General features: G+C 69.8%; 48 protein-coding genes and 3 pseudogenes (2 of these 51 cut by a window edge). 26 read left to right on the forward strand and 25 right to left on the reverse strand.

Annotated features, from left to right (window positions below):
* On the forward strand, positions 1-422 hold the final stretch of the coding sequence (gene gltS / locus E1J61_RS20505; RefSeq protein WP_133095847.1) for a sodium/glutamate symporter. Its footprint begins 769 nt before the window's first position; only the last 422 of its 1,191 coding nucleotides appear in the window; its start codon lies off the left edge, out of view; it ends in the stop codon at positions 420-422.
* Between the two features lies 1 nt (position 423).
* Positions 424-1,998, forward strand: coding sequence for a TAXI family TRAP transporter solute-binding subunit (locus E1J61_RS20510; protein WP_133095848.1), 1,575 nt, complete (start codon positions 424-426; stop codon positions 1,996-1,998).
* Positions 1,999-2,019: 21 nt separating this feature from the next.
* Here the strand turns inward: E1J61_RS20510 and E1J61_RS20515 are convergent, their stop codons facing one another.
* Both E1J61_RS20515 and E1J61_RS20520 read right to left on the reverse strand, forming a co-directional pair.
* Complete coding sequence (locus E1J61_RS20515) at positions 2,020-2,829, reverse strand: CDP-diacylglycerol diphosphatase (protein ID WP_133095849.1); 810 nt, start codon at positions 2,827-2,829, stop codon at positions 2,020-2,022.
* Positions 2,817-3,050 (reverse strand): hypothetical protein, encoded by a 234-nt coding sequence (locus E1J61_RS20520; protein ID WP_063237348.1) that lies wholly within the window; start codon positions 3,048-3,050, stop codon positions 2,817-2,819. Before E1J61_RS20520 ends, E1J61_RS20515 begins: the two co-directional genes overlap by 13 nt.
* Positions 3,051-3,189: 139 nt before the next feature.
* On the opposite strand from E1J61_RS20520, the gene E1J61_RS20525 reads away from it, so the two are divergent.
* A complete protein-coding gene (locus tag E1J61_RS20525) occupies positions 3,190-3,675 on the forward strand; it encodes a DM13 domain-containing protein (RefSeq protein ID WP_371704598.1) in 486 nt (161 codons plus the stop codon).
* Positions 3,676-3,812: 137 nt separating this feature from the next.
* On the opposite strand, the gene E1J61_RS20530 is transcribed toward E1J61_RS20525, so the two are convergent.
* A complete protein-coding gene (locus E1J61_RS20530) occupies positions 3,813-4,883 on the reverse strand; it encodes a porin (RefSeq protein WP_133095850.1) in 1,071 nt (356 codons plus the stop codon).
* Between the two features lie 318 nt (positions 4,884-5,201).
* Between E1J61_RS20530 and E1J61_RS20535 the strand changes: the two genes are divergently transcribed.
* Positions 5,202-7,841: a penicillin-binding protein 1A gene (locus E1J61_RS20535; RefSeq protein WP_133095851.1), complete on the forward strand. Its 2,640-nt coding sequence runs from the start codon at positions 5,202-5,204 to the stop codon at positions 7,839-7,841.
* Between the two features lie 17 nt (positions 7,842-7,858).
* Here the strand turns inward: E1J61_RS20535 and E1J61_RS20540 are convergent, their stop codons facing one another.
* The 5 genes from E1J61_RS20540 to E1J61_RS20560 form a co-directional block, all read right to left on the reverse strand.
* Positions 7,859-8,260 (reverse strand): type II toxin-antitoxin system VapC family toxin, encoded by a 402-nt coding sequence (locus E1J61_RS20540; RefSeq protein WP_133095852.1) that lies wholly within the window; start codon positions 8,258-8,260, stop codon positions 7,859-7,861.
* Positions 8,260-8,502 (reverse strand): antitoxin, encoded by a 243-nt coding sequence (locus E1J61_RS20545; protein WP_133095853.1) that lies wholly within the window; start codon positions 8,500-8,502, stop codon positions 8,260-8,262. The genes E1J61_RS20540 and E1J61_RS20545 overlap by 1 nt, the downstream gene beginning before the upstream one ends.
* 92 nt (positions 8,503-8,594) lie before the next feature.
* Positions 8,595-9,929: a DUF1501 domain-containing protein gene (locus E1J61_RS20550; RefSeq protein WP_133095854.1), complete on the reverse strand. Its 1,335-nt coding sequence runs from the start codon at positions 9,927-9,929 to the stop codon at positions 8,595-8,597.
* Positions 9,930-9,956: 27 nt separating this feature from the next.
* Positions 9,957-11,507 carry a DUF1800 domain-containing protein gene (locus E1J61_RS20555; protein WP_371704658.1) on the reverse strand — a complete coding sequence of 517 codons (1,551 nt, stop codon included), beginning with the start codon at positions 11,505-11,507 and terminating at the stop codon, positions 9,957-9,959.
* Between the two features lie 173 nt (positions 11,508-11,680).
* Positions 11,681-12,442 (reverse strand): NADPH-dependent F420 reductase, encoded by a 762-nt coding sequence (locus E1J61_RS20560; RefSeq protein WP_133095856.1) that lies wholly within the window; start codon positions 12,440-12,442, stop codon positions 11,681-11,683.
* Positions 12,443-12,756: 314 nt separating this feature from the next.
* Here E1J61_RS20560 and E1J61_RS20565 point away from each other — a divergent pair, with 314 nt between their 5' ends.
* The 3 genes from E1J61_RS20565 (at position 12,757) to E1J61_RS20575 (ending at position 16,988) form a co-directional block, all read left to right on the forward strand.
* On the forward strand, positions 12,757-13,821 hold the full coding sequence (locus E1J61_RS20565) for a beta-propeller fold lactonase family protein (RefSeq protein ID WP_133095857.1): 1,065 nt from the start codon (positions 12,757-12,759) through the stop codon (positions 13,819-13,821).
* A gap of 466 nt (positions 13,822-14,287) precedes the next feature.
* Positions 14,288-15,667: an amino acid permease gene (locus E1J61_RS20570; RefSeq protein WP_133095858.1), complete on the forward strand. Its 1,380-nt coding sequence runs from the start codon at positions 14,288-14,290 to the stop codon at positions 15,665-15,667.
* 172 nt (positions 15,668-15,839) lie between these two features.
* Positions 15,840-16,988, forward strand: a complete 1,149-nt coding sequence (locus E1J61_RS20575; RefSeq protein WP_133095859.1) for a glycosyltransferase — start codon at positions 15,840-15,842, stop codon at positions 16,986-16,988.
* A 51-nt stretch (positions 16,989-17,039) separates the two neighbouring features.
* Here the strand turns inward: E1J61_RS20575 and hpnA are convergent, their stop codons facing one another.
* Positions 17,040-18,044 carry a hopanoid-associated sugar epimerase gene (gene hpnA / locus E1J61_RS20580; RefSeq protein ID WP_133095860.1) on the reverse strand — a complete coding sequence of 335 codons (1,005 nt, stop codon included), beginning with the start codon at positions 18,042-18,044 and terminating at the stop codon, positions 17,040-17,042.
* A gap of 233 nt (positions 18,045-18,277) precedes the next feature.
* Here hpnA and ispH point away from each other — a divergent pair, with 233 nt between their 5' ends.
* The 4 genes and pseudogenes from ispH to E1J61_RS20600 form a co-directional block, all read left to right on the forward strand.
* Positions 18,278-19,303 carry a 4-hydroxy-3-methylbut-2-enyl diphosphate reductase gene (gene ispH / locus E1J61_RS20585; protein ID WP_133095861.1) on the forward strand — a complete coding sequence of 342 codons (1,026 nt, stop codon included), beginning with the start codon at positions 18,278-18,280 and terminating at the stop codon, positions 19,301-19,303.
* A gap of 21 nt (positions 19,304-19,324) precedes the next feature.
* Positions 19,325-20,497, forward strand: a complete 1,173-nt coding sequence (hpnH, locus tag E1J61_RS20590) for an adenosyl-hopene transferase HpnH (protein ID WP_133095862.1) — start codon at positions 19,325-19,327, stop codon at positions 20,495-20,497.
* A 100-nt stretch (positions 20,498-20,597) separates the two neighbouring features.
* Positions 20,598-20,894 (forward strand): annotated as a pseudogene (locus tag E1J61_RS20595) (ChbG/HpnK family deacetylase); the annotation flags it as partial.
* Positions 20,893-21,266 (forward strand): annotated as a pseudogene (locus tag E1J61_RS20600) (lysylphosphatidylglycerol synthase domain-containing protein); the annotation flags it as partial. The pseudogenes E1J61_RS20595 and E1J61_RS20600, both read left to right, overlap by 2 nt.
* Here the strand turns inward: E1J61_RS20600 and E1J61_RS20605 are convergent.
* Entirely contained in the window at positions 21,263-21,895 is a 633-nt protein-coding gene (locus E1J61_RS20605) for a phospholipid-binding protein MlaC (protein WP_133095863.1), read from the reverse strand. The pseudogene E1J61_RS20600 and the gene E1J61_RS20605 sit on opposite strands and share 4 nt — an antisense overlap.
* Before the next feature lie 175 nt (positions 21,896-22,070).
* Between E1J61_RS20605 and E1J61_RS20610 the strand changes: the two genes are divergently transcribed.
* A complete protein-coding gene (locus E1J61_RS20610) occupies positions 22,071-24,713 on the forward strand; it encodes an MMPL family transporter (protein WP_133095864.1) in 2,643 nt (880 codons plus the stop codon).
* Between the two features lie 32 nt (positions 24,714-24,745).
* A complete protein-coding gene (locus tag E1J61_RS20615) occupies positions 24,746-25,603 on the forward strand; it encodes a VacJ family lipoprotein (RefSeq protein ID WP_133095865.1) in 858 nt (285 codons plus the stop codon).
* Between the two features lie 19 nt (positions 25,604-25,622).
* On the opposite strand, the gene E1J61_RS20620 is transcribed toward E1J61_RS20615, so the two are convergent.
* Positions 25,623-26,072 carry an FKBP-type peptidyl-prolyl cis-trans isomerase gene (locus tag E1J61_RS20620; RefSeq protein ID WP_133095866.1) on the reverse strand — a complete coding sequence of 150 codons (450 nt, stop codon included), beginning with the start codon at positions 26,070-26,072 and terminating at the stop codon, positions 25,623-25,625.
* A 218-nt stretch (positions 26,073-26,290) separates the two neighbouring features.
* Between E1J61_RS20620 and E1J61_RS20625 the strand changes: the two genes are divergently transcribed.
* The 3 genes from E1J61_RS20625 to E1J61_RS20635 all read left to right on the forward strand — a co-directional run bounded on the left by E1J61_RS20625 (position 26,291) and on the right by E1J61_RS20635 (position 28,620).
* A complete protein-coding gene (locus E1J61_RS20625; protein ID WP_133095867.1) occupies positions 26,291-27,616 on the forward strand; it encodes a tetratricopeptide repeat protein in 1,326 nt (441 codons plus the stop codon).
* A gap of 113 nt (positions 27,617-27,729) precedes the next feature.
* Complete coding sequence (locus tag E1J61_RS20630; RefSeq protein WP_133095868.1) at positions 27,730-28,092, forward strand: DUF6152 family protein; 363 nt, start codon at positions 27,730-27,732, stop codon at positions 28,090-28,092.
* 15 nt (positions 28,093-28,107) lie between these two features.
* Positions 28,108-28,620, forward strand: coding sequence for a DUF6644 family protein (locus E1J61_RS20635; RefSeq protein WP_133095869.1), 513 nt, complete (start codon positions 28,108-28,110; stop codon positions 28,618-28,620).
* 24 nt (positions 28,621-28,644) lie between these two features.
* Here the strand turns inward: E1J61_RS20635 and copD are convergent, their stop codons facing one another.
* From copD to E1J61_RS20655, 4 genes are read right to left on the reverse strand one after another with little or no spacing between them, the layout of a single operon-like run.
* Positions 28,645-29,577, reverse strand: a complete 933-nt coding sequence (copD, locus tag E1J61_RS20640; RefSeq protein ID WP_133095870.1) for a copper homeostasis membrane protein CopD — start codon at positions 29,575-29,577, stop codon at positions 28,645-28,647.
* 9 nt (positions 29,578-29,586) lie between these two features.
* Positions 29,587-29,973 (reverse strand): copper homeostasis periplasmic binding protein CopC, encoded by a 387-nt coding sequence (gene copC / locus E1J61_RS20645; RefSeq protein WP_133095871.1) that lies wholly within the window; start codon positions 29,971-29,973, stop codon positions 29,587-29,589.
* 44 nt (positions 29,974-30,017) lie between these two features.
* On the reverse strand, positions 30,018-31,034 hold the full coding sequence (locus E1J61_RS20650; protein WP_133095872.1) for a copper resistance protein B: 1,017 nt from the start codon (positions 31,032-31,034) through the stop codon (positions 30,018-30,020).
* An 8-nt stretch (positions 31,035-31,042) separates the two neighbouring features.
* Positions 31,043-32,875: a copper resistance system multicopper oxidase gene (locus E1J61_RS20655; RefSeq protein WP_133095873.1), complete on the reverse strand. Its 1,833-nt coding sequence runs from the start codon at positions 32,873-32,875 to the stop codon at positions 31,043-31,045.
* A 158-nt stretch (positions 32,876-33,033) separates the two neighbouring features.
* Between E1J61_RS20655 and E1J61_RS20660 the strand changes: the two genes are divergently transcribed.
* Positions 33,034-33,726, forward strand: a complete 693-nt coding sequence (locus E1J61_RS20660) for a heavy metal response regulator transcription factor (protein WP_133095874.1) — start codon at positions 33,034-33,036, stop codon at positions 33,724-33,726.
* The gene (locus E1J61_RS20665; protein ID WP_133095875.1) at positions 33,723-35,123 is read left to right on the forward strand and encodes a heavy metal sensor histidine kinase; all 1,401 of its coding nucleotides are present in this window, start codon (positions 33,723-33,725) and stop codon (positions 35,121-35,123) included. Before E1J61_RS20660 ends, E1J61_RS20665 begins: the two co-directional genes overlap by 4 nt.
* A 164-nt stretch (positions 35,124-35,287) precedes the next feature.
* Here E1J61_RS20665 and E1J61_RS20670 read toward each other — a convergent pair whose 3' ends face one another.
* Genes E1J61_RS20670 through E1J61_RS20680 form a run of 3 tightly spaced genes read right to left on the reverse strand, consistent with a single transcriptional unit; the run spans position 35,288 to position 40,197 of the window.
* On the reverse strand, positions 35,288-37,858 hold the full coding sequence (locus tag E1J61_RS20670) for a CHASE2 domain-containing protein (protein WP_133095876.1): 2,571 nt from the start codon (positions 37,856-37,858) through the stop codon (positions 35,288-35,290).
* Positions 37,773-39,476 carry a FecR domain-containing protein gene (locus tag E1J61_RS20675; RefSeq protein ID WP_133095877.1) on the reverse strand — a complete coding sequence of 568 codons (1,704 nt, stop codon included), beginning with the start codon at positions 39,474-39,476 and terminating at the stop codon, positions 37,773-37,775. Before E1J61_RS20675 ends, E1J61_RS20670 begins: the two co-directional genes overlap by 86 nt.
* Positions 39,469-40,197, reverse strand: a complete 729-nt coding sequence (locus E1J61_RS20680) for a response regulator transcription factor (RefSeq protein WP_133095878.1) — start codon at positions 40,195-40,197, stop codon at positions 39,469-39,471. The genes E1J61_RS20675 and E1J61_RS20680 overlap by 8 nt, the downstream gene beginning before the upstream one ends.
* A gap of 850 nt (positions 40,198-41,047) precedes the next feature.
* Between E1J61_RS20680 and E1J61_RS20685 the strand changes: the two genes are divergently transcribed.
* The 4 genes from E1J61_RS20685 to E1J61_RS20700 all read left to right on the forward strand — a co-directional run bounded on the left by E1J61_RS20685 (position 41,048) and on the right by E1J61_RS20700 (position 45,203).
* Positions 41,048-41,251 carry a cold-shock protein gene (locus E1J61_RS20685; protein ID WP_029045406.1) on the forward strand — a complete coding sequence of 68 codons (204 nt, stop codon included), beginning with the start codon at positions 41,048-41,050 and terminating at the stop codon, positions 41,249-41,251.
* A gap of 253 nt (positions 41,252-41,504) precedes the next feature.
* Entirely contained in the window at positions 41,505-42,377 is an 873-nt protein-coding gene (gene hpnD / locus E1J61_RS20690) for a presqualene diphosphate synthase HpnD (RefSeq protein WP_133095879.1), read from the forward strand.
* Between the two features lie 88 nt (positions 42,378-42,465).
* The gene (shc, locus tag E1J61_RS20695) at positions 42,466-44,526 is read left to right on the forward strand and encodes a squalene--hopene cyclase (protein WP_133095880.1); all 2,061 of its coding nucleotides are present in this window, start codon (positions 42,466-42,468) and stop codon (positions 44,524-44,526) included.
* Complete coding sequence (locus E1J61_RS20700; RefSeq protein WP_133095881.1) at positions 44,523-45,203, forward strand: phosphorylase; 681 nt, start codon at positions 44,523-44,525, stop codon at positions 45,201-45,203. The genes shc and E1J61_RS20700 overlap by 4 nt, the downstream gene beginning before the upstream one ends.
* 35 nt (positions 45,204-45,238) lie before the next feature.
* Here the strand turns inward: E1J61_RS20700 and E1J61_RS20705 are convergent, their stop codons facing one another.
* Both E1J61_RS20705 and E1J61_RS20710 read right to left on the reverse strand, forming a co-directional pair.
* A complete protein-coding gene (locus E1J61_RS20705; protein ID WP_133095882.1) occupies positions 45,239-46,495 on the reverse strand; it encodes an Hsp70 family protein in 1,257 nt (418 codons plus the stop codon).
* A 100-nt stretch (positions 46,496-46,595) separates the two neighbouring features.
* The gene (locus E1J61_RS20710; protein WP_133096037.1) at positions 46,596-47,855 is read right to left on the reverse strand and encodes a diguanylate cyclase; all 1,260 of its coding nucleotides are present in this window, start codon (positions 47,853-47,855) and stop codon (positions 46,596-46,598) included.
* 506 nt (positions 47,856-48,361) lie between these two features.
* Between E1J61_RS20710 and E1J61_RS20715 the strand changes: the two genes are divergently transcribed.
* Complete coding sequence (locus E1J61_RS20715) at positions 48,362-48,595, forward strand: IclR family transcriptional regulator (protein ID WP_195430021.1); 234 nt, start codon at positions 48,362-48,364, stop codon at positions 48,593-48,595.
* A gap of 212 nt (positions 48,596-48,807) precedes the next feature.
* A complete protein-coding gene (locus E1J61_RS20720) occupies positions 48,808-49,167 on the forward strand; it encodes a LysR family transcriptional regulator (protein WP_133095884.1) in 360 nt (119 codons plus the stop codon).
* Between the two features lie 11 nt (positions 49,168-49,178).
* Here E1J61_RS20720 and E1J61_RS20725 read toward each other — a convergent pair whose 3' ends face one another.
* From E1J61_RS20725 to E1J61_RS20745, 5 genes are all read right to left on the reverse strand, one after another.
* Positions 49,179-49,949 carry a class I SAM-dependent methyltransferase gene (locus E1J61_RS20725; RefSeq protein ID WP_133095885.1) on the reverse strand — a complete coding sequence of 257 codons (771 nt, stop codon included), beginning with the start codon at positions 49,947-49,949 and terminating at the stop codon, positions 49,179-49,181.
* A 55-nt stretch (positions 49,950-50,004) separates the two neighbouring features.
* Positions 50,005-50,916 carry an ABC transporter permease gene (locus tag E1J61_RS20730; protein WP_133095886.1) on the reverse strand — a complete coding sequence of 304 codons (912 nt, stop codon included), beginning with the start codon at positions 50,914-50,916 and terminating at the stop codon, positions 50,005-50,007.
* A 32-nt stretch (positions 50,917-50,948) separates the two neighbouring features.
* Positions 50,949-51,800, reverse strand: a complete 852-nt coding sequence (locus tag E1J61_RS20735; RefSeq protein WP_133095887.1) for an ABC transporter ATP-binding protein — start codon at positions 51,798-51,800, stop codon at positions 50,949-50,951.
* A 2-nt stretch (positions 51,801-51,802) separates the two neighbouring features.
* Positions 51,803-52,813 (reverse strand): ABC transporter substrate-binding protein, encoded by a 1,011-nt coding sequence (locus E1J61_RS20740; protein WP_133095888.1) that lies wholly within the window; start codon positions 52,811-52,813, stop codon positions 51,803-51,805.
* Between the two features lie 78 nt (positions 52,814-52,891).
* Entirely contained in the window at positions 52,892-53,827 is a 936-nt protein-coding gene (locus E1J61_RS20745; RefSeq protein ID WP_133095889.1) for a TauD/TfdA family dioxygenase, read from the reverse strand.
* A 303-nt stretch (positions 53,828-54,130) separates the two neighbouring features.
* Here E1J61_RS20745 and E1J61_RS20750 point away from each other — a divergent pair.
* Positions 54,131-54,541 (forward strand): annotated as a pseudogene (locus E1J61_RS20750) (TauD/TfdA dioxygenase family protein); the annotation flags it as partial.
* Positions 54,542-54,738: 197 nt separating this feature from the next.
* Positions 54,739-55,899, forward strand: the 5' portion of a protein-coding gene (locus E1J61_RS20755) for an O-acetylhomoserine aminocarboxypropyltransferase/cysteine synthase family protein (RefSeq protein WP_133095890.1). The gene runs 114 nt beyond the window's last position; the window shows 1,161 of its 1,275 coding nt (coding positions 1-1,161); the start codon lies at positions 54,739-54,741; its stop codon lies beyond the right edge, outside the window.

A 55,899-nucleotide genomic window follows, 5' to 3' on the forward strand; every position in this document is an offset into this window, starting at 1 on the left:
TGCTGCCATTCATCGGCCTGCGCTTCGACGACCGCGCCACCGACCTGATCACCAACGTCTGCCTGTCGCTGTTCCTGGTGATGACCATGATGGCGCTGGACCTGGCCGAGGTGGCGCTGTCGGCCGGCCCGTTCCTGCTGATCATCGCGATGCAGGTCGTGTTCATCATCCTCTACGTGGTGTTCGTCTGCTTCCGCTTCATGGGCGGCGACTACGAGGCGGCGGTCACCTCGGCCGCGTTCATCGGCTTCAACATGGGTTCCACGGCGACCGCCATGGCCAACATGCGCGCGATCACCGCGCGCTACGGGCCGGCGCCCACCAGCTACCTGATCACGCCGCTGGCCGGCGCGTTCTTTGTCGACCTGATGAACGCGTTCGTGCTGACCATGTTGCTGGCCTTGCCGCTGATCGGAGGCTGACATGCGCCGCGCCTGCCTTGCCTTCCTTTTTGCGCTGCTGGCCAGCCTGTGGCTGGGCGGCTGCGGCGGCGGCCCGAACGCCGACGGCATCCGCGCCAATCTCAACGAGCGCCTGGCGCAGGCGCTGCCGCCGGGCACCGTGCAACTGGTCGACGTCGACCGGCGCGGCTCGCAGTCCGATACCAAGGCACCGGCCGGCGAAACCCGGCGCGTGGTGTACTTCGATGCGGAACTGAAGCTGCTGCGCGACTACGACTTCGGCGCGTGGGATTCGCCCGGCGTGGCCGGGTTGATCTCGGCGCTGGGCGCGGGGCCGCGCGGGATCACCGGGATCACCAGCGGCGGCAACAAGGCGGGCGACGTGCTGCGCGCGCACGGCACCGCACTGTACCGGCGCGACGGCGAGCGCTGGGTCAGCGTGCAGCCCGCCGGCTATCGCCCCGCCGAGGCGCCGGCCGTGGCCACCAACGCGCCCACTGGTCCGGCGGCGATCCTGGATGCGATGCGCAAGGTGGTCGAGGCGGTGCAGAAGGACGCCTCGCCGGCGCAGCGCGCGGTGATCGAGCAGGAACTGACCACCGCGCACGCCAATATCCGCGCCCGGCTGGCACGCGTGGACGAGGGCTACGCCATTGCCGCCGGCGCCGAGCATGGCCAGTACCTGCGCTTCGTGCGCGCGCTGGTGGACGGCGCGCGCGTGCGCGCCATCGCGCTGGTCACTCGCGGCGGCGAAGAGAACCTGCGCCTGCTGCGCGCCGGCAAGGTCTCGGCGGCCATGGCGCAGGGCGATGCCGCGCTCGATGCCTACGAGGGCAAGGGCGCCTTTGCCGAAGACGGGCCGCACGCGTCGCTGCGCGCCGTCGGCAGCCTGTACCCGGAACCGGTGCACGTGCTCGTGCGCGACGGCGATCCGGCACGCTCGGTGTCCGACCTGCGCGGCAAGCGCATTGCGGTGGGCGAAAGCGGCTCGGCCTCGCGCGGCACGGTGCTGCGCGTGCTGGCCGCACACGGGCTGACCGGGAAGGATTTCAAGGCCGAGGAAGTGGGCCTGGGCGCGGCGCTGGTGGCACTGCGCCAGAACCAGGTGGATGCCGTGATGCAGGTGATCGGCGTGCCGTCCGACAGCATCCGCGATGCGCTGAGCGAACTGCCGTTGCGACTGCTGCCACTGGACGAGCGCGCTATCGCGGCGATGGTCGGGCAGAAGGCGGGGTATTTCCGCGCCAGCATCGCACCCGGCACGTACCCCGGCCTGCGCGAGCCGGTGCGCACCGTCGCCACCGCGGCGATCCTGGTGACCGGACCCGACCTGTCGGATACCGAGGTGGCCGACCTGACGCGGCTGGTGTACCGGCATGGCCGCGACTTCGTCGCGCGCGGCAGCGCCCAGGGCGGGCAGATCAACGTGGCCACGGCGCGCGAAGGGCTGGTGATTCCGCAGCACCTGGCGGCAGCAAAGGTGCTGGACGGCCTGGCGGCGGGCACGCCGGCGCAGCGGTCCGGAGGACCGGCCACTCAGGCACCGGCACCCGCGTCGGCACCGGCTGCCACCGCATCCAGGCCGGCCGCCCGCTAACCCCGTAAGCCGCCGCTCGCGCTACCCTGCCGCCGGCAACTCCGCCGCCAGCCGGCAGCGCCGGTCGAGAAAATCGCTCGCGTGGCCATTGCTGCCACCCGCCGCGTGGACCGGCTGGTCCACCAGGAAGAAGCCAGGGCGGCCTTGCCGGTCCTGGCCATAGGTCAGGAATATGCCCCGGTCGGGCGGCGGCACCGCAGCGGCGCTGGCGCCGGGATCGTCAGCCCTGCCCCCGACCAGCGCGAACGGGTCGGCCGACAGGACCGGCGTGGCAGCCGGGATAAACCTGGCCCGCACCGGCTTGCCGTCGAATCGCAGCGAAGTCCACTCGGTGCCGATCGGCCCGCTCGCGCCATTGACGAAGGCGCGCGCCGCGGCGCTGATGCAATCGAGATGGATATGGAGCTGGTCCTGGCTGCGCGAGGTGCGGGAATTGACCGCCAGCCCCAGCATGTCGTCCGGCACGGGCTTGCCCAGCGCCTGCCCGACCATGCCGCGCTCGTCCCAGCCGAAGGCCCAGGCGTTGGCACCGGTGCCGTCCCACGCCTTGCGATCCTCCACGCCCGTCACTGTCCGTGCCGGGATCACCAGGTAGTGCGACACGCCGATCGCGTCCTTGTACAGCACCAGCCCGCGGGCTCGGTCGACGCTGGCGCAATCGGCATGCTGCGGCTGCGGCGGCGCCAGGCAGCGCTGCTGCACGTTGCGCCACAGGCCATCGCGCCCGCCGGACAGGACGCCGACCACGTTCTCGGCGGTGCAGCCCGCCAGCATCATTGCCGCCGCCAACGCCAGCGCGCCGCGCCGGCGTGCCGGGGTCAGCGCCGGCATGGAATGCCGTAGTACGTCCCTACCCGCGGGTTGGACACGATATAGGCGTGGCGCTGGGCCCAGAACTGGGCGTCGCGGAAGACCTCGGCCTCGCGTTCGCTCCAGGGTGTGGCCAGCAGCGGCAGGGCTTCGGCGTCGGTGGTCGGGTAGACCTGGGCCTGGTAGCGGGCCGTCTGCAGCGCGCCCGTACGGATGGTACGGATCGTGACGTGGAGTGTCATAGGCAGCTTCTCGTCATGAGGACGCCAAATCATAACCACATTCCTGTGTTGCTTTGATGACTGCGGCTGTAACTTGCTGTCAGGAAGCCGCACCGGCCACGACCAACCGATGTCCCCTCGCCGGAAACCGGAGCCAGACATGATGGTCAAGTCACCTCGAAAGATCGCAATCCTCGCGCTGACGCATCTCGCCATGCTGGCGGCCGGCTTCGCGGCCGGGATCTATGTGCTGCCGATCCTGACCGAGCAGGCGGGGGCGAGTATCGGGCAGTTACAGGAGGTGTCGCGGCAGGCGGCCTTTACCGGCGCCTTCCGCAAGGACCTGGCCGGCAGTGACGCATTCCACTGGGCCAGCGGACGGCTGCATGTGTCGACCCGCGCCATTGCCTTCGAAGGCAGCGTGGCGCCGGGACCGGACTACCGGATCTACCTGGTGCCGGAGTTCGTCGACACCAAGGCCGCTTTCCTTGCGATCAAGGACCGCGCGGTGCAGGTTGCGCCGTTGAAGACTTTCGGCAATTTCACCGTCGCGTTGCCGGATGGCGTCGATCCGGGCCAGCACCGTGCGGTGGTGATCTGGTGCGAGCGGTTCGGGCAGTTCATCAGTGCCGCGGCCTACCGGTAGGCCGCGCAAGAAAAAAAGGGCCGATCGAGGAACCGGCCCAACGAACCCCGCACAGGCAAGGTGTCGATATGAACATCACGCGCCCGCCCGTGCGCGGCGCCGGAGCGCCATCGCGGGCGGGCATCAGGCGGCGGTGATCAGAAGCGGTGACGCATGCCGATGGTGGCGCCGGTCTGGTTCTCGCCCGCGACCACGGTGCCCACGCCATTCAGGCCCAGGGCCGAGCCGTTCTTGTTCTTGGCGTAGCCCACGTTCAGGTACACGTCGGTGCGCTTGGACAGCGAATAGTCCGCCGACAGCACGAACATCCACGGATCGGCATCGCTGCTGCGGGTGTCGTTGTAGTAGGCGGCGCCGGTCACCAGGAAGGCGGGCGTGAAGCGGTACTGCGCGCCAGCCCAGTAGACGTTGCTGCGGGTCGCGGCGGCGGTGGCGCTGGAGACGCCATCGTCCTTCAGCCAGCGGTAGCCGGCGAACACCTTGGCGTCGCCGAAGGCATAGGCGGTGCCCACCGCGGCGCGCTTGGCGCTGCGGTCCTGCAGCGCCACGGTGGCGCCCTGGTACTGGTCGTAGGCGGCACCGACCGAGAAGCCGCCGGCGGCATATGACAGCCCGCCGCCGAAGTTGCGCGCGACCTTGGGTTCGCCCGGCACTTCGCCGTTGTTGTCGCGGCCGAAGCTGTAGAAGCCGGTGGCGGTCAGGCCACCGAACTTGCCGGTGTACTTGATGGTGTTGTCGGCGCGGCCGTTGAAGGCCGAGTCGACGCTGTTGAGCGAGTAGCGCGGGCCCACGCCCATCGGGTCGAAGGCGCCGAACAGGTCGTACAGCGCGTTCTGCTGGCGGCCCAGCGTGACGGCGCCGAAGCCGCCCTGCAGGCCCACGTAGGCCTGGCGGCCGAACAGGCGGTTGCCCTGGCCTGAGGTGCCGGTATCGATATCGAAACCGCTTTCCAGCACGAAGATACCCTTCAGGCCGTCGCCCAGGTCTTCGGTGCCGCGCACGCCCCAGCGCGAGCCGGACAGGTTGCCCGAGTTCAGGCGGGTGGCCGTGCCCTGGGCACCGTTGGTGCCGGGCACGTGGCTGATGACTTCGAGGCCGGCATCGGCGATGCCGTACAGCGTTATGTTCGATGCGGACTGGGCCGAGGCCACCCCGGATACCGCGGTAGCGGCCACTGCTGCCGCCATTGCAAGGAGAGCTTTCTTCACTGTGATTTCTCTGTTTTATGGTGATTCCATGACACCGCGCCGGACCGACCGGGACCGGTCGGCCATCCTGGCCTGAGCTGGCTGGCCGCGCAGGACCCGGCGGCGGCGCACGTCCGCACAAGTGCGGCCGGCGCATTGTGCTGGCGCAATATGAAAGCGTTGTGACGAGTAGTACGCAGCACAAAGTGCCGAATAGCACTCGCATGGGGGTTTTCCCTGCAACCGACGGGATCGTTTTGGTAGGATGCAGGCTTTTCCGACGACGGTAATGCCAGTGCTCCTTGCCGCCATGTGCCCTTGCCTCGACAGCTTCGCGTCATGAAGCTGGCAGAGATCAAGACCCGGCTAGCCTCGCTGCAGGCTCCGCTCCCCGCCTCGATCCAGCAACGCCTTTCCGGCCTGTGCGCGCGCAGCGCGCGCCTGGGCCTGACCCGGCCCGGCTCGCTGCGCCCCACGCGACGTGGCGTGCTGGTGGGCATGGCCGCGGTGCCGGCAGCCTTGCTGCTGTACGTGCTGGTGCTGGTGCCGTTCACGCCGGGCATCAGCGACATCCGCAAGGCCAAGTCCGAGCAGCCGGCGCAGGTGCTGTCGGCCGACGGCAAGGAGCTGGCGCTCTTCAAGTGGGCCAACCGCGACTGGGTGCCGCTGAAGCAGATCTCTCCCAACGTGGTGGCGGCGCTGATCTCGACCGAAGACCACCGCTTCTATGAGCACCACGGGCTCGACTGGCGCCGCCTTGCCTCGGCCGCGGTGCATACCTTCTCGGGCGACCGCCAGGGCGGCTCGACCATCACTCAGCAGCTGGCGCGCAACCTCTATCCCGACGAGATCGGCCGCGCGCCCACGCTGACGCGCAAGCTCAAGGAAGCGATCACCGCGTTCAAGATCGAGGCCCTGTACACCAAGGACGAAATCCTCGAGACCTACCTGAACACGGTGCCGTTCCTGTACAACGCGTTCGGCATCGAGATGGCCGCGCGCACGTACTTCGACAAGCCGGCGCGCTCGCTCGATGTGCTGCAGAGCGCCACGCTGATCGGCATGCTCAAGGGCAACAGCTACTACAACCCGGTGCTGAACCCCGAGCGCGCGCTGGACCGGCGCAATATCGTGCTGGGGCAGATGGTCAAGCGCGGCAAGCTCGACGCGGCCCGCTACGAGCAGCTCAAGCGCCGGCCGCTGCGTATCGACTTCGAGCGCCAGACCGAGCCGCCCGGCCCCGCGCCGCATTTCGCGCAGCAGCTGCGCAAGTGGCTGATCGGCTGGGCCGACCGCAACGGCTACGACATCTACGCCGACGGCCTGGTGGTGCGCACCACCATCGACGCGCGCCTGCAGGCCATGGCCACGCAGGCGGTGGCGCAGCAAGGCAACCGCCTGCAGGCGATCGCCAACGCGGCCTGGGCGCCGCGCGCGGGCTGGGCCGCGGACCGCGCGCTGGTGCAGGCCTTCGTGCGCGAGTCGCCGGAATACCGTGCCGCCACCGCCGCCGGCACGCCGTCCGAAGACGCGATGAAGCAGCTGCTGGCCAATGGCGCCTTCATGCGCGCGCTGCACCAGCAGAAGACGCGGATCCAGGCGGGCTTTCTCGCCATCGATCCGCGCAACGGCGAGATCCGCGCCTGGGTCGGCAGCCGCGACTACACGCAGGACGCCTTCGACCACGTGCAGCAGGCGCGCCGCCAGCCGGGCTCGACCTTCAAGCCCTTCGTCTACGGCGCGGCGTTCGAGGAAGGCAAGTCGCCCGACGACACGCTGATGGACCAGCCGGTCGAGATCGAGCTGGCCGGCGGCGAGATCTGGCGCCCGTCCGACGAGGGCCGCCCCACCGGGCGCGCGATGAGCCTGCGCGACGGCCTGGTCTATTCGCGCAACACCATCACCGCGCAGCTGATGCAGCAGGTCGGCCCGGCGCGCGTGGCGCGGCTGGCGCGCGAGATGGGCGTGCGCGAAAGCCGGCTCGACGAGGTGCCGTCGCTGGCGCTGGGCACCAGCCCGGTCACGCTCAAGGAGATGGTGGCCGCCTACGGCACCATCGCCAACGCCGGCAACTACATCGCGCCGACCATGGTCACGCGGATCGAAGACCGCAACGGCAATGTGCTGCAGGTATTCCGCCCGGCGCGCGCCGAGCACGCCCTGCCCCACGCCACCACGCAGACCCTGCTCGACGTGATGCGCGACGTGATCGACCGCGGCACCGGCGCCGGCATCCGCTCGCGCTTCGGCATCCGCGCCGACGTGGCCGGCAAGACCGGCACCACGCAGGACAACGCCGACGGCTGGTTCATCATGATGCACCCGGAGCTGGTCGCCGGCGCCTGGGTCGGCTTCAACGACAGCCGCGTCACGCTGCGCAGCGACTACTGGGGCCAGGGCGCGCACAGCGCGCTGCCGATGGTCGGCGACTTCTACCAGCGCGCCCTGCGCGGCCGCATCATCGACGGTAGCGCCCGCTTTGCCGAGTACGAGGAAACCCATGTGTTCGCCTCGCTCGGCAACCAGGTGCGCGGCTGGTGGGCCCAGTTGTTCAGCCGCGACAAGGCCAACGACGCCACCGCGCCGCGCCCGGCGCCGCGCCGTCCGGCGCTGCCGGCGCCCGAGGCGGATGTGGCGCCGCCGGCGAGCACGCCGATGGCGTCGGCCTCAGCGCCGGGGAGCGGTGGGGGCAGTGGCGGGGAAGAGTCCAGCCTGGCGCTGGATCAGGGGGAAACAGTGATGGCGGTGCCGCCGGGTTTTGAGGCAAGTCCAGCGCAGGCACCAGCGGCATCGCAGGCACCGGTCACGCCCGCGACGCCGCCTGCCCCGCCGCCCGATCCAGCAGGCTCCAATGCGCCTGCGGCGCCTGCGTATCCGGCCGGGCGGCCGGCGCCGGCTGCGCCCGTACCCGCAGCGCCAATACCGCCGGCACCGGTGACGCCGGAAAGCAATAACCAGAGCAGCGTCGCGCCCGGCTAAAGCAGGCACTGGCGGGCTTACGCCATCCAGTTCTCGCAGCGCAGTCCGTTCACGCGGGAAAATTCACCCATGTTGTCGGTGACCAAAACAGCCCCAAGCGAGAGCGCATGCGCGGCAATCAGCATGTCATTGGCTCCGATGACTGTGCCCTTGCGCTCCAGTGCTGCACGCAACTCGCCGTAGCAGTGATCCGCGTCACCGCCGAGGGGCAGGACGCGCAGGCCGGCCAGTGCCTGGCCGACACGCTGGCTGAGCGCCGATGAGCCCTTCTTTGCTGCGCCGAAGCGCAATTCGGCCGCGACGATGATCGATGTGCAGAGACTATCGGGGTCGGTCGCTTCGATCCGGGCCGCGCAAGCCCCACGAGTATTGCGAATGGCGTCGGAAATGATATTGGTGTCGAGCAGGAACAAGGCCATCAGAGATTGACGTCCTCGGCTGGCAAGTCGTCGATCGTCGGCCAATCGTCGTCGATCGGCTCCCATTGCGACAGCAGCGCCCGCAACGGCGTGGCCGCGACCGGCTCAATGATGAGGTGGTTGCCTTCGCGGCGAAGAATGGCCTCGTCCCCGGGCAGCTCGAACTCGCGCGGGATGCGGATTGCCTGGTTGCGACCGTTGCGGAACAGCCTGACATGGCGGATTTCGTCGGTTGTCGTCATGGAACCTCCTTCGCATATGCCAAAGCATATGCCAAATGCCGGGGTACTGCAATGAGAGCCGGCTCAAATCGCCGCAGTGCCTCGTCGACGACTCAAATCAGTCCCAGATCACCGGCCCGCCCCCCTGGAAACACCTGTTCCAGCCGCCCCGCATCCAAGCCGTACAACCGCTGGAGCAGCCCGCCCAGCACCGCCCGATACTCATTGCGCACCGGCCAGTCCCGGTCCTGGTTCAGCGCCGCGCGCTCCACCGCGACCTGCTCGCCCGCGATGCGCCCGCCGCGCACCGCGCCGCCGGCCACCCAATAGACGGTGCCATGGCCATGGTCGGTGCCGCGGGTGCCGTTCTCGCGGAACGTGCGGCCGAACTCCGACAGCACCACCACCGTGGTATTGCCCCACGCCGGCCCCATACCGTCGGCGAAGGCCGACAGGCCGCGGCCGAGGTTGTCGAGCAGGCTGGCGAGCTGGCCCTGCGCCGCGCCCTGGTTGACGTGGGTATCCCAGCCGCCGACGTCGATAAAGCCGAGGTTGAAGCGCTCGCGCATCAGCCCCGCCATGCGCCGCGCCTCGATTTCGAAGCCGCGCGCGCTGAGCGAGCGGCGGTTGGCGGCCTGCATCTCCTGCTGGCGCGCGGCCATGTTGCTGCCACCTGCCATGTCCCCTGCGGCCGCCTCGGCCTGTCGCGCAACCGCCTGGCGCAGCTCGAAGCCTTCGTCGATCAGCGACTCGAAGCGCGTGCCGCGGTACATCTGCGCCAGCATTTGTTCCTGGCGCGCGTCGAACGGGGTGCGGCCGCTGCCCTTGAGCGAGACGTTGGGCACGCCGCGCGGCCCCGCCAGCACCAGTGGCAGGCCATCGGTGAAGGCCACCGGCGCGGCCTGGCCGCCCATCGCCTGCGCCAGGCGGTTGAGAAAGCCGCTGCCGCGCAGCGCGGCGAGCTGGCTGCGACTGTGGTCGCGTGGATCGTCGCCCGCGCCCGGCAGCCCTGCCTCGATGGTGTCCTGCGTCTCGAAGTGGCTGCGCGACAAGTCATGCGTGCCGGCAAACGGCACGAAGGCCAGCTGCCCGCGCTGCCACAGCGGCAGCATGGCCGGCGCCAGTGCCGGGTGCATCGCCCAGCCGCCGATGCCGCGCGCGGCGCTGTCGGCGGCAAAGGCCGGCGCCAGCGCGACCGCGGCGCCGGGGTCGGGGTCCGCTCCGGCGGCGGGCGGTCGCCGGATCGCGATATTGGGGCGCGCCGCGTAATAGAAGTCGCTGCCGGCCGGCACCAGCACGCTGGCGGCGTCATAGCCGCCGCGCAGGAACACCAGCAGGAAGCGGGCGTCGGCCTGCGCCGGCAGCGCGCAGACGCGCGACACCGTGGCGGGCAGCGCCCACGCCAGCGCGGTGGCGCCCATCGTGCCGAGCCATTGTCTGCGGCGCATGGCGAGCTCCTTCCTTTCCCGTGCGCGTCAGCGCTGCATCCATTCGGGCGAGCTGAGCAGCACGGTATTCCACTCCGCCTGCGAGGCCGCCTGCGCCAGCGCCGCGCGCGTTGCCGGGCCAAGCGTGGCTTCGATGCCGTCGTAGTAGAGCTTGTTGCCGATCACCGGGAAGCGCGCGCCGCGCGGCGTGCCCGCATCGCCGGCGAACAATCCGGCCGGTCCCGAGCCGATTGCGCGCGCAATCTCGAAGCGCCGCACCATCTGCCCGGAACTGGCCCAGGCGCTCTCCGCCGCGGGATAGCCGTCGGGTGTCACATGGCCATACAGCGGCTGGCCCAGCTGGTTCAGCCAGTTCAGCACCGGGCGCAGGTTGGCGACCGGCCGGCCTTCGTAGGCCAGCCGCAGCGACGACACCACGTAGACCACCGGATCCTTGAACTTGCGCGGGGAAGAAGCCGGCAGCCGGTCCAGCTCGGGCGCCAGCAGCATGGTGCGCAGCACCGCGGCGATATTGCCATCGGTGCGCGCGAAGGTCTGGGCCATGCGGTCGACCAGTGCGGGCGGCGGGTTGTCGGCGATGAAATAAGCGGCCAGCCTGGCACTGATAAATCGCGCCGTGGCCGGCTCGCGCGACAGGATCGCCACCGCGCGCTCGACCTCGGCAAACCCGGCCGGCTCGATGCGCTGGCCCAGCAGCGTCTTGGCGCCGAAGTCATGCCGCGCCGGATTGAACTCGAACGCGCCGTCGCTGCGGTACAGCGCCGCGCGCGCGGGCGGCAGCCGCGGCGGCGTGCCGCGCAGGTTGACGCCTACGCCGGTCAGCACGCGCGCCAGTTCCTGCACGTCTTGCTGGGTGTAGCGCGAGCCGCTGGGGCCGCCCGCCACGCCCAGCGTATGCAACTCCATCAGCTCGCGCGCGTAGTTCTCGTTGATGCGGTTGGCGCTGCTTTGCGCGTTGTCGAGGTAGAGCAGCATCGCCGGCGCGGTGACGGTGGCCATCAGCAGGTCCCGGAAGCGGCCCAGGGCATGGGGGCGGATCGCGCCTTCCTCATAGTCGGGCAGCAGCCAGCGCACCTGCCCCTTGCCCGAATAGACATTGAAGTGGTTCATCCAGAACCACGTCATCTGCTCGCGCAGTTGCGCCGGCGAGTACAGCGCCCGCAGCAGGTGGCGCCGCGCGGTATCGGCCACCAGCTCGCGGCCTTTTTCGTTCAGGGCCTGGCGGGCCTGCTGCTTGCTGTCTGCGTCGGCCAGCGCGTCGATGCGCTCGCGCGCCTGCCGCGCAGCCAGCAGCGGCGCGCCGGGGTCGCCTTGCAGGGCCGGCAGCGCGGCGATGGCGGCCCCAAGTTCGGGCGGATCCGCCAGCGGCATGGCGAGCTGGCGCTCCAGATAGTCTGTGCGTCCCAGTCGGCGCAGCTCGGCCAGGCTGGCCTGGTCGGCGCCGAAGCTGACGGTACTGAGCCAGCGCAGGTCGGTCGCGCTGTCGCTGCCGACGTCCGGCATCTGGGCACAGGCGCCTGCGCAGGCGGCCAGCACCACCGCTGCGCCGGCGCGCCAGGCGGCCAGCCGCCGCGGCATCCTGCCATGTCCCGCCTGTTGCGCCGCATCCATGCCCGCCTCCTTGTCATGCCCACTGTCAATGTTACGGGGCAAGCGCGTTTCCGTTGACATGTGCGCTTGGCGGGCGGCTGCCTTGCACGATCGGCAGCGCTGATCGGTACGTGCGCGCGGTAAGGTCGCGGCGACCGGCCCTATTGCCCGCTCATCTTCCTGCGGAATTCTTCGGCCGTGCCGATCTGCCGAAACAGGGGTCCGCCTGGCGCGAACCTGTCCGCGCTGGCCAGCGGCCCCACCACCACCGGCTCGAACCCCGCGTCGCGCACCAGCCGCGCCGCCACCTGCAGCGCCGCCTCGTCGTCACCGGCGATCGGCACGGCGATCAGGCCGCCGGGCCGGTGATGTTCATTGGCAAAGTTGGTCGCGCCCATGAAGTTGAACGCCCTCACCACGCGCGCGCCGCGCAGGTATTTCGCCGTGGTGATGCCAATGCCGTTGCGCTGCGCTTCGTCGGCAATCGCGCCGTCGCGCTGGGCGAAGGCATTGGTGGCATCCAGCACGATCTTGCCCGACCATGCCCCGGCATTCTCCTGGCTTAGCTGCGGCAAGGCGTTGTACGGGGTGGCGAGAAACAGCACGTCGGCAAAGGCGATTGCCTCGGCGACCGTTCCCGCCCGCGCCAGCGGGCCAAGGCCGTCGACCAGCGGCTTGAGCGCTTCAGGATGCCGCGACGAGAACAGGACCGGGTGCCCCGCCTTGACCCACAGGCCGCCGATGGTGCCGCCAATGCGCCCGGAGCCGATCACGCCGATGCGCCCCGGACCCGCGTCGCTGGCGGCAGCCGGCTTCCGGGCACAGGCGCTCAACGGCGGCAAGCTCAGCGCCACCATGGCCATTGCCCCCGTTCGCAGCATGCGGCGACGTTCGGGATTGAAGACATTGGCCGGCTCTTGCATCGCGCGCTCCCAGGATGATTGCTTGCCCGCGCGGCCACCATGCGCATCTCCTGCCGCACACCGGCCGCCCAACGAACTCTAGGCGAAAAAATGGCTTGCCGGGCCATCGCGCTTGGCACTGCCTGCGCGCTGGACTAGATTAGGTAGCATTTGCGCCACGCCACGAAGTCTGCGTTACAGCCGCCCGCGCGATGCGGCGCGAGAGGGGAAAGGGGAACCCCATGGCCCACGCCCGACCCCGTTGCCAGGCTTGCATCGAGCCACAGGCTTTTCCCGCCAATCCAGACAGTCACCGACGGCGAGGAGGAATCGCCATGCTCTCGAATCTGTTACGCCGTACGCCATGCAGCTTCGCGGCCGCCTTGCTTGCGCTGGCGTGCCCGCTCGTAGCCCACGCGGCGCAGGCCTACGTATCGACCGAAGGCGGCGGTATCGCAGTCATCGACCTGGAGCGGCTCGAAGCCGTCGCCAGTCTGCCGGCGGGTGGCAAGGGCCCGCGCGGGCTGGGCGTGACCGCCGATGGCAAATACCTGCTGGCGGCCAACAAGGACACCGGCGACGTGTCGGTGATCGAACTGGCCACCGGCCAGCCGGTCCGGCGCGTGCCGATCGGGCAGAACCCGGAGTTCGTGCGCATGGCGGGCGACCAGGCCTTCGTCACGTTCGAACCGGGCGAGCGCTCCGGCCCGCCCGGCGCCGCGCCGACGCCGCCTGCAAAGGGCAAGGGCACTGACGACAAGCCGCTGCCGGCTGAAATCGCCGTGATCGACCTGAAAGACTGGCGTGTGAGCCGGACCATCCGCAGCGGGCTGGAAACCGAAGGGATCGAGTTCTCGCGCGATGGCAAGCTGATGCTGGTCACCAACGAAGGCGACGACACCGTCACGGTCTACGAAAAAGCCAGCGGCAGGCAAGTGAAGCTGCTGCCGATGCCGGCCGGCTCGCGCCCGCGCGGGATCAAGGCAAGCCCCGACGGCGCCCGCTACGTGGTGACGCTGGAAAACACCAACGCCTTCGTGGTGCTCGACGCCACGGACTTCCGCGTGCAGCGCACCGTGCCGACGCGCACCGGTCCCTACGGCGTGGCGTTCGATCGCGCCGGCGCGCGGCTGTTCGTCGCCGCGTCGCGCGCCGACTCCCTGCAGGTGTTCGATGCGCAGACCTTCGCACTACTGACCGAGATCCCGGTCGGCAAGCGCTGCTGGCATTTCAGCTTCACGCCGGACGATGCGCGGCTGCTGGTGGCGTGCGGCCGCTCCAATGCGGTCCTGGTCTTCGACGCGCGCACCTACAAGCCGGTGAAGCAGTTCGACGGGCTGCCGCTGAGCTGGGGCATCGTGACCTTTCCGAAAAGCGTGGGTTCGATCGATTCGCCGTAAGCGGCGCGGCGTCATTTCACCGGCGCCGCCGCGGTAGGGCTGCCCGACAGGATCGACACCACGTTCTTCGCGCCAGCCTGCACCCTGCCCACCCCACAAGGCGCGCGCATGCTGCCGGGCCCAAACGGCGGCGTGGAATGGGCGCCCAACGCCGTGCAACGTACCGACACGGTGTTGCACAACAAGCAGTTACCACAGCAGGCATAGCAATTTTTCGTAAATTTTTACGGCAATTCAGCAACAAATTCCCCCGTGATCTTATTAACCTGCCCGCTATTTTCCGTTTGCGGCCAGGCCTCTTGTTGGACATTTCCTGACGGCGGCTGCCTCACCGGCGCACGCGGATTGCGCGGTGTGGCGTATTGCCGCCTCGGCGCAGGCCCGTAGCGAACGCGAAGATATGCTGCTCCCCGCCAGCCCCACAAGGGCCGGCGCGGCCATTCTGATCACACGGAGACAACGAGACATGAGTGCAAGCGCAGAGCATCTGCAACGCGGCCTGGGCGAACGCCACATCCGCCTGATGGCGCTGGGTTCGGCCATCGGCGTGGGCCTGTTCCTGGGCGCCGGCAACGCCATCAAGATGGCCGGCCCCGCCATCATGCTGGCCTACCTGATCGGCGGCGCGATGATCTTCCTGATCATGCGCGCGCTGGGCGAGATGGCCGTGCACAACCCCGTGGCCGGTTCCTTCTGCCGCTACGCGCAGGACCACATGGGCCCGCTGGCGGGCTACCTGACCGGCTGGAACTACTGGTTCCTGTGGCTGGTGACCTGCGTGGCGGAGATCACCGCGGTGGCCATCTACATGGGCATGTGGTTCCCCGACGTGCCGCGCTGGATCTGGGCGCTGGCCGCGCTGGCCGCGATGGGCTCGGTCAACCTGATGGCGGTCAAGGCCTACGGCGAGTTCGAGTTCTGGTTCGCCATGATCAAGATCGTCACCATCGTGCTGATGCTGTTCGGCGGCGGCGCGATGATTGTGTTCGGCTTCGGCAACGGCGGCGTCGCCACCGGCATCTCCAACCTGTGGGCGCATGGCGGCTTCATGCCCAATGGCGCCTCGGGCGTGCTGATGTCGCTGCAGATGGTGATGTTTGCCTACCTGGGCGTGGAGATGATCGGCCTGACCGCCGGCGAGGCGCGCAACCCGAAGAAGTCGATCCCGGACGCGATCAACTCGGTGTTCTGGCGCATCCTGATCTTCTACGTGGGCGCGCTGTTCGTGATCCTGTCGCTGTACCCGTGGAGCGAGATCGGCGCGCAGGGCAGCCCGTTCGTGCTGACCTTCGAGCGCCTGGGCATCAAGACCGCCGCCGGCATCATCAACTTCGTGGTGCTGACCGCGGCGCTGTCGTCGTGCAACGGCGGCATCTTCAGCACCGGGCGCATGCTGTACAACCTGGCGCTGCAGGGCCAGGCGCCGGCGGCCTTCGCCAGGGTAGACCGCAACGGCGTGCCGCGCCGCGCGCTGCTGGTGTCGATCGCCGCGCTGCTGTGCGGCGTGCTGCTCAACTACCTGGTGCCGGAAAAGGTGTTCGTCTGGGTGACCGCGATCTCCACCTTCGGCGCGGTCTGGACCTGGGCCATCATCCTGGTCACGCAGATCAACTTCCGCCGCGGCCTGTCGGCGGCCGAGCGCAAGGCGCTGGCCTTCCGCATGCCGTTCTGGCCGTATGGTTCATACATCGCGCTGGCGTTCCTGGCGCTGGTGGTGGCGCTGATGGCCTACTTCCCGGAAACGCGCGTGGCGCTGTACGTGGGCCCGGGCTGGCTGGTGCTGCTGACAATCTGCTACTACGCGCTGGACATGCGCTCGCGCGGGCCGGTCAGCTACCGCGCCTGAACGAGCGCGGGTGCGCGCGAGGTGCGCGTGACAGCGCGCCTCGCTACAATGGCCCCGGGCAATCCATTGCCAGGGGGCCGAATGTCCGAGACGCCTGACACCTGCGCCGCACCGCGCCAACCACGCCGCCTCGCCGCCAATGCCTGCCGGCGTGCCACTTGCTGAAATCGCCATGGATATCGCGCTGGCGCTGTCGCTGCTGACGCTGGCGATCTGGTGCGGGCTGCTGTGGCTGCGCGCCGGCTTCTGGCGCGTGCACAAGCCGGCCGCCGCACCGGCGCCGGCGCAATGGCCGGACGTGGTCGCCATCATCCCGGCCCGCAACGAGTCCGCGGTGATCGCGCGCGCGGTCGCAGGCGTGCTCGGCCAGCGCTATCCGGGGCAGCTCTCGCTGGTGGTGGTCGATGACCACAGCCAGGACGGCACCGCCGATCTCGCCCGCGCCGCTGCCGCGACGACCGCGCGTCCGCAAGCGCTTGCGGTGACCGGCGCGCGCGAGCTGCCGCCCGGCTGGAGCGGCAAGGTCTGGGCCCAGTCCGAGGGGCTGGCCGAAGCCGACCGCATCGCTGCGCGCGCCCGCTATGTCTGGCTGACCGATGCCGACATCTGGCATGGCCCCGGCGTGCTGGCATCGCTGGTGGCGCGCGCGGAGCACGAGCGGCGCGACCTGGTCTCGCTGATGGTGCGGCTGCGCTGCGAATCGGCGTGGGAGCGGCTGGTCGTGCCCGCGTTTGTCTTTTTCTTTGCCAAGCTCTACCCGTTCGCGCGCGTGCGCGACCCGCGCTCGCGCGTGGCCGCGGCGGCGGGCGGCTGCATGCTGGCCCGGCGCGCGGCGCTGGCGCGCATCGGCGGCTTTGCCGCGATCCGCGGCGAGCTGATCGACGACTGCAGCCTGGCGGCGCGCATCAAGCCCGGCGGCGCGATCCGGCTGGACCTGGCCGACGACAGCCTGTCGCTGCGTCCCTATGACGACTGGCGCAGCCTGTGGGACATGATCGCGCGCAGCGCCTATACGCAGCTGCGCTATTCGCCGCTGCTGCTGGCGGGCGCGGTGGCCGGCATGGCGCTGACCTACCTGGCGCCGCCGCTGCTGGCGCTGGCCGGCGGCTGGCGGCTGTGGCCGGCGTGGCTGGCATGGGGCGCGATGGCGTTTGCCTACCTGCCGATGCTGCGCGAGTACCGCCAGCCGGCATGGCTGGCGCCGCTGCTGCCGGTGACGGCGCTGTTCTACCTCGGCGCCACCATCGACTCGGCGCGGCGCTACTGGCTGCGCCGCGGCGGGCAGTGGAAGGGGCGGGCACAGGCGCCGGTGCGGTCCTGAGGCGCAGCACTCACCCGCTCACCTGCCGCTCACCTGCCGCTCACCTGCCGCTCATTTGCCAAGATATCCCTGCGTGCGGAACCATGCCAGCGCATCGCGCAGCCCTTCGCGGTAAGCGCGCGGCGCATAGCCCAACTGCTGGCGCGCCTTGGCCGACGTGAAGAACATCCGGTAGCGCGACATATTGAGCCCGTCGACGGTAATGAGCGGCTCCTTGCCGGTCACCCGCGCCGCCGCTTCCGCCGCACGCGCCAGCGGATACAGCGGCCAGCGCGGCAGTTGCATGGTGGGCGGACGCCGGCCGCACAGCTCGGCGATATCGCGCAGCATCTGCTGCAGCATCACGTCGTCACCGCCCAGGATGTAGCGCTCGCCGGTGCGGCCGCGCTCCAGTGCCAGGAAATGGCCCTCGGCGACGTCGTCCACATGCGCCAGGTTCAGCCCGGTATCTACGAAGGCCGGGATCTTGCCGGTCGCCGCCTCGACGATGATGCGGCCGGTCGGCGTGGGCCGGACGTCGCGCGGCCCGATCGGCGTCGACGGGTTGACGATCACCGCGGGCAGGCCATGCTCGGCCACCAGCCGTTCGACCACGCGTTCGGCCAGCACCTTGCTGCGCTTGTAGGCGCCGATGGCCTCGTGCGGGTGCATCGGCGCGGTCTCGTCCACCGGCGCCTGCGCGCCGGCGACGCGCAGCGTGGCAACGCTGCTGGTATAGACCACGCGCTCGACGCCGGCGCGCTGCGCGGCTTCCATTACCGCCAGCGTGCCATCGACGTTGGTGCGCACGATCTCCTCCGGATCGGGCGCCCACAGCCGGTAATCGGCGGCAACGTGGAACAGGTAGCGCACGCCCTGCAGCGCGGCGGCCACGGCGGCGGCGTCGCGCATGTCGCCCTCGGCCACCGTCACCGGCAGGCCGGCCAGGTTGGTGCGCGGGCTCTGCGGGCGCACCAGCACGCGCACGCTGAAACCCTGCGCCAGGGCCTGCCGCACTATCGCCGACCCGAGGAAACCCGAGGCTCCTGTCACCAGCACGTCATCGTTTCTCGTCATAAAGCCGTTTTCCCGGTGTGGTACAAGCGCCGCAAAGGCGGCGGGCCGCGCTCGCCGTCCGGCCCGCCGGGTCGCGGGGCTGCCAGACAAAGCGCGCGTGTCGGGTATATAGTAACCATCGTGCGACGGAAATGTGATCCTGATGAATCTCCGGTGCGGCGCCGGCCTGTGGATCGCAAATCCGGCCATCCCAATTGCTGAAACCCGTTGCAAAGGGTCTGGGGGTCTACTTTATGCAGGTGATTCTGGCTCAGCCCCGCGGCTTCTGTGCCGGCGTGGTGCGCGCGATCGAGATCGTCGACCGCGCCCTCGTCAAGCACGGCGCGCCGGTGTTCGTGCGGCATGAGATTGTGCATAACAAGCACGTAGTAGAGGGGTTGAAAGAAAAAGGCGCGCGTTTTGTCGAAGAACTCGACGAAGTTCCGACCGGCGCCGTGACCATCTTCAGCGCGCACGGCGTTTCCCGCGCGGTCGTCGCCGATGCCAGCCAGCGCCAGCTGCATGCCATCGACGCCACCTGCCCGCTGGTGATCAAGGTCCATACCCAGGGCCGCCAGTACGCTGCCAGCGGCCGCACCGTGATCCTGATCGGCCATGCCGGCCATCCCGAGGTGGAAGGCACCATGGGCCAGATCCCGGGCAAGGTGATCCTGGTGCAGAACGAGGCCGAGGTCGAGCAGCTGGACCTGCCGCCCGAAACGCCGGTGGCCTACGTCACGCAGACCACGCTGAGCGTTGACGACACCCGCAATATCATCGCCGCGCTGGCCCGCCGCTTCAGCAACCTGGTCGGCCCCGATACGCGCGACATCTGCTACGCCACGCAAAACCGCCAGAGCGCCGTGCGCGACCTGTGCAAGCTGGCCGACGTCATCCTGGTGATCGGCGCGACCAACAGCTCCAACTCCAACCGCCTGCGCGAGATCGGCACCGAAAGCGGCGTGCCCAGCTACCTGATCGCCGACGGCAGCGAGCTGGACCCGGCCTGGGTGCGCGACGCCAACGTGGTCGGCATCACCGCCGGCGCCTCGGCGCCCGAGGAAATGGTCGAGGACGTGATCGCCGCATTGCGCAAGCTGGGCCCGGTCGAGGTCACCACCATGGCAGGGCGCGAGGAGCATGCCGAATTCCGCCTGCCCGCCGAACTGGCCGAGGTCAGGCCATCCGCCGCGCCGCGCAAGGCTGGCAAGGCCGCCGCCCGCGCCGAAGCCGACACCGCGCCTGCCGCTGCCGGCACCAGCGAGAATATCGCCGGCTGAACCCAACCAGAGGAAGCTGCCTTGGCCATCCCGCTCCTGCAGGTTGCCCGCGTGGGCGCCTACATCGTCGGCAAGCATCTGTCGCGGCAAAAACGGTATCCGCTCGCGCTGATGCTGGAGCCGCTGTTCCGCTGCAACCTGGCCTGCTCGGGCTGCGGCAAGATCGACTACCCCGATCCCATCCTGAACCAGCGCCTGTCGGTGCAGGAATGCCTGGACGCGGTCGACGAATGCGGCGCGCCGGTGGTCTCGATCGCCGGCGGCGAACCGCTGTTGCACAAGGACATGCCGGAGATCGTGCAGGGCATCATCGCCCGGCGCCGCTTTGTCTACCTGTGCACCAACGCGCTGCTGATGGAGAAGAAGCTGGACCAGTACCAGCCCAGCCCTTATTTCATCTGGTCGGTGCACCTGGACGGCGACCGCGAGATGCACGACCGCTCGGTGTGCCAGGAAGGCGTCTACGACCGCGCGGTGGCGGCGATCCGGCAGGCCAAGGAACGCGGCTTCCGCGTCAATATCAACTGCACGCTGTTCAACGATGCCGAGCCCGAGCGCGTGGCCAGTTTCTTCGACTCGGTCAAGGCGCTGGGGGTGGACGGCATCACCGTGTCGCCGGGCTATGCCTATGAGCGCGCGCCCGACCAGCAGCATTTCCTGAACCGCGGCAAGACCCGGCAGCTGTTCCGCGACATCCTCGGCCGCGGCCGCGCGGGCAAGAACTGGGCCTTCAGCCAGTCGACGCTGTTCCTGGACTTCCTGGCGGGCAACCAGACTTACCATTGCACGCCGTGGGGCAACCCGGCGCGCACGGTGTTCGGCTGGCAGCGGCCGTGCTACCTGGTCGGCGAGGGCTATGCCAAGACCTTCCGCGAGCTGATGGACGAGACCGACTGGGACGCCTACGGCACCGGCAACTACGAGAAGTGCGCCGACTGCATGGTGCACAGCGGCTACGAGGCCACCGCGGTGGCGGATACCTTCGCCCACCCGCTCAAGGCGCTGGGCGTGAGCCTGCGCGGCGTGCGCACCAGCGGGCCGATGGCGCCCGATATTGCGCTGGACCGGCAGCGGCCGGCGGAGTACGTATTCTCGCGCCACGTCGAGATCAAGCTCGAGGAAATCCAGCGCGCGAAGCCGCCCGCCAATCAGGGCCGGCAGGCGGCCAAGGCCGAAGGCGCCGCCACGCACTGATCCCGGAACCGTGCCATGCTCGCCGCCAGCCTGACCGGCGCTGCGCTGACCTGCGTGTCGGCGGGCTTGCGCTGGCCGCGGCGTCGGTGGCGCGCCGTCGAAGCGCGCGCGCCGGCTGCCGTCATTGCGCGTGGGCCTGCACGTGGTATTGGCTGACGGGCCCGCCACGCTGCCGCGCGCGCGGATCCCGGCGCTGGTCGATGCGCAGGGCCGCTTCGGCTCGACCATGGCGCTGGACGGCTGCCGCTTCTTCTTCCTGCCGCATGTGCGGCGCCAGCTGGCCGCCGAGATCCGCGCGCAGTTCGACGCCTTCGCCGCGACCGGGCTGCCGCTGGACCATGTCAACACGCACAAGCATTTCCACCTGCACCCGACCGTGCTGGCCCTGATCCTGCAACCGCCGCCACAACGAACTGGTGAGCGCCGTGTTGTGGCAGCTCGCGGGGCTGGTCACCGGCACGCTGGAAGTGTGGTTTGCGCTGATGCTGCTGGGCCACCCGGTGCCGTTCTGGCATGCGCTGGCGATCGAGGCGCTGACGCAGGCCGCGCGCAACGTCACGTTCTTCGTGCCAGTGGGGCTCGGCGTGCAGGAAGCGGTGGTGATGCTGCTGGGGCAGGCGCTGGGGATGGATGCGCAGGTCGGCTGGCGCTGGCGCTGGTCAAGCGCGCGCGCGAGGTGCTGTTCGGCGTGCCGGCGCTGCTGTCGTGGCAGTGGGCGGAGCTGCGGCGCTGGCGCCGCAGCCGCGCGCGCGAGGCGGGAAAAGCCTAGTCGGCGTTCTGCCGGGCGTTGTGCGTGGTCAGGTAGCTCACCAGTCCGTCCACGCCGGCGCGCGCGACGATATCGGCGAACTGCTTGCGATACACCTCGATCAGCCACGCGCCCATCATGTTGATGTCATAGATGCGCCAGCCGGCGGCGGTGCGCTGCAGCCGGTAGTCGATCTGCATCTCGTCGGCATTGTTGATCACGCGCGTCTGCACCACCACGTCGGAGGCGTCGCTGCCGGCTTTGGACGGCTGGTAGCGGAACTTGACGTTCTGCTCGCGCAGCTGCGCCAGCGATACGGCGTAGCTGCGCACCAGCAGCGTCTCGAACTGCTCGTAGAGCTGCTTCTGCTGCTCGGGCGTCGCGCTGCGCCAGGCGCTGCCGACCGCCAGCCGCGTGGTGCGCCGGAAATCGGCATAAGGCAGGAATTGCTTGCGCACGACCGCGGTGATCTTGGCGAGGTCGCCGGCGCGCGTGTCGGGGTTGGACTGGATCGTGCCGACCACGCCTTCGACCGCCGTCTGCACCAGCTTCTCGGGGCTGGCGCCGGGCTGGACCGCCTGGGCGTGCGCCGTTGCAACCATGACCACCGCCGCAAGCGGCACCAGGGGGAGCAAACCGTAACTCTTCATGATCTCGTGCAGGAAGGACAGGGTAGCCGCGCGTGTGGCGCATGGCTGTCAGGCGCGGTTGGCAAGTGTGCGGCCAGTATAAGCGGAACACTCCTGCGCTGCTCCGCCCCGTATGCCGCATATGCCACGCCGCCAGCCGATATACTCGCGGTTCGTGCTCCTTCCGGATCCGCCCATGCTGACTACGCTGCTGACACGCATCGTCCGGCTCGCCACGGCCTGGCCCTGGCGGGTCATCATGCTGGCGGCATTGCTGAGCGCTGCGAGCGGCGTCTACGTCGCGCGCAACTTCGCGATCAACACCGACATCGGCCGCCTGCTCGAATCGGACGCGCCGTGGGCACAGCGCAATGCCGCCATCAATGCCGCCTTCCCGCAGCGCAGCCAGCTGCTCCTGGCGGTGGTCCAGGCGCCAGCCGCGGAGCTGGCAGATGCCGCCGCCGATGCGCTGGCCGAGGCATTGCGCCGCCAGCCGGCGCGCTTCACCGCCGTCGTCCAGCCTGGCGGGGGAGCGTTCTTCGCGCGCAACGGGCTGCTGTTCGCCAGTTCCGACGAAGTCCGCCAGCTGTCGCAGCAACTCGTGCAGGCGCGCCCGCTGGTCAGCGCGCTGGCGCACGACCCCACGCTGCGTGGCCTCTCCGATACGCTCACCACCACGCTGACGCTGCCGTTGCAGTTGGGCCAGGTCAAGCTTGGCGACATGGCCAAGCTGCTCGGCAGCAGCGCACAGGCACTGGACCAGGTGCTGGCCGGCAGGCCCGCGGCGCTGTCGTGGGCCGGACTGGTCGAAGACAGCCTCAAGCCCGGCCCCGGCGGCCATGCCTACAGCTACGTCGCCGTGAGCCCGGTGCTCGACTACAGCGACCTGCAGGCCGGCGCCGCGGCCTCGCGCGCGATCCGGCAGGCGGCCGCCGACCTGCAGCTGGCGCAGCGCTACCAGGCGACGGTGCGGCTGACCGGCCCGCAGGCGCTCGCCGACGATGAATTTGCCTCGGTCAGCGACGGCGCCGCGCTCAACGGCGTGCTGACCGTACTGGTGGTGGTGCTGATCCTGTGGCTGGCGCTGCGTTCGGCGCGGCTGATCGTGGCCGTGCTGGCAAGCCTGTTCGCCGGGCTGGTGATCACTGCGGCGCTGGGACTGGCCATGGTGGGCGCGCTGAACATGATCTCGGTGGCGTTCGCGGTGCTGTTCGTCGGCCTCGGCGTGGACTTCGGCATCCAGTTCGGGGTGCGCTACCGCGCCGAGCGCCATGACCGCGACCACGCGGTCGAGGCGCTGGGAATGGCCGCGCACGCGGTCGGCGCGCCGCTTGCGCTGGCCGCGGCCGCGACCGCGGCGGCGTTCTTCTGCTTCCTGCCGACCGATTACCGCGGCGTGGCCGAGCTGGGCCTGATCGCCGGCGTCGGCATGATGATCGCGTTCGCCACCACCTTCACGTTGCTGCCGGCGCTGGTCTGCGTGCTGCGGCCCGGCGGCGAAGCCGAGGCGCCCGGCTTTGCCTGGCTGGCGCCGGCGGACCTGTTCTTCGAGCGCTACCGCAAGCCGGTGCTGCTGGTGACGCTGCTGGCCATCCTCGCCGGCGCGCCGCTGCTGCCGGGCCTGCGTTTCGATTTCGATCCGCTGCACCTGAAGGACCCGCAGTCCGAATCGATGGCGACGCTGCTGGCGCTGAAGGACGCGCCGCAGGCCGGCACCGAAAACGTGAGCGTGCTGGCGCCGTCGCTGCAGGCGGCGCGCGACAGCGCCGCCCGGCTCGCGGCCCTGCCCGAGGTGGCGCGCGCGGTCACGCTGCAGAGCTTTATCCCGGAAGACCAGCCGCCCAAGCTGCAGGCGATCGCGCAGGCGTCGGCCGCGCTGATGCCGGCGCTCACGCAGCCCACCGCCACGCCCGCGAACGACACCGCCCGCGTCAATGCGCTGCGCAACGCGGCGCGCCAGCTCGCCATCGCCGCCGACGAGCATCCCGGCCCCGGCGCGGCCGAAGCCGCGCACCTGTCGGCCACGCTGAAGAAACTCGCCGGCGCCAACGCGGCCACGCGCGACCGCGCCGAGCGCGCGATCGCGCTGCCGCTGCAGCTGGCGCTGGCCCGGCTCAGGCTCGCGCTCAGCCCGCGCCCGGTCAGCCGCGAGACACTGCCGCCTGAACTGGTGCGCGACTGGGTCACGCCCGATGGCCGCGCGCTGGTCAGCATCAGCCCGAAGCTGCCGCCGGCCGGCAGCGCGCAGCGAGAGGCCGCGCTGGACCGCTTTATCGCCGCGGTGCAGCGCGCCGAGCCTGCCGCCACCGGCGGGCCCATCGCCGTGCGCGGCTCGGCCAACACCATCATGACGGCATTCGGGCAGGCCGGCGCCTGGGCGGTGCTGTCGATCACGCTGCTGCTGTGGATCACGCTGCGCCGCTTCGGCGACGTGCTGCGCACGCTGGTGCCGCTGCTGGTGTCGGCCATCGTCACGCTGGAGCTGTGCGTGCTGTTCGGCATTGCGCTGAACTTTGCCAACGTGATCGCGCTGCCGCTGCTGCTGGGCATCGGCGTGGCCTTCAAGATCTATTACGTGATCGCCTGGCGGCACGGCAAGACCAAGCTGCTGCAATCGAGCCTGACGCATGCGGTGCTGTACAGCGCCGCCACCACCGCCACCGCCTTCGGCAGCCTGTGGCTGTCGCACCATCCCGGCACCGCCAGCATGGGCAAGCTGCTGGCGCTGGCACTGGTATGCACGCTGGTGGGCGCGGTGTTCTTCCAGCCGATCCTGATGGGCCGCCCGCGCGAAGAGGCGCAGCCCGGCCACGACAAAACCGCCGCGCCTTCGCCCTGAGCCGTCCCGACTTCCCGCACCTTTTTCGTACGATGCCTTTCCGCACCCGCCCGCGCGCGCCTGCCATTTCCCTTGCCGCCATTGCCGCCGCGGCCCTGCTCGCCGGCTGCGCCACCGGCCCGCAGGCCAACCCCGACGATCCGCTCGAACCGATGAACCGCGCCGTGTTCAAGGTCAACGACAAGCTCGACCAGTACGTGGCCAAGCCGGTCGCGCAGGGCTACAAGGCGGTCACGCCGGAGCCCGTTCGCACCGCCGTCACCAACTTCTTCTCGAATCTCGCCGACGTCGGCAACTTTGCCAACAACCTGCTGCAGGGCAAGGGCGTGGCGGCGGCCGAAAGCTTTATGCGGGTCGCGGTCAATTCCGTGCTCGGGCTGGGCGGGCTGATCGATATCGCCACGCCGGCCGGGCTGGAAAAGCGTTCGCAGGATTTCGGCCTGACGCTGGGCACGTGGGGCGTGCCGTCGGGGCCCTACCTGGTGCTGCCGTTGTTCGGTCCGAGTTCATTCCGCGACGGCGTGGGCCTGTATGTGAATTTCCAGTTCGATCCCATCACCTATGCCGAACCGGCGGTACGGAATTCGCTGTTTGCCGCCAACGTGGTCGACGTGCGCACCAACCTGCTGGGCGCGACCGACCTGCTGTCGCTGGCGGCGCTGGACAAGTATGCGTTCGTGCGTGACGCGTACCTGCAGCGCAGGCGCTACCTGCTGGGGGAAAACACGGCGCTGCCCGACTATGGCGACGAGGACGACGCGGACAACGCGGACAACGCGAGCGGCAAGGGCGACAACCAGGACAACAAGGACAGCAAGGACAGCAAGGACAGCAAGCCTGCCGCGCCGGCCGCTGCGCCGACGCCGACGCAGCCGGTGGCGCCGCGCTGAGGCGGCGCCTGCGCCCGGATCAGCTGCCGATACCGAGCAGCACCACCTCGAACGTCAGCGTCGCGTTCGGCGGAATCGTGCCCGGCACGCCGCGCGCGCCATAGGCGGTCGAGGCCGGGCAGGTCAATTTGGCCTTGCCGCCCACCTGCATCGCCTGCACGCCTTCGGTCCAGCACGGGATCACGCGGTTGAGCGGGAACGAAATCGGCTGGCCGCGCTTGTACGAGCTGTCGAACTCGGTGCCGTCGGCGAGCGTGCCGCGGTAGTGGACCTGTACCGTGTCGGTGTCCTTGGGCGAGGCGCCGGTGCCCTTGACCAGGTGCTGGATGGTCATGCCCGAAGGCAGCGCCTGCGGCGCCGCGGGGGCGGCGGGGGCGGCCGGGGTGGATGCAGCCGGCCCCGCCGCCATGGCAGAGGCAGCGGCGCAGGCCAGAGTCAGGGATCCGACAAAAAGCGCGAGAGTTTTCATGGAAAAGGCCATCGTGTTGTCGTGATTGGGATGCGGCAGTGTAACTTAGGCGGGCATCCCCTCGGCGTGCCAGCGCCCGATGGAGCACAGGCGGGTTGCGCCATGCGGCGTATGCGGCGTATGCGCCGGATTGCGACACAGGGCCCGTTGCATGCCCCGTTTTGCGGTCTACGATGATTCTGACAGTCCCGGCGCGGCCGGGCCGCACGGAGGATGCCATGGCATTGACGGACTCAAGGGATCTCGCGGTCACCACCCAAAACGCCCGCTCGGTCGAGCTGTACGAGACGGCATTGCGACTGCTGAACGGCTACTACGGCGACCCGCTCGGCGTCATCGACGCCGCGCTCGACGCCGATCCCGGCTTTGCCATGGGCCATGCCTTGCGCGCCGGCCTGATGCTGACCGCCGGCGACGGCACCGCCGAGCCCATGCTGCGCGACAGCGTGGAAGCCGGCGAGGCGCTGGGCGGGCTGAACGAGCGCGAGCAGCGCCACCTGGCCGCGGCGCGCGCGTGGCTGGACGGCGAGTTTGAGCGCTCGCTGCGGCTGTACGGCGATATCGTGGTCGACTATCCGCGCGACCTGCTGGCGATCCAGGTGGCGCACCTGGGCGACTTCCTGCTGGGGCAGTCGTCGATGCTGCGCGACCGCATCTCGCAGGTGCTCCCGCACTGGGACGAAGGCATGCCGGGCTACGGCTACCTGCTCGGCATGCATGCGTTCGGGCTGGAAGAAACCCAGCTCTACGGCCGCGCCGAGGAAAGCGGCCGGCGCGCGCTGGAACTGAACCCGCGCGACCCGTGGGCGGTGCACGCGGTGGCGCACGTGATGGAGATGCAGGGGCGGCTCGACGACGGCATCGCCTGGCTGAATGCACGCCGCGACGACTGGTCCGAGGACAACATGCTGGCCGTGCACAACTGGTGGCACCTGGCATTGTTCCAGCTCGAAGCGGGCAACACCGACGACGTGCTGGCACTGTACGACCACGAGATCAGCCGCCCGGCGCCGGCGATCGCGCTGGACCTGGTGGATGCCTCCGCGCTGCTGTGGCGGCTGCGCCTGCGTGGCGTCGACGTAGGCACGCGCTGGCAGCCCGTGGCGGACGACTGGCTGGGCCGCGGCGCGGCCGGATACTACGCCTTCAACGACGTCCACGCCGTGATGGCGAGCCTGGGCGCGCACCGGCCGGCGGCCGTCGACCAGTTGCGGGCCGCGCTCGAGCGCGCCGCGCTGGGCAACGGCACCAACGCCATGATGGCGCGTGACGTGGGACTCCCCGTTGCCGATGCGCTGATCGCGTTCGAGCAGGGCGACTACACCGGGGCGATCGACCTGCTGCTGCCGGTGCGGCTGATCGCCCATCGCTTCGGCGGCAGCCATGCGCAGCGCGACGTGATCGGCCTGACGCTGCTCGAGTCGGCACTGCGTGCCGGCCGCCGCAACCTGGCGATTGCGCTGACTGCCGAGCGTGCCGCGCTCAGGCCCGTGAGCCCGAGCCTGCACCGGCTGGTGCAGCGCGCGGACAGCTGCCGGCCATGATGTGGCCCCATAAAGCGGACCCGCGAGGCGGCCCAGCGCCGCCTATACTGCACCTGACCGCACCTGGCCGCACCCGAGCGCCCCCGACCCAGCACCTGACCGGAGACCGCCCCATGCCGAACCGCTTCCGCTCGCTGATGCTCGCCGCCAGCGCCACGCTGGCGCTGGCCGCTGTACCCGCCCTGGCCCACCACGGCTGGTCGACCTACGACGAGACCAAGCCCCTGACGCTGACCGGCAAGATCGTCGAGAGCCACTACGAGAACCCGCACGCGCATATCCGCATCGATGCGGGCGGCAAGCGCTGGCTGGCGATCCTTGCGCCGGTGTCGCGCATGGAAGCGCGCGGCGCCACCGCCGACAAGGTCGCCGTGGGCCGCGAGGTCACGCTGGTCGGCTACGCCAGCAAGGACAAGGCCGATGAGCTGCGCGCCGAGCGCATCACCGTGGACGGCAAGACCGTCGAGCTGCGCTGAGCCGCCACGCGCGCCATGGCGGCACTGCTGGCGCAATGGAGCGAATGGGCCGCCGGGCTGGCACGGCTGCCGTTCGCTGCCGCGTTGCGCTCCTCCCCGTGGGCCTACCCGGCGGTGGAAATCGTCCATCTCGCCGGCATGGCGCTGCTGTTCGGCTCCATCGTCGTGGTTGACATGCGCCTGGCCGGGCTCGGGCGCCGGCTGCCGGTCAGCCTGCTGCTGCGCCATGCACTGCCGTTCACGGTAGCGGCCTTTATCGCCGTCGCCGCCAGCGGCGTGCTGCTGTTCATGGCGCACGCGGACGAACTGGCCACCAATCCCGCCTTCCTCGCCAAGCTGTGCCTGGTCGCGCTGGCGCTGCTCAACGTCGCGTGGTTCCACACCGTGCCCTACCGGCGGCTGCATGACAGCCGGCTCGGCTGGGACGTTGAGCGCGCGCCGCCGGCCGGCGCGCGCATCAGTGCCATCGTGTCGGTGGTGATGTGGGTGCTGGTGATCTGTGCCGGACGCCTGATCGCCTACGTCTGAGGGACGCACCGCGCACCGGCTGAATCAGCCCGTTGCGGGGGACAGCGTGCCCAGCGCCGCGACCAGCGCCAGCACCGCCGTGCCCGCAGCCGCTTCCAGCGCCACGCTGCGCCGCAGCGCGCGCGCCGCCATGGCGGCCTGGCCCGTGCGCAAGGCCTGCGCCAGCCGAGGGGCGTGGCGGAAGCGGTTGGCCGCGGCCAGCGCCAGCATCGCCATGAACAACGCGAGCTTGGCGGCCAGCAAGCCGCCGTATGCGGTGGCCGAGAAGTCCGGCAGCGCAGCACCGACGACGAAGCCGTAGTTCAGTACGCCGGTCAGCACCAGCGTGACGACAATGCCGGTGCCGAGTCGGGCGAAGCCGTTGGCCGTGCGGCTGAGCAGCGACAGCGCGGCGGGATCGGATCCGGACCGTGCCCGCGACAGCAGCACGAAGGCGGCCAGCGCACCAGCCCACGCACCCGCGGCAAGCAAGTGCGCCGCATCGGCGGCCAGGTGCACGTAATGGCCAATCCCCTCGCTCATCGCGCCGTGGCCGGCCCAGGGCAGCGCTGCCAGCGCCACCGCCGACAGCGTCGCCAGCGATACGGCCTGCGCTACGGGCCGCGCGCGCAGCACCAGCATGGCGGGCAGGCACAGCACCAGCGCTGCCACGCGCACCGACCAGGCCAGGCCGTATGCCGTGCCGGTCAGGATCATGGCGAAGACCTCGCGGTCCAATGCGGCATACGACGCCGCGCCGCTCATCGTCCTGGCCATCACCGCCAGCCCGGCCAGCGACAGCACGATGCCGGCCAGCGCGAAACCGAGCGCCATGGCACGGCACTGCGCGGCGAAGCGCGCACCGTGCGCACCGTGCTCATCGCGCCGCAGCGAAGCCAGGCAGAACAGCGGCAGGCCGAACGCCAGGCCCAGGACGACATAGAGCGCCAGGCGCAGCACCACGGCGAGCCAGTCCATCGCTCGCGATCACTTGACAGTGAAAGAGAAATTGCCGGTGACGGGATGCGTGTCGGCCGACACGGCGCGCCATTCGACGCGGTAGCTGCCCGCGGGCAGCGGCTGCGCCGGCGTGATCACCATGGCCTTGGGGTCGCTGCTGGCGGACACCCTGACGGCCATCTTCATCGGCGCATGGCTGGCCATGCCGGGCATGCCGGTCATCACCAGGTTGGCGCCGGAAAACTGCGTGACGAGGTCTTCCGAGAAGGTCAGCTCGATCTTCTGCGGCGCGGCCACCTCGGCCTTGTCGGCGGGCGAGGACGTGACCAGCCTCGGATGCGCAAGGGCTGCGCTGCTGGCCAGCGCGGCGGCCGCGGCGGCAATGGTGGCGATCAGGGGGCGCTTGATTCGCATGGCTGTGCTCCGTATTGGTAGTAAGAAAGAAAAATGGCGGCCGCTCAGAACCACATGCGCACGCCGGCCACGAAGCGCGTCTCGCCGGCGCGGCCGCCGGAGGTACGGATCATGTCCGCCGTGTTGCCGAAGGCCTGGTAGCGCTCGACGCCGATATACGGCGCGAACTGCCGGCTGATCTCATAGCGCAGGCGCACGCCCGCGGTGCCGCTGGACAGGCCGCTGCCGATGCCGGTCTCGGGGTCGTTCTTGCCGTACAGGTTCGCTTCGATGCGCGGCTGCAGGATCAGGCGCTGCGTCAGCAGCAGCTCGTACTCGGCGGCAAGCCGCAACGCAGTGCGGCCGCTGGTGCCGAGGTAGGCGGTGGCGTCGACCTCGAACCAGTACGGCGCCAGCCCCTGGATGCCGAATGCCAGCCAGTTGCGCGCGGGCCGGCCGCTGCCGGCATCGTTGCGCAGGCCCAGCTGGGTATCCCAGTAGGTGGCCACCGCATGGCCCCACAGCAGTTCGGTGCGGGCGTCATGCATCTTCCCCTTGGCGGCCTCGCCTTCGGCCTTCAGCACGAGCTTGTCGTAGCTGTTGCCGAACCACGCCTGCGCCTCGTAGGCCGCGGCGTTTTCGCCGCTGGCGTGCGCCCACTCCAGTCGGTCGACCAGCACGGAAGCGAACAGGTGCTCGTCGGCCATCACCAGCTGGCGCTTGTCGCCCAGCGCGTACTTGCCGACGCCGAGCTGGTAGCCGCCGGAATACGCGTTCGGATCGCGCGCATCGGGCGGGGCGCTGCCGCCCTGCATCTTCATGTCGCCGTGATCCATCGCGCCGGATTGCTGCATCGGCTGCGTCGGCTGCGTCGGCTGCATCGGCTGCATGGGTTCCATGGGCTGCATCGGCTGCATCGGCTCCATGCCTTGCATCGGGGAAGTGTCCTGCGCCGGCACACCATGGCCCTGGTGGCCCGCGTGCGGATCCTGCGCCGACGCGGCGCCCATCGCGGCCAATGCCAGCACGGCGGCCGCGACGCGGGTGGCTGGCCTGGCCAGCGAACGGGAAGCCTTCTTCATCGCCGTCATCACGCCACCACCACTTCGCGGAACATGCCCGCATCCATATGCATCATCAGGTGGCAATGCCAGGCCCAGCGTCCCAGCGCATCGGCGGTGACGAGGAAGCTGATGCGCTGCGCCGGCTGCACGGGGATGGTGTGGCGCCGCGCCTGGAAGCTGCCGTCCGGCGCTTCCAGTTCGCTCCACATGCCGTGCAGGTGCATCGGGTGGGTCATCATGGTGTCGTTGTGCAGGATCACGCGCAGCCGTTCTCCGTACTTGAAATAGATCGGCGTCGACTTGCCGAATTCCACACCGTCGAACGACCACGTGTAGCGTTCCATGTTGCCGGTCAGGTGCAGTTCGACTTCGCGGCCCGGGCCGCGCGGATCCATCGGTCCGCCGATGGTGTGCTGGTCGGCCAGCGTCAGCACGCGCCGGCCGTTGTTGCGCAGGCCGATGCCGGGATCGTCGAGGTTGGTGCGTGCCGTGTCGACGCGCATGTCGGTGCCGGCGCCATACTCGGTGCGGGCGTGGCGCGCGACCTTGCTCGGCACCTTGAGCGACGCCTCGGCCGGCATCGCCGCCATGCCGTGCTGGCTGTGATCCATGCCGTGCATGCTGCCGTGGTCCATGCCATGCGCGCCGCCATGGCCCATGCCACCCATGCCACCCATGTCGCCCATCATGTCCGCCATGGTCAGCCACTCCGGCTTGTCCAGCGCGGGCACGGGTGCCGAAAGTCCTTCGCGCACGGCCAGCGTGCCGCGCGCATAGCCGGTGCGGTCGATCGCCTGCGCGAAGATGGTGTAGGCGTCGTCCTGCGGCGCGACCACGACGTCGCAGGTCTCGCCCGGGCCGAAGCGGAATTCGTCGACGGTGACCGGCTCCAGGTCCTGCCCGTCGGCCTGCACCACGCGCAGCTTCAGGCCGGGAATGCGCACGTCATAGAAGGTATTGCCCGAGCCGTTGATAAAGCGCAGCCGCACGGTTTCGCCGCGGCGGAACAGCCCGGTCCAGTTGCCGGCAGGCGTGACGCCATTGGTCAGGTAGGTCAGCGTTGCGCCGGACAGGTCCGCGAGATCGGTCGGGCTCATCCGCATCTGGTTCCACATGCGGCGCTTGTCCAGCGCCTGCTTCATCCCGTCGCGTGCCGCGTCGCGGAAAAAGTCGACGGCGGTCGGCTGGTTGTAGTTGTAGTAGTCGCTCTGCACCTTCAGCTTGGTCAGCACCCGCATCGGGTCTTCGTCGGTCCAGTCGGACAGCAGCACGGTGTGGTCGCGGTCGGCGTGTCCGTGCTCGCGGCCCGCTGCCGGGTCGATGACGATGCCGCCGTAGACCCCTGTCATCTCCTGGAAACCGGAGTGCGAGTGGTACCAGTAGCTGCCCTGCTGCGCCACCTTGAAGCGGTAGGTGAAGGTCTCGCCCGGGGCAATGCCGGCAAAGCTGATGCCCGGCACGCCGTCCATCCCGAACGGCAGGATGATGCCGTGCCAGTGGATCGAGGTCGCCTCGCGCAGCCGGTTGGTGACGCGGATGGTGACGGTGTCGCCCTCGCGCCAGCGCAGCGTCGGGCCCGGCAGCATGCCGTTGATGGTGGTCGCCACCATCGGCTTGCCGGTGAAGTTGACCATCGACTCGCCGATCACGAGGTCGAACTCGGTGCCGCGCAGCACCGGCGCGGTTCCCGCCGCGGCGGCAGCGGTGGCGCGGTGGGGCGTGCCGGCCAGCGCGCTGGCGCCGCCAAACCCCGCCAGCCCGGCGACCACGCCGCCGGCCACCAGTCCCTGGACGAAGCGGCGGCGTGGCAGGTCGGGAGGCGTGGGCAGCAAGAGGCCCGTAGGTCGGTGGCGTCGCATGGCTTCAAATTGTTGATCAAGGCAAGCCAAGCGTAGCTAGCGCCACCCTACCCTCGCCTGACCGGAACATGACAATCCGGTAATCTTCCGGTCATGTTCTCGCGCGCCGCGCGCGCGTACAGTTGCCGCAACCATTGATTGCAAGGAATCCAGGGCCAATGAAGCTTCTCGTAGTGGAAGACGAGTCCAAGACCGGGGAGTACCTGCGCCAGGGCCTGACGGAAGCGGGCTTTGTCGTCGACCTGGTGCACAACGGCCTGGACGGCCAGCACCTGGCCATGACCGAGCCCTACGACCTCGTCATCCTCGACGTGATGCTGCCGGACATGGACGGCTGGCGCATCGTACAGGCGCTGCGCGCCGCCGAAATCGCCGTGCCGGTGCTGTTCCTGACCGCGCGCGACAGCGTGGCGGACCGCGTCAAGGGCCTGGAACTGGGCGCCGACGATTACCTGGTCAAGCCCTTCGCTTTCTCCGAACTGCTGGCGCGCGTACGCACCCTGCTGCGGCGCGGCGCCGCGCATATGGCGCTCGACCGGATCCAGGTGGCCGACCTTGTGCTCGACCTGGGCCGCCGGCGCGCCACACGGGCCGGGCGCCGCATCACGCTGACCAGCAAGGAGTTCGCGCTGCTCGAACTGCTGGCGCGCCGCCGCGGCGAAGTGCTGCCGCGCTCGCTGATCGCCTCGCAGGTGTGGGACATGAACTTCGACAGCGACAGCAACGTGATCGACGTGGCCATCCGCCGCCTGCGCGCCAAGATCGACGACGGCTTCGAGCCCCGGCTGATCCAGACCGTGCGCGGCATGGGCTATGTGCTGGAGGCGCCGGACCCGGAGGATGCGGCATGAAGGCCCGGCTGTCGCTGACGGCGCGGCTCACGATCCTGTTTTCGCTGTCGTCGGCGGTGGTGCTGCTGGGGCTGGGCGTGCTGATCTGGCTGGCGATGGACAGCCATTTCGCCGACGAAGACTATGCCGTGCTGGACGACAACGTGCGCCTGGTCCGCAAGATCGCGGCCGAAGGCCCGATGGCGTCGCTGCCGCAGCGGCTGGGGCAGGCGCTGGAGCACCATCCCGGCTTCGTCGCCGAGGTGCGCAACGCGGATGGCCAACGCGTGTACGCCACGCATGGCTTCGATTTCGGCCCCGCGCAGGCCGTTGCCACGGCAGCGCAGCGCGATACCTTCGCCTGGGAGCAGCGCGGACAGGCCTACCGCGGCTTGCGCGCCGTGGCGCAGGTGCCGGGTGCCGGCGCGCTGCGCATCGTGGTCGGCATGGACACCGCGCTGCATGCGCACTTCATGCAGGCGTTCCGCAAGTCGCTGGCCTTCTACACCGCGCTGGCCGCGCTGGCCAGCGGGCTGCTGGGCTGGTGGGCGGCCCGCCGCGGGCTGGCGCCGCTGCGCACCATGGCATCGCGCGCACGCACGGTCACCGCGCACAAGCTCGACGAGCGCATGCCGGTGGAAGCGGTGCCGGTGGAAATGGCCGACCTGGCCGCCACGCTCAACGCCATGCTCGCGCGGCTGCAGGACGACTTCAGGCGCCTGTCGGAATTCTCCTCCGACCTGGCGCATGAGTTGCGCACGCCGATCACCAACCTGATGACGCAGACCGACGTGGTGCTGTCGCAGCCGCGCGATGCGGCCAAGTACCGCGAGGTGCTGGCGTCAAACGCCGAGGAGCTCCAGCGGCTCGCGCGCATGGTGTCCGACATGCTGTTCCTGGCCAAGATGGAACACGGCATCACGCTGCCCAGCGCCGAGCCCATCACGCTCGAGCAGGAAGTCGCGGCCCTGTTCGACTTCTACGATGCGCTGGCCGAGGACAAGGGCGTGCAGCTGCGGCAGCGCGGCAGCGGCCGCATCACCGGCGACCGGCTGATGGTGCGGCGCGCGCTCAGCAACCTGCTGTCCAACGCGCTGCGGCACGCGACCGCGGGCAAGCCGATCATGGTGACGATCGTGCCGCGCGCGCAGGCAGGCGCGGATGCGGTGGATATCGTGGTCGAAAACGAAGGCGAAACCATTCCGCCCGAATTCGTGCCGTCGCTGTTCGACCGTTTTTCGCGCGCCGACAAGTCGCGCGCGCGGCCAGAGTCGGACGGCACCGGGCTGGGCCTGGCGATCACGCAGGCGATCATGGCCGCGCATGGCGGCGCCATCGCCGCCGAGTCGATCGCGGGCAGGACGCGCTTCGTGCTGACGTTCCGCGCGCGGCGCGAACAGGACATCGTGCGGACGTGATTGCCGGCGGGCTGCATGGCATGTAAAAAAACCGCCCGAGCCAGTAAGGCCGTTGGGGGAGCTGGCAAGGGCGCAAAAACCGCCGGATGCGGCTCCAGCGGCGGTCCGATGCTACGCAATTCCGCCCTGATCGAATGGCAACAATTGTGTCGGCGGACCCACGCTTAACCCGCCGGCAATGCGATCCGGAATGTCGCGCCGGCGCCTGCCGCGCTCTGCACCGTGACCTTGCCGCCATGCCGCACGGCCACCGCGCGCACCAGCACCAGGCCCAGCCCCGTGCCGTCCGGCGCGCCCTGCCGGCCCTCGTGCAGGCGCACGAAGGGCTCGAACAGCCGCGCCTGGTCGGCCTCGTCGATGCCGGGGCCGTGGTCCTGCACCGCGATCACGAAATGCTGGTGCGCGTGCGTCAGCGTCACCGCCACCTCGGCACCGTGTGGGCTAAATTTGATCGCGTTGCTGACCACGTTGGCGATGGCCCGCACCAGCAGCGCGGGCTCGCCACGCAGCACGGCGGGCTCGTCGGGCAGGTCGACCTGCAGCGATACGCTGCGGGCATTGGCCAGCGCCCATAGCTGATCGGTGGCATCCAGCACCAGGCCGCCAAGCTCGACCTCGGTAAAGGCGAGCGACTGCGACTCGGCGCGCGCCACGCTGATGAAATCGTCGGCCAGCGTCATGGTGCGGCGCGCGTGGGCGGCGATGCGGTGCAGCACGGCGCTGTTGCTGTCGCCGGCGCTTCCGGCCTGCGCGGCGCGATGGTGGCCGTCGTCGGTGTCGGCGGCATCGTCGGTGTCTGCGGTGTCGGCGGCATTGCGGCGGGCGCGGCGCTCGTGCAGCTCGATCAGCGCCAGGATCGATGCCTGCGGCGAGCGCATGTCATGCGACAGGAAGCGCAGCATCTGCTCGCGCTGGCGCTCGGCCACGCGGATCGCCGTGATGTCGGTGACGCTGACGATCAGCCCCGCCACCGCGCCGGATTCTCCGTGCAGCGGCGCGCCGTGCACCAGGTAGCGGCGGTCGCCACGCCCGGCCACCTCGATGCCGCCCTCGGGCACGGGCTCCTGCCCCGGCCGGACCCCGGCATGGCGGTCATGCAGCGCGTGCCAGTACGCCAGCGCCGGCGCGGGCGCCGGGAACAGCGCCTCGATCACGTCGCGGATCGGCGGGCGCGGCTGGCCGCTATCGGTTGCCGCGGCCATGTTCCCGAGCACCGCCGGCGCCAGCGCCACGCAGCGGCGGTTGGCCAGCATCACGCCGCCCGCCAGGTCGCAGATGGCGGTGGCATCGGGCAGGCTTTCCACCCCGTCGGAGAGGAATCGGCGCATGCCGCGCAGCCTGGCGCTCATGCCATAGACGGCGCGCATGCGGCTGTCCAGCGTGGCGCCGGTGTAGTGCGGTGCCGGCATCAGTCCCGGCTCGCGCTCCAGCCGCGCCAGTTCGTCGGCCAGGAAGCGCAGCGCCGCTTCCTGGCGGCGCCACGCCCACAGCGGGTAGAACAGCAGGCAGCCCAGCGCCGCCGCGGCCGGGGCGAACCAGAACCGTGCTAACGCCAGCAGCGCCAGCGAGCCGCCCAGCAGGGCCGCCAGCAGCAGCCCGGTGGCGACCAGCGCGCCACGCGGCGGCAAACGCAGCGCGGCCAGCGCCGCCAGCAGCACCGCCAGCAGCGTTCCCGCGAGCTGCCAGCCGCGCGGCACCGCCAGGATGGCGTCGCCGTCGGTCAGCGCCTGCAGCGTATTGGCCAGGATCTCGACGCCGCTCATGCCGCGGCCGTCGCGCGACACCGGGGTGGGCAGCACATCGCCCATGCCGGTGGCCATGGCGCCGACCAGCACCGCCTTGCCGGCAAAGCGCGCGGGATCGACGCGGCCTTCCAGCACGTCGCGCGCCGACACGCGCGCAAAGGTGCCGGGCGGGCCGGCGTAGGGAATGCGCAGGCGGCCGCTGCGCTGCCAGCCGTTGCTTTCGGCGACGCGAGCGGCTTCGTGGCGGTAGCTGTCGAGCGCGCGCGGTGCGCGTCCCGGTTCTGCCAGCATGCCGGCCATCACCGCCGCAAGGTGCGGCACGCCGGCGCCCTCGACCGGCTGCGGCCCTTCGCGCAGCCAGACCTGGCGCGCCACGCCGTCGGTATCGACCACCATGTTGATATGGCCGACCGCGGCGCCCAGCCCCGCCAGCGGATAGCGCACCAGCATGCCGCCGGTGCCGCCGGTGCTCGGTTCGGCCACCACCGGCAGCACCACATTGCCCGCCTGCGCCAGGCTGCGCGCCAGCAGCGCGTCGTCCTGCGGATAGCGGGTGTCGCGCTCGGACAGGATCACGTCGACGCCGATCACGCGCGGGCCGCCGCCGGCAATGCGCTCGACCAGTTGCCCCAGCACCGCGCGGCGCCAGGGCCAGCGGCCGATGGCGGTGATGCTGGCGTCGTCGATGGCGACGATGACGATGTCGTCGCGGGCGGGATGGTGCTGGGCGGCGATGGCGGTGTCGTAGGCGGCCAGGTCGGCGCGTTCGGTCCAGCCCTGGCGCGCGGCCAGCAGCACCAGCGCCAGCACCGCCGCGACCAGCACGCACCATTCTGCCAGCGTGCGGCGGCCGAAGGCGCGCCCCGGCGCGATCGGCGCGTCCGGCTCCGGCGCCGCGGCGGGCTCAGTGGAGGCGGATGCGGCCACCGCCACCCGTCCCGCCACCCGCGCCGCCACCTGTCCCACCACCCGCGCCGATGGCACCGCCATTGCCGTCCATCAGGTAGGTGAAGACCTCGATGCGCTGCGGCGTGGAGAAGGCCGCCGGGTCGGGCGCGGTCCCCGGCGCTGCGCGGGCGACCCTCACGTAGTAGACGCCGGGCGCCGGACGCGGCAGCTCGATGGCGTTGGTTTCGCTGTGCTGGTCCACCAGCAGCGTGGCAAAGCCGGCATCGGCCGACAACTGGACCCGGTAGCCGGTGCCCGCACCACGGTCGGCGGGCCAGCCGATCTGCAGCGTCTTGCCGTCGTCCTGCATCGACGGCACCGGGCCCGGCGGCTCGACGCGATAGGCGACCGGCGCCGACCAGGGACCGGGCCGGCCCGCGGCGTCGACGCTGCGCACGCGCCACCAGTACTGGCCCGGCGCCTGCGGCTGCGCGCTGGCCGGCTCGGCGGCGGGATGCAGTGCCACCTCGCTGGCGAAGCCGGCATCCGCGGCCACGGCCAGTTCATAGCTGCCGGCGCCGGGCACCGCCGCCCAGGCGAACGCCACCGTCTCGCCATAGCGCACCGCATCGGCGGCTGGCTGCAGCGTGAACGGCGCCGGCGGGTTCAGCCGCACGGCCACCGGCGCCTGCGCGGCAAGGCCGGTCAGCCGGTTGGCGTCGATGGCGCTGACGGCAAGATAGAGCGTGCCTTCCGGCAGGCCCTCCGGACGCGCGCGGGTGTCGGTGGTGGTGCCGCTCCAGGCCAGTTCCGTCAGCGCCGCGTCGCGCGCCACCGTGACACGGTACGCGCTGGCGCCGGGCACCGGCTGCCAGGCGGCGTCGAAGGCCGGGCCCAGCACGGTATCGGCCGGGGGCAGCAACACCGGCGCCGGCAACAGCGCCACCGGCTGCGACAGCCGGCCACGATCGGACACGCCGACGCCGTAGCCGGCGCTCACTTGCGCCGCCGCCGTCATGGCGCGACCGGCGGGTAGGGGCCTGGCCTGGCGCGCCGCGCTGATGCCCACGCGGCCTTCCAGCACCTCGCTGCGGCTGCCGGCGGCGTCGGCCGCAACCCGGTAGCTGGTGCCGCGCACGCCCGTGACCATCATCGGCGTATGCAGCTCGAAGCGGCCCACGCCGCTGCCCTCGGGCGCCACGCGGGTATCGGCGCCGCCCTGGTCGATGCGGATCACGGTATCGGTCAGGCCGCTGCGCGCGAACGTACGCAGCCGGCGCACGGCCACCGTGGTATTTGGCGGCAACGTGATGCGGCTGCGATCGGGCAGTTCCAGCGTGACCGAGCCGGCCGCCGGGGTCTCGATCCGTGCCGATTCGTCCAGCGACATGCCCACCTGCACCGCACGGCCGTTGGCGCGCACTTCGCCGTTGACATAGACCACGCGCGCCGACGCGGCCTGCTCGGGGATCTGGCTCAGCGGGATGCGCAGCCGCGAACCGGGCACCAGCCGGTAGGGATCCGCCACGCCGTTGAGCCGCTGCAGCGTGCGCCAGCCATCGGACGAGGCCATGTAGCGCTCGGCCAGCCCGATCAGGGTATCGCCCGGCTCCACCAGGTACAGGAAATCGGCGCCCTCCGCGCCCGCCGGCCCGCCCTGGGCCGGACCCGCCACGCCGGCCAACCAGGCCAGCGCAGCCGCGCCAATCCACTTACGCATCCGCCGCGGCCTCGTCAGCTTCCGCTTCGCCAGCGGAAATTTCCTCAAAGCGATAGCCGTGCGAATACACCGACGTCAGCCGCACGCCGTTTTCGGGGCGCAACGCCAGCTTCAGCCGCAGCCGCGAGATATGGGTATCGAGCGTGCGCGAGCCGGCGCCCATGGCGCGGCCCCAGACCGCCTGCTCCACCACCTCGCGCGCCAGCAGGCGCCCGGTATTGCGGAACAGGAACAGGGCCAGCTCATACTCGCGCGGCGACAGCTGCACGGGCTGGCCGCCGATGGTAATGGCGCGGGTATGGGGATCGACGGTGTAGTTACCGCGCCGGATCAGCTCGACTTCCTGCGCGGCCTCGGGATAGGCGCGGCGCAGCAGCGAGCGCACGCGCGCGACCAGCTCGCCGGCGCGGATGGGCTTGAGCATGTAGTCGTCGGCGCCGACGCTCAGGCCGGCGACGATGTCGGCCTCGCCGGTACGGCTGGTGACAAACAGGATCGGCGGCATGTTGCCGGACTTCTGGCGCACCCAGCTGACCAGTTCATAGCCGCTGGTGCCGGGCAACTGCCAGTCGACCATCAGCAGGTCAAACGCCCGTTCGCGCAGCGCGCGCAGGAAATCGGCGCCATTGGCGAACGATTCGCACTCGAAACCGGCCTCGCCCAAAATCTGCCGGATCAGTTCGGCCTGATCCGGATCGTCCTCCACCGAGGCAATTCTCATCCACTCCCCCTGCCTACTGCGACTGCCACTGCGACTGCGCGCCGGGCAATACTGACGGCTGCTCTGATATCCACCCTGGCGGGCGCGGCCCATGGTCAATCGCGCGGCAAGCGTGGCCGAAGCAAGCCGGAAGTCGCAATGTTACCTAACAGCGACACCCGCCGTCGAGGCTACCGACGAGGGGCATGCCGCAACATGCCGGGATCGGTCATCGATCCGAGGCGAAAAACCGGCCAATCGCAACGATCGCGGGCGAGCGGGGGCGGCGGACTGGCGGCATGCAGGGGTTCACCCTATATACGTTGCGCGAGAATCGTTCTGCGAAATGGAGCGCTGCGGCATTTCTCCCGCCGGATTTGCCCCAAACTATTGCCGCCCACACCCGAACGGGCAAAAACATCCCCCGAATGTGGTAATGCATTTGAAACAAAGCGAAACAAATGCACCGAAACACGGACCTTCCGCACCAGGAGCCCGCATTCGGCGCGCATTCAAGGTGCACCCATCTGAAATTCAGTCCAAACCGCGCAGGCAAGCACACTCAGGGAATTCACTGAATCGAATGCGAAGTAGAAGACGTTAATATCTCCTATCGGAACCTCTCATCATGATTAGGCGCTTCGCCTGATTGACACATCGGGAAAATTCGGCAGAATGATTCCCACTTGTGCAGCGCCCTTTGGGGTGTGTCATTTGGTGTGTTGTTCCGTGACGTTTTCGGTTGTCACGACAGCGACATATCGAGGTCATACGGATGCAGCAGCGGAACCAAAACAATCCGTTGCCTGCGTTGCACACGGTGTATAACGAGCGTTTTTCGCTCATTTTGAAATCCAAGGTTGAGATAGATATGGAAACCGGTACCGTTAAGTGGTTCAACGACGCCAAGGGCTTCGGCTTCATCACGCCGGACGCAGGCGGCAACGATCTGTTCGCGCACTTCTCCGCAATCGAAGGCTCGGGCTTCAAGTCGTTGAAGGAAGGCCAGAAGGTGCGCTACGTCAAGGCCATGGGCCAGAAGGGCGAGCAAGCCACCAAGATTCAGGCCGTCTGATACCGGTTTAGGACCGGCCCGGTCCGGCGGCGTCTCGCGACGCCGCGCCGGCCAGCAAGCCCCGCAGCTCCGGCGCGGGGCTTTTCTTTTGCGCGCCGGCAATGCGCTGCCGCCTCCCTGCCGCCGGCCAGGGCGCCGCGATGCCAGGGTTGATGTTGCTATAATCGCCCGACCCACAACCACCGCCCGCGCATGGGCGCGCACACCGTTGCGTGCGAAGCGCGGGAAGGTATGCAGCGTGTCGAGGAGTTACGTGGCCGGTACTCAGATCGCAACGCAAGACACCCCCGCCGCCGTGGCCGGCTCCAGCGCGGGAGCCGCCGCCTCTGCCGGCAGTTCCTTCCATGCCGCACTGCGCATCCTGCCGGCGCACCAGCGCCAGGCCATGTTCGAGATCTACGCGTTTTGCCGCGCGGTCGACGACATCGCCGACGGCAACGCTCCGCATGCGGAGCGCCTGGCAGGGCTCGATGCCTGGCGCAGCGACATCGCCGCCTGCTACGCGGGCAGCCCGCCCGCGGCGCTGCAGCCGCTGGCCGTGCAGATCCGCGCCTTCGACCTGCAGCAGCAGGATTTCCTCGCCGTCATCGACGGCATGACCATGGACGTGGTGCAGGACATCCGCGCCCCCGACGCCGCCACCCTCGACCTGTATTGCGACCGCGTGGCGAGCGCGGTGGGGCGGCTGGCGGTGCGCGTGTTCGGCCTGGAAACGTCATGCGGCATCGCGCTGGCGCACCACCTGGGGCGCGCGCTGCAGCTGACCAACATCCTGCGCGACATCGACGAGGATGCCGCCATCGGCCGTCTCTACCTGCCGGTCGAGGCGCTGGCCGCCGCCGGCATCGATGCCGCGGGCGCCACGCCGCAGGCGGTGGTCGCGCACGCGGCAATCGGCCAGGCTTGCGCGGCGCTGGCCCTGGAAGCGCAGGCGCACTACGACCAGGCCGACGCCATCATGGCGCGCTGCCCGGCACGGCTGGTGCGCTCGCCGCGCATCATGGCCGACGTCTACCACCGCATCCTCGCGCGCCTGCGCATGCAGGGCTGGCGGGCACCGCGCCAGCGCGTGCGCCTGCCGCGCGCGCAGTTGCTCTGGATCATGCTGCGCCACGCCATTGGCTGAGCGCCGCATGCCGTTGCCGGCGATGTAAGCCGATGCAAGCCGAGGCCGGGCGCGGATCATCCCGCCCGCGCCGGCACAAGGAGTCCGCATGTCGATCAACGAGACCGCCTTGGGCACGACAGCCCCGCCTGTCCGGGTCGCCGCCGATCCGGCGTTCGCCCCTGCTTTCGCCCAGCGATCTGCCGCACAGGAGCTCGACCACGGCATCGGCCTCGCGGTCGATGCGCTGCTGCACCAGCAGCGCCCCGATGGCCACTGGGTCTACGAGCTGGAAGCCGACGCCACCATCCCGGCCGAATACGTGCTGCTGGTGCATTACCTGGGCGAGGCGCCCGACCTGGCGCTCGAAGCGCGCATCGCGCGCTACCTGCGCCGCATCCAGAACGCCGATGGCGGCTGGCCGCTGTTCCATGACGGCAAGGCGGACATCAGCGCCAGCGTCAAGGCCTACTTCGCGCTGAAGATGGCGGGCGACGATCCGCAGGCGCCGCACATGGCGCGCGCGCGCCAGGCCATCCATGCCATGGGCGGCGCCGAGGCCAGCAACGTGTTTACGCGCACGCTGCTGGCGCTGTACGGCGTGATGCCGTGGTCGGCGGTGCCGATGATGCCCGTGGAAATCATGCTGCTGCCGCGCTGGTTCCCGTTCCACCTGTCCAAGGTCTCTTACTGGGCGCGCACGGTGATCGTGCCGCTGCTGGTGCTGAACAGCCTGCGCCCGCGCGCGCGCAACCCGCGCGGGATCGGCATCGACGAACTCTTCTCCAACCCGCGCCGCAGCGTCGGCCTCGCGCCGCGCGCGCCGCACCAGCACGCCGGCTGGTACAACCTGTTCCGCGGGCTCGACGCGCTGCTGCGCGTGGCCGAGCCGGCGTTCCCGGGCGTGCTGCGCCGGTGCGCCATCGCCGCGGCGCAAAGGTTCGTGCGCGAGCGGCTGAATGGCGAGGACGGGCTCGGCGCGATCTTTCCGGCGATGGCCAACAGCGTGATGATGTTCGACGTGCTGGGCGTGCCGGCCGACGATCCCGCGCGCGCGGTGGCCCGGCACTCGGTCGAGCGGCTGCTGGTCGAGCATGGCGACGAGGCCTACTGCCAGCCCTGCCTGTCGCCGGTGTGGGACACCGCGCTGGCCGCGCAAGCGCTGCTCGAGACCGGAGAGGCGCGCGCGGCCGCGGCCGTGGGGCGCGCGCTGGACTGGCTCAAGCCGCTGCAGGTGCTGGACGTGCGCGGCGACTGGAGCGTGCGCCGCCCGCGGGTGCGCCCGGGTGGATGGGCCTTCCAGTACGCCAACGCGCATTACCCGGATGTCGACGACACCGCCGTGGTGGCGGCGGCGATGGACCGCTACATGCGCGAACACGCCGCGCCCGGCCGCTACGACGAAGCCGTGGCGCGCGCGGCCGAATGGATCGTCGGCATGCAGAGCGGCAACGGCGGCTGGGGTGCGTTCGAGCCCGAGAACACGCACCTGTACCTGAACAACATCCCCTTCGCCGACCACGGCGCGCTGCTGGACCCCCCCACCGCGGATGTCTCGGCGCGCTGCCTGTCGATGCTGTGCCAGACCGGCGCCACGCCCGCCAGCAGCGAGCCCGCCGCGCGCGCGCTGCGCTACCTGCTGGCCGAGCAGCTGCCGGATGGCAGCTGGTTCGGCCGCTGGGGCACCAACTACATCTATGGCACCTGGAGCGCGCTGTGCGCGCTGAATGCGGCCGGCCTGGGGCCCGACGCGCCCGCGGTGCGGCGCGCCGCCGACTGGCTGGCCGGCATCCAGAACGACGACGGCGGCTGGGGCGAAGACGGCGCCAGCTACCGGCTCGACTACCGCGGCTATGAGTCCGCGCCCAGCGTGGCATCGCAGACTGCCTGGGCCTTGCTGGCGCTGATGGCGGCCGGCGCCGTGCAACACCCGGCGGTCGCGCGCGGCATCGGCTACCTGCTGCGCACGCAGCGCCCGCCGCAGGAAGGCGGGCTCTGGCACGAGCCGCGCTTCACCGCCGTGGGTTTCCCGCGCGTGTTCTACCTGCGCTACCACGGATACGCGCGCTATTTCCCGCTGTGGGCGCTGGCGCGCTACCGCAACCTGCGGCGCGGCGGTGACGGTGGCGGTGAGGGTGTCGCTGAGGGCCGCGTGGCGTGGGGCCTGTGAACGCGCCCTTCGTCATGGTCGTCACCGGCATGGATTTCGAGGCCGGCATCGCCGCCGGCCCGCATTGCCGCGTGGTGCACGGGCTGCGCGGCGTCGCGCTGGAGCAGGAGGTGTCGGCCATGGCCAGCCGCGCGTGCCGGGGCATCGTCAGCTTCGGCGTCGCCGGCGGGCTGGACCCGGCGCTGGCGCCCGGCGACCTGGTCATTGCCGATGAGATCCGCGCGCCCGGCGAACGCTACGACACCGCGCCGGACTGGACCCATGCGCTGCACGCGGCGCTGCCGCATGCCCGGGTCGGCCCCATCGCCGGCACGGAAGAGCCGGTGCTCGACGTCGCCGCAAAACACGCGCTGCGGCAGGCCAGCGGCGCGCTGTGCGTCGACATGGAATCGCATCTCGCCGCGCGCATGGCCGCCGCCTGCCGGCTGCCGTTCGCGGCTTGCCGCGTGGTCATCGACCCGGCCAGCCGCGCCGTGCCGGCCGCGGCGGCGGCGGGGATGGGGGAAGGCGGCAAGACCGATGTGGCGGCGGTGCTGGGCGGGCTGCTGCGCGCGCCGTGGCAATTGCCGGCGCTGCTGCGGCTGGCGGGCGATGCCGCCGCGGCGCGTGGCGCGCTGCGGGCGGCCAGGCTGGCGGTGGGCGACGGCTTTGCGTTGCGCGACGTGCTGCAGCAGTAGGCGCGCCGGTCGAGCCGAACGTCGTCCGGATTTCCTCAGCCGAACTTCCTCACCGCATCCAGCGCCAGCCCGCTGCCGATGCTGCCGAATCGGTCGCCTTCGACGCAGCGCGCTTGCGGCAGCAGTGCCGCCAGCCGCTGGCGCAGCAACGGCACGCTGCTGGAACCGCCAGTGAAGAAGATGGTATCGACGCCGTTGCCGTCCACGCCCGCGTCAACCAGCAGTTGCTGGACCGTCTTCTCGGTCCTGGCGACCAGCTTGTCGATCGACGCATCGAATTCGTCGCGCGTGATCGTCAGCATCAGCCCCTGCTCCAGCCGGTGCAGGTCGACCTCGGTGCTGGCCGCATCCGACAGCGCAATCTTGGCGCCTTCCACCTGGATCGCCAGCCAGTGGCCGGCACGCTCGCGGATCAGCCGCACCAGGCGGTCGAGGCTGACGGTGTCGGCAGCATCGCGGTAGTTGTCCATCACCACCGACCAGGCCTTGCGCGTGTAGACGTAGTTGATGGTGTGCCAGCTGGCCAGGTCGAAGTACTGGCTCGACGGCATCGCCTTGCCGTTGCGCAGCTGGCTGCCCAGCCCAAGCAGCGGCATGGCGCGCGCCAGGCTGAGCGCGCGGTCGAAGTCGGTGCCGCCGATATGCACGCCACCGTTGGCAAGGATGTCTCCCCTGCGGTCGGTCTTGCGGGCGCGTTCGGGCGACAGGCGCACCAGCGAGAAGTCCGAGGTGCCACCGCCGATATCGGCCACCAGCACCAGCTCCTCGCGCGAAATGCCGGCTTCGTAGTCGAACGCCGCGGCGATCGGCTCGTACTGGAACGCGATCTCGGCAAAGCCGGCGTCGCGCGCGATCTCGGCCAGCGTCTCTTCGGCGAGCCGGTCGGCGGCCGGGTCCTCGTCAATGAAGAACACCGGGCGGCCCAGCACCGCGTGGGTAAAGGTGGTGCCGCCGGCCTGCTCGGCGCGGGCCTTCAGCTCGCGGATGAAATGCGCCAGCAGCTTGCGGAACGGCATGGCCTGCCCCATCACCTCGGTGCTGTCGTCCATCATCGAGGTGCCGAGCAGGCTCTTGAGCGAGCGCATCAGCCGCCCTTCATAGCCGGCCAGGTAGTCGCCGAGCGCGGCGCGGCCATAGCTGACCAGCGGATCCTCGGCGTGAAAGAAGATCACCGACGGCAGCGTCACCTTGCCGTCTTCCAGCGGCAGCAGCGCCGCGGGGCGGTCGGGCCGGCTCCAGCCGACGGTTGAGTTGGACGTGCCGAAGTCCAGGCCGCATGCGTTTGACATCATTGATTCCAGATTTTCCTGCAAGACACCACATCAGTTGCCGCTGGACGCGAGTCCGGGCGGGGGCGCCATTGTAGGGCAGGCGCGCGGCGGCCCCGCGATTTCAGGCGACGGGGTCGGCGGCAGGCTCCAGCATCGGCGGGGCGTGGCCCGGCACCGGCGGGGCGTGGCCCGGCACCGGCGCGGCCATCGACGAGGCCAGCACATAGCGGTCACGCCCGTGCTCCTTGGCGCAGTACAGCGCGCGGTCGGCATCGGCGAACAGCGCGCGCCACAGGCCTTCCTTGCTGCCCGGGCCGCCGCGCAGCTGGGCCACGCCGATGCTGACGCTGGCAAAGCCCTGCGCGCCCGGCAGCGCGATCGCGCGCACCTTGCGCAGGATGCGGTTGGCCAGCGCCGACGCCTGCTGCTCGTCGGTGTGCGGGCACAGGATGCAGAACTCCTCGCCGCCATAGCGCCCGGCCACGTCGGAGGCGCGGCGCGAGTTGTCCAGCGCGTGCGCCACTTCGCGCAGCACCGCATCGCCGGCATGGTGGCCGAAGGTATCGTTGACCTGCTTGAAGTAGTCGATGTCGATCACCAGGCAGGACAGCGGCAGCCCGTCGCGCTGCCAGCGCGCCACCAGCTGCAGCGCCGACATCTCCAGCGCGCCGCGGTTGAGCAGGCCGGTCAGCGCATCGACGCGCGCGCCGCTCTCGTTGTGCGCGACGATCTGCTCCATTGCCATCACGGTGAAGCCGAACAGGCCCAGCAGCGTGGCGATCAGCGGCGCCAGCATCCAGGCCGAGCCGGCGGGGCCGGCGAAGAACAGGATCATCGGCTGCACATCGGCGCCGGCCAGCCGCATCGCATGGTCAAAGCCGGCCAGCTGCGTGGCCAGTTGCACCAGGCTGGCAACCAGCACCAGCGGGGCTCCGATGCTGCGCCGCCCGCGCCCGGCGCGCGCCAGCGTGGCAAAGGTGGCCAGCGACAACAGCGCCAGCACGCCGTAGACCACGCGCAGCACCAGCTGAGGCCCGCCGGGCAGGCCACCAACGGCCACCAGGGTGGCCAGCACGATGGTGGCGGCACTGACCAGCGCGCCCGGGTACGCCGGCACGCCGTAATAGACGCGCACCCCGCGGTAGATCAGCAGCCAGCCGATGACGAAGGCACCCGCCCCTAACGTGCCAAGGTGGATGGTGCCTGTGGCCGCGCTCAACGCCAGCGCCAGGCCCGCGCCGGATGCCAGCACGTGCCCCGATGCCCACAGGCGTCCCGCCTCGCTCGCGCGCAGCGCGAACACCAGCCCCGCCGCGATCACCAGCGTGCTGCAGAAAAACACCATCATCACGACCGCAATGGTCTGCTGGTCCAGGTGCACGGGAATCCTCAAGGAGGCGGTCCGCCTTGCCGTCAATCGATGGGCGGGACTGGGGCCAAGGGACAGTCAAGACACGCCGCGGCAGGCCGGCGGCGCTCGGCAAACGAGCATGATAGCCCGCGTGCGCTGGCAGTTGGCACCCCCGTCTAGCCGGGGGCGTGCATGACGGGCCGGTTGTGGTGCCGGCGCCGCTGCACGGCGTCGCATGGATAGATCCCACTGGCGTTTTTATGCAACACCCAGACCGCGTTGAAGGATGCCTCTAACGGCAACCACTCGCGCGCAAGCGGCTTGCGCGCCCCACCAGCCTCAGCATGCGCCACATTGCCACCACGCAATCGCCACTCGCTCGCGTGCAAGCGGAATTGAGGTCAAAGTTGGTTGCATTTGGTTAAGCAGGCACTGCACCGGCTGGATAAAATCATGCGTTGCCTACCGCGCCGACCGCGCAAGAATCTCGCGTCAATACTGCATCAATGACCCGCCCTGCTATTCCCGACCCTGGTATGACCGTTCCCGCCCTCTCGCTTGGCGCCATCCTGGATGACCTGCGCAGCGCACCGCGCCCGCTGACATCCGCGGAGTACGCATACCTGGCGCACCTGCGGCAACGCATCGTCACCGGCGATGCCGACTTGTGGACCACGCTGGAGACCGCCGGCGTGCCGTGCCGCGAACGCCGCCTGTCGCCCGAGGTGATGCAGGCGCTGACGGCGATCGGCCATTTGCCGATGCACTGAAGCGCACCGGCATCGCCATCTGTGACCATCTGACCGGGACCATTCCCCACCTTAACTCGGAAGCTTCCCCGCCCTACCCCCGTGCGTGCGCCGCTACGATCGATTAACTTCGATCCGCCGGCAACAGGCCGCGCACCCGGGGTGCATCGCCTCCCCGCCGCGCAACGGTGCCCCAGCGCGCCGCCAGTGCCCGTCCCGGCAAGGGCACATCCATGGCATACCTTGTCAACAACAGGCGCGTCAGCTTCCTGTCGTTGCGCGCCTTCGTCGCACTGATGCAGCACCGCGACACCGCCCGCGCCGCGCAAGCGCTGGGCATACAGACCCAGAGACTCCTTTACCAGATCCGCAGCCTCGAGGCCGTGCTCGGCACGCCGCTGTTCAGCGTGGGCAGCCCCAACTGGCTGCCCACGCCCACCGGCGTCAAGGCCCTGCCCAAGGTCATGGCGATGCTGCACATCTGGGAACAGATTGCGCCGCGCCCGTGCGCCGGCCGCACCGGCCCGCCGCCGGAGTTCAGTGACGCCGCGCGCCGCGGCCCGGCGTTCTGGGTCCGGCACGCGACGATGTAGCGCGGCGCGGCTCAGGCCAGGCGTTCGCAGCTATAGGCCTCGGTGCGATAGGGAAACGCGACTTCCTGCCGTCCGGCGAGCGCCGGATGGCCATCGATGACAGCCTGCAGCGCGGCGCGCACGCGCTCCTGCTCCGTGCCGGGCAGCGAGGCAATGAAGCTCACCGACATCACCCGGTCGACGATCACTTGCTGCGGCGGGCCCGCGTGCGTGTATGGCAGGCTGTGCAGCGCCATGGGGCCGAAGCCCTCGGCGGGAAAGACCCGCTTCCAGTCGCCCTTGTAGAAGCGCGGCGCGTCGCCCTCGTAGGGCGTCATGATGGCGGTCAGCTGCGCGACCCAGTCCACGCTTTCATCGCGTACGTTCCAGACCAGCCCCAGCCGGCCGCCCGGCCGCAGCACGCGGCGGATCCCGGCGATGGCGCGGTCGTTGGCAAACCAGTGGAACGCCTGCGCGCAGACCACTGCGTCTGCGCTGGCATCGGGCAAGGGAATCGCTTCGGCGCTGCCCGCGAGCGCCCGCACGGCCGGCAGCGCACCGGCGAGCTGCGCGCGCATCTGCGCCACCGGCTCGACAGCGATCACCGCTGCACCGGTGTCGGCCAGCCGGCGCGTAAATTTGCCGGTACCGGCACCCAGGTCCAGCACGGTGCGGCCCGGGCCCAGCCCGAGCGTGGCGCGCAGCCAGCCATCGATGGCTTCAGGATATTCGGGGCGTCCGCGCGCGTAGGCATCGGCCTGGCTGGCGAATCCCTGTGCGGCGGCCTGGTGGATGGCGGTCATGGCGGCTCCGGTTGGCTTTACGGTGCCGTAGGCTACGCCCGAAGTCCCCGCGCGGCTAGTGCTGCATGCCCCAGCGTCGTACGGTCAGCCGCTCCAGCGTGGTGAAGACCAGCCCCTCCACCAGCAGGCCGATCAGGATCACCGCCGCCAGGCCCGCGAACACGCGGTCCGTATAAAGCTCGTTGCGGTTCTGGAAAATGAACCAGCCCAGGCCGCCCTCGCCCGACGACGCGCCGAACACCAGCTCGGCCGCGATCAGCGTGCGCCAGGCAAAGGCCCAGCCGATCTTCAGCCCCGACAGGATCGCCGGCAGCGCGGCGGGCACCAGCACCAGCGCGACATAGCGCGGCCCGCGCAGGCCATAGTTGCGCCCGGCCATGCGCAATGTCTGCGGCACCGCCTGGAAGCCGGCGTACATGTTCAGCGCCAGCGGCCACAGCACCGAGTGGACCAGCACGAACACCAGGCTCCTGGTGCCCAGCCCGAACCACAGCAGCGCCAGCGGCAGCAGCGCGATCGCCGGCAGCGGATTGAACATGGCGGTGAGCGTGTCCAGCACATCGCGGCCGAAGCGCGTCGATACCGCCAGCGACGTGAGCACGAACGCCAGCACGATGCCCGCGGCATAGCCGCGCAGCAGCACCGATAGCGACACCGCCGCCTTGCCCGGCAGTTCGCCGCTGGCCACATCCTGGACGAAGGCGCGCAGGGTCGCCAGGAACGTCGGCAGCAGCAGGTCGTTGTCCTGCACGCGTGCCACGATTTCCCACACCAGTGCCAGCGCCAGAAGGATCACGGCCTTGCGCAGCCAGCCGTACTGCCACAGCCGTTGCTGCCACGGGAGCGCGCGCGCCAGCGGCGCTTCGGTGAAGGGTTCGATGTCGCGCTCGTATGCCGGGCGCACCAGCGGCCGGAAGTCGGGACGGAGTTCGGGCGACTCGGGGAGCGCCAGGGTGGATTGCGTCATGATGCTTCTTTCCCTTTCCGCAGTAAGGCTCGCTAGCGGCCCGCGGCGCTGCGCGCGCGCAGCGGCTGCGCGTCGGCGGCAGGCTCGCCGAACAGCATGGTGTGGATGCGTTGCGCGGCGGCCTGGAATTCCGTGCCACCCTGGCTGGCCAGGCTGAACTGGTGGCTGTTCAGTTCGGCGCGTACGCGGCCCGGGTGCGGCGACAGCAGCAGGATGCGGCTGCCCACCACCAGCGCCTCTTCGATCGAATGCGTGACGAACAGCAGCGTGAAACCCGCGTCGTCCCACAGCGCCAGCAGTTCTTCCTGCATGCGCCGGCGCGTCAGCGCGTCGAGCGCGGCAAAGGGCTCGTCCATCAGCAGCACCTTGGGCCGCATCGCCAGCGCCCGCGCGATCGCCACGCGCTGCTTCATGCCGCCCGACAGCGTATGCGGGTAGGCATCGGCGAAATCAGCGAGGCCGACCTTCTCCAGGCTGTCCAGCGCGCGCTCGCGCGCTTCGGCGCGCGACAGGCCGCGCGCCTGCCGCAGCGGGAATATCACGTTCTGCACCACGGTCTTCCACGGCGGCAGCTGGTCGAACTCCTGGAACACGACGATGCGGTCCGGCCCGGGCTGCTGCACGCGCTGGCCTTCCAGGCGGATCTCACCCTCGGCGGGCGCGACGAAGCCGGCCACCGCCTTGAGCAGCGTCGACTTGCCGCAGCCGGACGGCCCCAGCAGCACGAAGCGGTCGCCCGCATGCACGTCGAAGCTGACCCGGTGCGTGGCGCGCACGATGCGCTCGGGCGTGCGGTACTCGAGCGACACGCCGTCAATCTGAAGCAACGGCGGTAGCAGCGGCGCGGCGCGGTCGGCCACCACGCGCAGGCTGTGCGTGGCCATGATCAGCTTCCCTGCGCGGTGACCGGGTCCTGGAAGAAATAATCCTGCCAGGACTTGGGCTGGTTGCGGATCGCGCCCACGCGGTGCATGAACGAGGCCAGCGCAAAGGTGTTCTGCGGCGCCACCTTGAACTGCACCTGCGGGTTCTTCAGCACGCGCACCAGCAGCGCGCGGTCGGTCTTTGCCTTGGCCTGGCGCAGGTAGATATCGGCGGCGGCCTCGGGATTGGCGGTGGCGTAGGCAGCCGCTTCAGCCAGCGCATCGACGAACGCGCGGTAGGTCTTCGGATTGTCGTTGCGGAACTTCTCGGTCGCGTACAGCACCGTCGACGAGCTCGGCCCGCCCAGCACGTCATACGAATTCAGCACGATGCGTGCGTTCGGATTGCCGGCCAGTTCCTGCTCCTGGAACGGCGGGTTGCCGAAATGACCGGTGATTTCCGTGCCGCCCGAGATGATCGCGGCAGCGGCGTCGGGATGCGGCACCGCCACGGTCCACTTGTCGAGCCGGTTGTACTCCTTGTCGCCCCATTGCTTCGCCGCTGCCAGCTGCAGCACGCGCGACTGCACCGACACGCCCACCGCCGGCAAGGCGATGCGGTCCTTTTCGGTGAAATCGGCAATGGTCTTCACCTTGGGGTTGTTGCTCACAAGGTAGTACGGGAAATTGCCCAGCGACGCCACGCCGCGCACGTTCTGCTTGCCATGGGTGCGGTCCCACAGCGTCAGCAGCGGACCGACGCCGGCACCGGCGATATCGATCGCGCCGGACAGCAGCGCATCGTTGACCGCGGCGCCACCGGAAAGCTGGGTCCATTCGACCTTGACGTCGATGCCCTGCTGCCTGCCGTGCTTCTCGATCAGCTGCTGGTCGCGCGCCACGTTGAGCAGCAGGTAGACCACGCCGAACTGCTCGGCGATGCGCAGCTTGCCTTCGGCGTGCGCGGCACCGGAAATCGCCAGGCAGGCGCTCAGCGCGAGCAGGCCCAGCTTGCGGGAAAACCGTTGGAACATGAATGGACTCCGGGAAATCAGGGAAGGGACGCACGCGACATGCGTGCGTCCGGGATGCATGGCGAAGCGATCGCCGCGTCAGCGCGGCACGTCGCCTTCGATGGTGGTGCGGTACATCACGCGCCGCAGGTGGTCCGGACAGCCCGCGGCCAGATGCAGCAGCGAGCGGTTGTCCCAGAACACCAGGTCATGCGGCTGCCATTGGTGGCGGTACACGTGCTCAGGCCTGACGCTGTGCGCGAACAGCTGCTTGAGCAGGTCGCGGCTTTCGTCCTCGGGCAGGCCCGCGATGCGCGTGGTGAAGTGCTCGCTGACGAAGAGCGCCTTCCTGCCGGTTTCGGGATGGGTGCGCACCACCGGCTGCAATACCGGCCTGACCTGCGCGATCTGCTCGGGCATCAGGTTGGGACGCCACGGGCTGCGCTGCTGCAGTTCGGCATAGCGCGCCAGGTAGGTGTGCTCGGCGTACAGGCCGTCGACAGTGCGCTGAAGTTCCGCGGGCAAGGTATCCCATGCCAGGTGCATGTTGGCGAACAGCGTATCGCCGCCTTCGGCGGGCAGCTCGCGCGCATGCAACAGCGAACCCAGGCTCGGCTTCTCCTTGTACGACAGGTCCGAATGCCAGAAGTGGCCGGCATCGCCGAGTCCGATCGGCTTGCCGTTCTCGACCACGTTGGACACCACCAGCACTTCGAGATGGCCGGGTAGCTGGAACTGGTGCAGCACGTGGATCTGCAGCGGCCCGAAGCGGCGGCTGAAGCTGATCTGCTGCGCCGGGGTGATCCGCTGGTCGCGGAACACCACTACGTGGTAGTCGAGGTGGGCGCGATGGATGCGCGCGAAATCGCTGTCGGACAGTGGGCGGGACAGGTCGAGGCCGAGCACCTCCGCGCCCAGCGGCGCGTCCAGCGCGCGGATCTCGAAATCCTGGCCGGCATCGATCGCGGCGGAAGCGGCGGAATGCAGTGCGCTCTGCTGGCGCGAAACTATGGTGTAGGCGGTTGCGGTCGTCATGGCAGCTCCGGCAATTCGGGGGAAGCCTGTGCGGCAACGGGTGCCGCGTGCAAGCTTGCACTGTAGAGAGACGGGGCAAGCAGGGTCAACGAATCAAATCGCTGGGGCTTATCCGCTTATCGCATATCCATGTCTGCACATTGCCCTGCGCGCGCGAAAGAGCGCATCCCATATACGCCGACCCGATATCCAATGCCGGAATCATTCGTTCAGGTCCGCGCGCGGCGCCGCTTATCGTTGAGCCGTCCTCCACTTCGAGAAGGTCTGCACGATGAAGACCCCGCGCCCCCGTTCCGCCGCCGGATTCCGGGGGGCCGATGCACTGCCATCCCGATTGAGCCGCCGCGCATCGGCGCCGAAGTGCGCGGCGTCGCCCTGCATGGCGACCTGCCTGCCGAGACCTTCGCCGCCATCCGCGCCGCGCTGCTGCAGCACAAGGTGCTGTTCTTCCGCGACCAGGTCCACCTCGACGACAGCGCACAGCAGCGCTTTGCCGCGCTGTTCGGCGAACTGGTGCCGCACCCGACCGTGCCCTCGCGCGACGGCACGCAACTGCTCGAACTCGATTCCGAGCACGGCGGCCGCGCCAACTCCCGGCATACCGACGTGACCTTCGACCTGGCCTACCCTGCGGTGTCGGTGCTGCGCGCGGTGACCGTTCCCGCGTTCGGCGGCGACACCGTGTGGGCCAACACCGCCGCGGCGTACCAGGACCCAGCGGCCGGCACGCTCGCGCCGGCCGCATATCCAAATGCAATAAGGTTCCTTGCCTCGCTGGGTGCCGTCCGTGACCATAGCGCCCGAACGCCTGGGCGGTGCAGCGGCCGGCTGGTACCATCGCTCGGCCCGGCGGCGCGCATTTGCGTGCGCGGCGCCGCCAGGCATGTCCGGCACACAACCCAGAGAAGAACATGAGACTCGAAACTTTGGCCGTCCATGGCGGCTACTCGCCCGATCCGACCACCCGCGCGGTGGCGGTGCCGATCTACCAGACGGTGGCCTACGCCTTCGACAATGCGCAGCATGGCGCCGACCTGTTCGACCTGAAGGTCGCGGGCAACATCTACAGCCGCATCATGAACCCGACCAACGACGTGCTCGAGCAGCGCCTGGCCGCGCTCGAGGGCGGCGTGGGCGCGCTTGCGCTGGCATCGGGCATGGCCGCGGTCACCTACGCGATCCAGACCATCGCGGAGGCCGGCGACAACATCGTTTCGTCGAGCCAGCTGTACGGCGGCACTTACAACCTGCTGGCGCACACGCTGCCGCAGTCTGGCATCGAGACCCGCTTCGCCGACGGCCGCAACCCGTCGAGCTTCGGCGACCTGATCGACGAGCGCACCAAGGCCGTGTTCGTCGAGTCGGTTGGCAACCCGCTCGGCAACGTGGTCGACATCGAGGCGATCGCGCGCGTGGCGCACAACCACGGCGTGCCGCTGATCGTCGACAACACCGTGCCCTCGCCCTACCTGTGCCGGCCGTTCGAGCATGGCGCCGATATCGTCGTGCATTCGCTGACCAAGTACCTGGGCGGGCACGGCAACAGCGTCGGCGGCGCCATCGTCGACAGCGGCAAGTTCCCGTGGGCCCAGCACAAGGCGCGCTTCCGGCGCCTGAACGAGCCGGACGTGTCGTACCACGGCGTGGTCTACACCGAGGCGCTGGGGCCGGCGGCCTATATCGGCCGCGCGCGCGTGGTGCCGCTGCGCAATACCGGCGCGGCGCTGTCGCCGTTCAACGCCTTCCTGATCCTGCAAGGCATCGAGACGCTTGCGCTGCGGCTGGACCGCATCACCGAAAACGCGCTGGCGATCGCACGCCACCTGCAGCAGCACCCGAAGGTGGAATGGGTCAACTTTGCCGGCCTGCCCGACCATGCGGACCACACGCTGGTGCAGAAGTACCTGGGCGGCCGCGGTCCCGGCATCCTGTCGTTCGGCCTGAAGCAGGGCGGCCGCGAAGGCGGGGCGCGCTTCCTGGATGCGCTGCAGCTGTTCACGCGGCTGGTCAATATCGGCGATGCCAAGTCGCTGGCCACGCATCCGGCATCGACCACGCATCGCCAGCTCAAC

It is taken from the genome of Cupriavidus sp. L7L (genome assembly GCF_004353535.1).
Classification (GTDB): domain Bacteria; phylum Pseudomonadota; class Gammaproteobacteria; order Burkholderiales; family Burkholderiaceae; genus Cupriavidus; species Cupriavidus oxalaticus_A.

What these genes read in the sequence shown, in the direction of transcription:
- E1J61_RS20680 (WP_133095878.1), bottom strand. Translation starts at nt 40,197, where the DNA reads ATGAGAATTGCCTCGGTGGAGGACGATCCGGATCAGGCCGAACTGATC.
- E1J61_RS20555 (WP_371704658.1), bottom strand. Translation starts at nt 11,507, where the DNA reads ATGCCGCGGCGGCTGGCCGCCTGGCGCGCCGGCGCAGCGGTGGTGCTG.
- E1J61_RS20740 (WP_133095888.1), bottom strand. Translation starts at nt 52,813, where the DNA reads ATGTTCCAACGGTTTTCCCGCAAGCTGGGCCTGCTCGCGCTGAGCGCC.
- hpnA (WP_133095860.1), bottom strand. Translation starts at nt 18,044, where the DNA reads ATGACGAGAAACGATGACGTGCTGGTGACAGGAGCCTCGGGTTTCCTC.
- E1J61_RS20745 (WP_133095889.1), bottom strand. Translation starts at nt 53,827, where the DNA reads ATGACGACCGCAACCGCCTACACCATAGTTTCGCGCCAGCAGAGCGCA.
- E1J61_RS20525 (WP_371704598.1), top strand. Translation starts at nt 3,190, where the DNA reads ATGATGGTCAAGTCACCTCGAAAGATCGCAATCCTCGCGCTGACGCAT.
- E1J61_RS20725 (WP_133095885.1), bottom strand. Translation starts at nt 49,949, where the DNA reads ATGACCGCCATCCACCAGGCCGCCGCACAGGGATTCGCCAGCCAGGCC.
- E1J61_RS20735 (WP_133095887.1), bottom strand. Translation starts at nt 51,800, where the DNA reads ATGGCCACGCACAGCCTGCGCGTGGTGGCCGACCGCGCCGCGCCGCTG.
- E1J61_RS20570 (WP_133095858.1), top strand. Translation starts at nt 14,288, where the DNA reads ATGAGTGCAAGCGCAGAGCATCTGCAACGCGGCCTGGGCGAACGCCAC.
- E1J61_RS20565 (WP_133095857.1), top strand. Translation starts at nt 12,757, where the DNA reads ATGCTCTCGAATCTGTTACGCCGTACGCCATGCAGCTTCGCGGCCGCC.
- E1J61_RS20720 (WP_133095884.1), top strand. Translation starts at nt 48,808, where the DNA reads ATGGCATACCTTGTCAACAACAGGCGCGTCAGCTTCCTGTCGTTGCGC.
- E1J61_RS20545 (WP_133095853.1), bottom strand. Translation starts at nt 8,502, where the DNA reads ATGACGACAACCGACGAAATCCGCCATGTCAGGCTGTTCCGCAACGGT.
- E1J61_RS20550 (WP_133095854.1), bottom strand. Translation starts at nt 9,929, where the DNA reads ATGCGCCGCAGACAATGGCTCGGCACGATGGGCGCCACCGCGCTGGCG.
- E1J61_RS20515 (WP_133095849.1), bottom strand. Translation starts at nt 2,829, where the DNA reads ATGCCGGCGCTGACCCCGGCACGCCGGCGCGGCGCGCTGGCGTTGGCG.
- E1J61_RS20675 (WP_133095877.1), bottom strand. Translation starts at nt 39,476, where the DNA reads ATGCGTAAGTGGATTGGCGCGGCTGCGCTGGCCTGGTTGGCCGGCGTG.
- E1J61_RS20630 (WP_133095868.1), top strand. Translation starts at nt 27,730, where the DNA reads ATGCCGAACCGCTTCCGCTCGCTGATGCTCGCCGCCAGCGCCACGCTG.
- ispH (WP_133095861.1), top strand. Translation starts at nt 18,278, where the DNA reads ATGCAGGTGATTCTGGCTCAGCCCCGCGGCTTCTGTGCCGGCGTGGTG.
- E1J61_RS20715 (WP_195430021.1), top strand. Translation starts at nt 48,362, where the DNA reads ATGACCGTTCCCGCCCTCTCGCTTGGCGCCATCCTGGATGACCTGCGC.
- E1J61_RS20535 (WP_133095851.1), top strand. Translation starts at nt 5,202, where the DNA reads ATGAAGCTGGCAGAGATCAAGACCCGGCTAGCCTCGCTGCAGGCTCCG.
- E1J61_RS20625 (WP_133095867.1), top strand. Translation starts at nt 26,291, where the DNA reads ATGGCATTGACGGACTCAAGGGATCTCGCGGTCACCACCCAAAACGCC.
- E1J61_RS20510 (WP_133095848.1), top strand. Translation starts at nt 424, where the DNA reads ATGCGCCGCGCCTGCCTTGCCTTCCTTTTTGCGCTGCTGGCCAGCCTG.
- E1J61_RS20635 (WP_133095869.1), top strand. Translation starts at nt 28,108, where the DNA reads ATGGCGGCACTGCTGGCGCAATGGAGCGAATGGGCCGCCGGGCTGGCA.
- E1J61_RS20665 (WP_133095875.1), top strand. Translation starts at nt 33,723, where the DNA reads ATGAAGGCCCGGCTGTCGCTGACGGCGCGGCTCACGATCCTGTTTTCG.
- E1J61_RS20575 (WP_133095859.1), top strand. Translation starts at nt 15,840, where the DNA reads ATGGATATCGCGCTGGCGCTGTCGCTGCTGACGCTGGCGATCTGGTGC.
- E1J61_RS20615 (WP_133095865.1), top strand. Translation starts at nt 24,746, where the DNA reads ATGCCTTTCCGCACCCGCCCGCGCGCGCCTGCCATTTCCCTTGCCGCC.
- E1J61_RS20705 (WP_133095882.1), bottom strand. Translation starts at nt 46,495, where the DNA reads ATGATGTCAAACGCATGCGGCCTGGACTTCGGCACGTCCAACTCAACC.
- copC (WP_133095871.1), bottom strand. Translation starts at nt 29,973, where the DNA reads ATGCGAATCAAGCGCCCCCTGATCGCCACCATTGCCGCCGCGGCCGCC.
- E1J61_RS20620 (WP_133095866.1), bottom strand. Translation starts at nt 26,072, where the DNA reads ATGAAAACTCTCGCGCTTTTTGTCGGATCCCTGACTCTGGCCTGCGCC.
- copD (WP_133095870.1), bottom strand. Translation starts at nt 29,577, where the DNA reads ATGGACTGGCTCGCCGTGGTGCTGCGCCTGGCGCTCTATGTCGTCCTG.
- E1J61_RS20560 (WP_133095856.1), bottom strand. Translation starts at nt 12,442, where the DNA reads ATGCAAGAGCCGGCCAATGTCTTCAATCCCGAACGTCGCCGCATGCTG.
- E1J61_RS20605 (WP_133095863.1), bottom strand. Translation starts at nt 21,895, where the DNA reads ATGAAGAGTTACGGTTTGCTCCCCCTGGTGCCGCTTGCGGCGGTGGTC.
- E1J61_RS20730 (WP_133095886.1), bottom strand. Translation starts at nt 50,916, where the DNA reads ATGACGCAATCCACCCTGGCGCTCCCCGAGTCGCCCGAACTCCGTCCC.
- E1J61_RS20540 (WP_133095852.1), bottom strand. Translation starts at nt 8,260, where the DNA reads ATGGCCTTGTTCCTGCTCGACACCAATATCATTTCCGACGCCATTCGC.
- E1J61_RS20650 (WP_133095872.1), bottom strand. Translation starts at nt 31,034, where the DNA reads ATGAAGAAGGCTTCCCGTTCGCTGGCCAGGCCAGCCACCCGCGTCGCG.
- shc (WP_133095880.1), top strand. Translation starts at nt 42,466, where the DNA reads ATGTCGATCAACGAGACCGCCTTGGGCACGACAGCCCCGCCTGTCCGG.
- E1J61_RS20610 (WP_133095864.1), top strand. Translation starts at nt 22,071, where the DNA reads ATGCTGACTACGCTGCTGACACGCATCGTCCGGCTCGCCACGGCCTGG.
- E1J61_RS20685 (WP_029045406.1), top strand. Translation starts at nt 41,048, where the DNA reads ATGGAAACCGGTACCGTTAAGTGGTTCAACGACGCCAAGGGCTTCGGC.
- E1J61_RS20520 (WP_063237348.1), bottom strand. Translation starts at nt 3,050, where the DNA reads ATGACACTCCACGTCACGATCCGTACCATCCGTACGGGCGCGCTGCAG.
- E1J61_RS20660 (WP_133095874.1), top strand. Translation starts at nt 33,034, where the DNA reads ATGAAGCTTCTCGTAGTGGAAGACGAGTCCAAGACCGGGGAGTACCTG.
- E1J61_RS20670 (WP_133095876.1), bottom strand. Translation starts at nt 37,858, where the DNA reads ATGGCGGTGCCATCGGCGCGGGTGGTGGGACAGGTGGCGGCGCGGGTG.
- E1J61_RS20655 (WP_133095873.1), bottom strand. Translation starts at nt 32,875, where the DNA reads ATGCGACGCCACCGACCTACGGGCCTCTTGCTGCCCACGCCTCCCGAC.